General features: G+C 35.4%; 47 protein-coding genes and 8 tRNA genes (2 of these 55 running past the window's edge). 14 read left to right on the forward strand and 41 right to left on the reverse strand.

Annotated elements, in window-relative coordinates; all coding sequences use genetic code 11:
* The 4 genes from G6R40_RS07115 to G6R40_RS07130 form a co-directional block, all read left to right on the forward strand.
* Positions 1-483, forward strand: the final stretch of a protein-coding gene (locus G6R40_RS07115; RefSeq protein ID WP_165133491.1) for a ribonuclease E/G. Its footprint begins 1,074 nt before the window's first position; only the last 483 of its 1,557 coding nucleotides appear in the window; the start codon falls outside the window, past its left edge; the stop codon is at positions 481-483.
* Positions 484-617: 134 nt separating this feature from the next.
* Complete coding sequence (locus G6R40_RS07120; protein ID WP_165133494.1) at positions 618-2,162, forward strand: bifunctional response regulator/alkaline phosphatase family protein; 1,545 nt, start codon at positions 618-620, stop codon at positions 2,160-2,162.
* 115 nt (positions 2,163-2,277) lie between these two features.
* A complete protein-coding gene (locus G6R40_RS07125) occupies positions 2,278-3,039 on the forward strand; it encodes an exodeoxyribonuclease III (RefSeq protein WP_165133497.1) in 762 nt (253 codons plus the stop codon).
* Positions 3,040-3,049: 10 nt separating this feature from the next.
* The gene (locus G6R40_RS07130) at positions 3,050-3,682 is read left to right on the forward strand and encodes a trimeric intracellular cation channel family protein (protein ID WP_165133499.1); all 633 of its coding nucleotides are present in this window, start codon (positions 3,050-3,052) and stop codon (positions 3,680-3,682) included.
* A gap of 38 nt (positions 3,683-3,720) precedes the next feature.
* On the opposite strand, the gene G6R40_RS07135 is transcribed toward G6R40_RS07130, so the two are convergent.
* The gene (locus G6R40_RS07135) at positions 3,721-4,290 is read right to left on the reverse strand and encodes a DUF2892 domain-containing protein (protein WP_165133503.1); all 570 of its coding nucleotides are present in this window, start codon (positions 4,288-4,290) and stop codon (positions 3,721-3,723) included.
* Positions 4,291-4,404: 114 nt separating this feature from the next.
* Between G6R40_RS07135 and G6R40_RS07140 the strand changes: the two genes are divergently transcribed.
* On the forward strand, positions 4,405-5,004 hold the full coding sequence (locus tag G6R40_RS07140; protein ID WP_228455942.1) for a hypothetical protein: 600 nt from the start codon (positions 4,405-4,407) through the stop codon (positions 5,002-5,004).
* Between the two features lie 33 nt (positions 5,005-5,037).
* Here the strand turns inward: G6R40_RS07140 and G6R40_RS07145 are convergent, their stop codons facing one another.
* The 8 genes from G6R40_RS07145 to G6R40_RS07180 form a co-directional block, all read right to left on the reverse strand.
* Positions 5,038-6,066 carry an NAD(P)/FAD-dependent oxidoreductase gene (locus tag G6R40_RS07145; RefSeq protein WP_165133506.1) on the reverse strand — a complete coding sequence of 343 codons (1,029 nt, stop codon included), beginning with the start codon at positions 6,064-6,066 and terminating at the stop codon, positions 5,038-5,040.
* A 57-nt stretch (positions 6,067-6,123) separates the two neighbouring features.
* Positions 6,124-7,233: a gliding motility protein GldN gene (gldN, locus tag G6R40_RS07150; protein WP_165133509.1), complete on the reverse strand. Its 1,110-nt coding sequence runs from the start codon at positions 7,231-7,233 to the stop codon at positions 6,124-6,126.
* Positions 7,234-7,288: 55 nt separating this feature from the next.
* Positions 7,289-8,863: a GldM family protein gene (locus G6R40_RS07155; RefSeq protein WP_165133512.1), complete on the reverse strand. Its 1,575-nt coding sequence runs from the start codon at positions 8,861-8,863 to the stop codon at positions 7,289-7,291.
* Between the two features lie 49 nt (positions 8,864-8,912).
* Positions 8,913-9,593: a gliding motility protein GldL gene (gene gldL / locus G6R40_RS07160; protein WP_165133515.1), complete on the reverse strand. Its 681-nt coding sequence runs from the start codon at positions 9,591-9,593 to the stop codon at positions 8,913-8,915.
* A gap of 47 nt (positions 9,594-9,640) precedes the next feature.
* Positions 9,641-11,068: a gliding motility lipoprotein GldK gene (gene gldK / locus G6R40_RS07165; RefSeq protein ID WP_165133518.1), complete on the reverse strand. Its 1,428-nt coding sequence runs from the start codon at positions 11,066-11,068 to the stop codon at positions 9,641-9,643.
* A 103-nt stretch (positions 11,069-11,171) separates the two neighbouring features.
* Positions 11,172-13,025: a glutamine--fructose-6-phosphate transaminase (isomerizing) gene (gene glmS / locus G6R40_RS07170; RefSeq protein ID WP_165133521.1), complete on the reverse strand. Its 1,854-nt coding sequence runs from the start codon at positions 13,023-13,025 to the stop codon at positions 11,172-11,174.
* A gap of 29 nt (positions 13,026-13,054) precedes the next feature.
* Positions 13,055-14,614, reverse strand: coding sequence for a DUF4270 family protein (locus tag G6R40_RS07175; RefSeq protein ID WP_165133524.1), 1,560 nt, complete (start codon positions 14,612-14,614; stop codon positions 13,055-13,057).
* 15 nt (positions 14,615-14,629) lie between these two features.
* Complete coding sequence (locus G6R40_RS07180; RefSeq protein WP_165133527.1) at positions 14,630-15,400, reverse strand: glycogen/starch synthase; 771 nt, start codon at positions 15,398-15,400, stop codon at positions 14,630-14,632.
* Between the two features lie 222 nt (positions 15,401-15,622).
* Here G6R40_RS07180 and panC point away from each other — a divergent pair, with 222 nt between their 5' ends.
* A complete protein-coding gene (gene panC, locus G6R40_RS07185) occupies positions 15,623-16,471 on the forward strand; it encodes a pantoate--beta-alanine ligase (RefSeq protein WP_165133530.1) in 849 nt (282 codons plus the stop codon).
* A gap of 116 nt (positions 16,472-16,587) precedes the next feature.
* Here panC and G6R40_RS07190 read toward each other — a convergent pair.
* From G6R40_RS07190 to G6R40_RS07200, 3 genes are all read right to left on the reverse strand, one after another.
* Positions 16,588-16,660 (reverse strand) — tRNA-Lys (locus G6R40_RS07190).
* Between the two features lie 31 nt (positions 16,661-16,691).
* Positions 16,692-16,774, reverse strand: a tRNA-Leu gene (locus G6R40_RS07195).
* Between the two features lie 27 nt (positions 16,775-16,801).
* Positions 16,802-16,874 (reverse strand) — tRNA-Lys (locus G6R40_RS07200).
* Between the two features lie 120 nt (positions 16,875-16,994).
* Between G6R40_RS07200 and G6R40_RS07205 the strand changes: the two genes are divergently transcribed.
* Positions 16,995-17,513, forward strand: a complete 519-nt coding sequence (locus tag G6R40_RS07205; protein ID WP_165133533.1) for a shikimate kinase — start codon at positions 16,995-16,997, stop codon at positions 17,511-17,513.
* A 14-nt stretch (positions 17,514-17,527) separates the two neighbouring features.
* Here the strand turns inward: G6R40_RS07205 and G6R40_RS07210 are convergent, their stop codons facing one another.
* Entirely contained in the window at positions 17,528-17,977 is a 450-nt protein-coding gene (locus tag G6R40_RS07210) for an RNA-binding S4 domain-containing protein (RefSeq protein ID WP_165133536.1), read from the reverse strand.
* Positions 17,978-18,032: 55 nt separating this feature from the next.
* On the opposite strand from G6R40_RS07210, the gene G6R40_RS07215 reads away from it, so the two are divergent.
* Positions 18,033-18,764: a hypothetical protein gene (locus G6R40_RS07215; RefSeq protein WP_165133539.1), complete on the forward strand. Its 732-nt coding sequence runs from the start codon at positions 18,033-18,035 to the stop codon at positions 18,762-18,764.
* 72 nt (positions 18,765-18,836) lie between these two features.
* On the opposite strand, the gene mtaB is transcribed toward G6R40_RS07215, so the two are convergent.
* The 3 genes from mtaB to G6R40_RS07230 form a co-directional block, all read right to left on the reverse strand.
* On the reverse strand, positions 18,837-20,192 hold the full coding sequence (mtaB, locus tag G6R40_RS07220) for a tRNA (N(6)-L-threonylcarbamoyladenosine(37)-C(2))-methylthiotransferase MtaB (protein ID WP_165133542.1): 1,356 nt from the start codon (positions 20,190-20,192) through the stop codon (positions 18,837-18,839).
* Between the two features lie 64 nt (positions 20,193-20,256).
* Positions 20,257-20,469: a DUF6496 domain-containing protein gene (locus G6R40_RS07225; protein ID WP_165133545.1), complete on the reverse strand. Its 213-nt coding sequence runs from the start codon at positions 20,467-20,469 to the stop codon at positions 20,257-20,259.
* Between the two features lie 4 nt (positions 20,470-20,473).
* Positions 20,474-20,950, reverse strand: coding sequence for a hypothetical protein (locus tag G6R40_RS07230; RefSeq protein WP_165133548.1), 477 nt, complete (start codon positions 20,948-20,950; stop codon positions 20,474-20,476).
* Positions 20,951-21,078: 128 nt separating this feature from the next.
* On the opposite strand from G6R40_RS07230, the gene G6R40_RS07235 reads away from it, so the two are divergent.
* The 6 genes from G6R40_RS07235 to G6R40_RS07260 all read left to right on the forward strand — a co-directional run bounded on the left by G6R40_RS07235 (position 21,079) and on the right by G6R40_RS07260 (position 30,911).
* Complete coding sequence (locus tag G6R40_RS07235) at positions 21,079-23,208, forward strand: S9 family peptidase (RefSeq protein WP_165133550.1); 2,130 nt, start codon at positions 21,079-21,081, stop codon at positions 23,206-23,208.
* A gap of 129 nt (positions 23,209-23,337) precedes the next feature.
* A complete protein-coding gene (locus G6R40_RS07240) occupies positions 23,338-24,996 on the forward strand; it encodes a peptide MFS transporter (RefSeq protein ID WP_165133553.1) in 1,659 nt (552 codons plus the stop codon).
* Between the two features lie 141 nt (positions 24,997-25,137).
* Positions 25,138-26,910, forward strand: a complete 1,773-nt coding sequence (locus G6R40_RS07245) for a peptide MFS transporter (RefSeq protein ID WP_165133556.1) — start codon at positions 25,138-25,140, stop codon at positions 26,908-26,910.
* Between the two features lie 135 nt (positions 26,911-27,045).
* Positions 27,046-28,752 carry a peptide MFS transporter gene (locus G6R40_RS07250; RefSeq protein ID WP_165133559.1) on the forward strand — a complete coding sequence of 569 codons (1,707 nt, stop codon included), beginning with the start codon at positions 27,046-27,048 and terminating at the stop codon, positions 28,750-28,752.
* A gap of 90 nt (positions 28,753-28,842) precedes the next feature.
* Positions 28,843-30,354 (forward strand): peptide MFS transporter, encoded by a 1,512-nt coding sequence (locus G6R40_RS07255; RefSeq protein ID WP_165133562.1) that lies wholly within the window; start codon positions 28,843-28,845, stop codon positions 30,352-30,354.
* Positions 30,355-30,386: 32 nt separating this feature from the next.
* Positions 30,387-30,911: a thioredoxin family protein gene (locus G6R40_RS07260; protein ID WP_165133565.1), complete on the forward strand. Its 525-nt coding sequence runs from the start codon at positions 30,387-30,389 to the stop codon at positions 30,909-30,911.
* A gap of 290 nt (positions 30,912-31,201) precedes the next feature.
* Here the strand turns inward: G6R40_RS07260 and G6R40_RS07265 are convergent, their stop codons facing one another.
* The 25 genes from G6R40_RS07265 to G6R40_RS07385 form a co-directional block, all read right to left on the reverse strand.
* Positions 31,202-31,507, reverse strand: a complete 306-nt coding sequence (locus tag G6R40_RS07265) for a DUF3467 domain-containing protein (RefSeq protein ID WP_165133568.1) — start codon at positions 31,505-31,507, stop codon at positions 31,202-31,204.
* Between the two features lie 86 nt (positions 31,508-31,593).
* Complete coding sequence (rpoC, locus tag G6R40_RS07270) at positions 31,594-35,859, reverse strand: DNA-directed RNA polymerase subunit beta' (RefSeq protein WP_165133571.1); 4,266 nt, start codon at positions 35,857-35,859, stop codon at positions 31,594-31,596.
* A 128-nt stretch (positions 35,860-35,987) separates the two neighbouring features.
* A complete protein-coding gene (gene rpoB, locus G6R40_RS07275; RefSeq protein ID WP_165133574.1) occupies positions 35,988-39,815 on the reverse strand; it encodes a DNA-directed RNA polymerase subunit beta in 3,828 nt (1,275 codons plus the stop codon).
* 494 nt (positions 39,816-40,309) lie between these two features.
* Entirely contained in the window at positions 40,310-42,433 is a 2,124-nt protein-coding gene (locus tag G6R40_RS07280; protein ID WP_165133577.1) for a Tex family protein, read from the reverse strand.
* Between the two features lie 106 nt (positions 42,434-42,539).
* Positions 42,540-42,908 (reverse strand): 50S ribosomal protein L7/L12, encoded by a 369-nt coding sequence (gene rplL / locus G6R40_RS07285; RefSeq protein ID WP_079667294.1) that lies wholly within the window; start codon positions 42,906-42,908, stop codon positions 42,540-42,542.
* Positions 42,909-42,956: 48 nt separating this feature from the next.
* Positions 42,957-43,526, reverse strand: a complete 570-nt coding sequence (rplJ, locus tag G6R40_RS07290; RefSeq protein ID WP_165133580.1) for a 50S ribosomal protein L10 — start codon at positions 43,524-43,526, stop codon at positions 42,957-42,959.
* Positions 43,527-43,539: 13 nt separating this feature from the next.
* Positions 43,540-44,232, reverse strand: a complete 693-nt coding sequence (rplA, locus tag G6R40_RS07295) for a 50S ribosomal protein L1 (protein ID WP_165133583.1) — start codon at positions 44,230-44,232, stop codon at positions 43,540-43,542.
* A gap of 5 nt (positions 44,233-44,237) precedes the next feature.
* Positions 44,238-44,681, reverse strand: coding sequence for a 50S ribosomal protein L11 (gene rplK, locus G6R40_RS07300; RefSeq protein ID WP_165133586.1), 444 nt, complete (start codon positions 44,679-44,681; stop codon positions 44,238-44,240).
* 337 nt (positions 44,682-45,018) lie between these two features.
* Positions 45,019-45,561, reverse strand: coding sequence for a transcription termination/antitermination protein NusG (gene nusG / locus G6R40_RS07305; protein WP_165133589.1), 543 nt, complete (start codon positions 45,559-45,561; stop codon positions 45,019-45,021).
* A gap of 10 nt (positions 45,562-45,571) precedes the next feature.
* Positions 45,572-45,778 (reverse strand): preprotein translocase subunit SecE, encoded by a 207-nt coding sequence (gene secE / locus G6R40_RS07310; RefSeq protein ID WP_165133592.1) that lies wholly within the window; start codon positions 45,776-45,778, stop codon positions 45,572-45,574.
* A 16-nt stretch (positions 45,779-45,794) separates the two neighbouring features.
* Positions 45,795-45,865: transfer RNA gene (locus G6R40_RS07315), tRNA-Trp, on the reverse strand.
* A gap of 53 nt (positions 45,866-45,918) precedes the next feature.
* Positions 45,919-47,106 carry an elongation factor Tu gene (gene tuf, locus G6R40_RS07320; protein WP_165133595.1) on the reverse strand — a complete coding sequence of 396 codons (1,188 nt, stop codon included), beginning with the start codon at positions 47,104-47,106 and terminating at the stop codon, positions 45,919-45,921.
* Between the two features lie 185 nt (positions 47,107-47,291).
* The gene (locus tag G6R40_RS07325) at positions 47,292-50,393 is read right to left on the reverse strand and encodes an efflux RND transporter permease subunit (protein WP_165133598.1); all 3,102 of its coding nucleotides are present in this window, start codon (positions 50,391-50,393) and stop codon (positions 47,292-47,294) included.
* Positions 50,394-50,411: 18 nt separating this feature from the next.
* On the reverse strand, positions 50,412-51,503 hold the full coding sequence (locus G6R40_RS07330) for an efflux RND transporter periplasmic adaptor subunit (protein ID WP_165133601.1): 1,092 nt from the start codon (positions 51,501-51,503) through the stop codon (positions 50,412-50,414).
* Positions 51,504-51,506: 3 nt separating this feature from the next.
* A complete protein-coding gene (locus G6R40_RS07335) occupies positions 51,507-52,748 on the reverse strand; it encodes a TolC family protein (RefSeq protein WP_228455943.1) in 1,242 nt (413 codons plus the stop codon).
* A gap of 113 nt (positions 52,749-52,861) precedes the next feature.
* Positions 52,862-54,220 carry a histidine kinase dimerization/phospho-acceptor domain-containing protein gene (locus G6R40_RS07340; protein ID WP_165133604.1) on the reverse strand — a complete coding sequence of 453 codons (1,359 nt, stop codon included), beginning with the start codon at positions 54,218-54,220 and terminating at the stop codon, positions 52,862-52,864.
* Positions 54,221-54,904 carry a response regulator transcription factor gene (locus G6R40_RS07345; RefSeq protein ID WP_165133607.1) on the reverse strand — a complete coding sequence of 228 codons (684 nt, stop codon included), beginning with the start codon at positions 54,902-54,904 and terminating at the stop codon, positions 54,221-54,223. It abuts the gene before it with no gap.
* Positions 54,905-54,977: 73 nt separating this feature from the next.
* Positions 54,978-55,049, reverse strand: a tRNA-Thr gene (locus tag G6R40_RS07350).
* 43 nt (positions 55,050-55,092) lie between these two features.
* A tRNA-Gly gene (locus tag G6R40_RS07355) sits at positions 55,093-55,168 on the reverse strand.
* Between the two features lie 75 nt (positions 55,169-55,243).
* Positions 55,244-55,324, reverse strand: a tRNA-Tyr gene (locus tag G6R40_RS07360).
* 16 nt (positions 55,325-55,340) lie between these two features.
* Positions 55,341-55,414 (reverse strand) — tRNA-Thr (locus tag G6R40_RS07365).
* A gap of 238 nt (positions 55,415-55,652) precedes the next feature.
* Entirely contained in the window at positions 55,653-55,943 is a 291-nt protein-coding gene (locus G6R40_RS07370) for an HPF/RaiA family ribosome-associated protein (protein WP_165133610.1), read from the reverse strand.
* Positions 55,944-55,969: 26 nt separating this feature from the next.
* Positions 55,970-56,881: a tyrosine-type recombinase/integrase gene (locus G6R40_RS07375; protein ID WP_165133613.1), complete on the reverse strand. Its 912-nt coding sequence runs from the start codon at positions 56,879-56,881 to the stop codon at positions 55,970-55,972.
* Between the two features lie 84 nt (positions 56,882-56,965).
* Complete coding sequence (gene rpsU, locus G6R40_RS07380) at positions 56,966-57,163, reverse strand: 30S ribosomal protein S21 (protein ID WP_165133616.1); 198 nt, start codon at positions 57,161-57,163, stop codon at positions 56,966-56,968.
* A gap of 300 nt (positions 57,164-57,463) precedes the next feature.
* Positions 57,464-57,671, reverse strand: partial view of a pyruvate dehydrogenase complex E1 component subunit beta gene (locus G6R40_RS07385; protein WP_165133619.1) — the end only. It continues 776 nt past the right edge of the window; 208 of the gene's 984 nt are visible here — the last part of the coding sequence; the start codon falls outside the window, past its right edge; its stop codon occupies positions 57,464-57,466.

Raw genomic sequence — 57,671 nt, forward strand, 5'->3', positions numbered from 1 at the left:
TTAAGAGATATGGGAGGCATCATCGTCATTGATTTTATTGACATGATAGACCCAGAACATCGTAAAGAATTATATGAGCATTTCCGAGAAGAGCTCAAACGTGATAAGGCAAAACATAAAGTCTTACCACCAAGTAAATTCGGGCTTATCCAGATGACAAGACAAAGGGTACGTCCAGAAAAATATATTGAAACCAAGGAAGAAAATCCGAATAAACACGGAGAAATTGCTGCGCCAATCGTTATTGTGGAGCGCCTAGAAGAATCTATCAGAAACATTATCCAAAAGGAAAAGGGCAAAGTGTATCTCCACGTCCATCCATTCGTAGAAGCTTACCTTACCAAAGGGCTTATGAGCATCCAAAACAGATGGTTCTTGAGATACAAAAAATGGGTAACCATTATCCCACGAGATTCATTCAAGTACTTAGAATTCAAGCTCGTCAATTCACAAAAAGAAGAATTGATGTCTTATTCCAACTAAAACTCAGACCAAGTCTGAGTTTTTCTTTTGCATACATTAACTTATTTTAACGATAAACAAAGGCTTTTTAATTTAAACTTAAGAGATTTTGGTCGTAATTTTGATGTAAACCGAATACAAAATATAAACAACCTATGTCAGAGAAAATTTTATGGATAGATGATGAAGTTGATTTGCTAAAACCGCACATTGTGTTTTTAGAAAGTAAAGGCTACAGCGTCACCCCAGTTAACAATGTTAATGAAGCTTTAGAACTTATAGAAAAAGAAAAATTTCAGCTGACATTATTAGACGAAAACATGCCAGGCATTTCTGGATTGGAAGCCATTCCCATGATAAAAGACAAAGATAGCAGTCTCAAAATCGTTATGGTAACCAAGAGCGAGGAAGAACACATTATGGAACAAGCCATTGGCTCTCAAATCGCCGATTATATTCTAAAACCCGTTAATCCCAACCAAGTTTTATTATCATTAAAAAAAAATCTGCAAAGCGAGAATCTTGTAGAACAAAGAACCATTTCTGAATATCAGCAAGAATTCCGAAACTTGAGTATGGAGCTTTCTTATCTAAGAACTTTCCAGGATTGGGCAGAGCATTACAAGAAAATATTGAATTGGGAAATCAAATTCGATAAGGTTTTTGATAGTGAATTTGCCGATCTTTTGCAATCTCAAAAAGAAGAAGCCAACATTCAGTTTTCAAAATTTATTGAAAAAAATTACGGAGATTGGCTCTATGACCAAGACAAACCAATCATGAGTCATACGCTTTTCAAAGATAAAGTAAAGCCAGAACTTGTTAACGACAAAGTCTTGTTATTGATGGTTGACAATTTGCGTTATGACCAATGGAAAGTTATAGAACCACTTTTCACCAAGTTTTATAACAAAACCTCGGAAGATTATTATTTCTCAATTCTTCCAACGGCAACACAATATGCGCGAAATGCCTTCTTCGCAGGACTTATGCCATCCGAAATTGAAAAACGTTTTCCTGATAAATGGTTTAACGATAACGAAGAAGGCAATAAAAATGAGCATGAAAGAGAGTTTCTGGAAGACCAAATGAAACGTCTCGGTTTGTCATCAAAATCGATGAAGTATTTAAAAATATTAAACGCTGACTTCGAGAGAAAAATCCTTGATGATTTTAACCAACACAAAAACAACGACCTTTTGGTAATCGTTTACAACTTTATCGACATCCTTTCCCATGCAAAAACGGATAACAATATTGTTGACCAATTAATTCGTGATGACAAAACTTTCAGGTCGCTAACTTACAATTGGTTTGAGAATTCTTCGCTTTTAAAAATTATAAAAACAGCTGCAGAAAATGGGTTCAAACTTGTTATAACAACAGATCACGGCACTGTATATGTCAAAAAACCGAGTAAAGTTGTCGGCGACCGCGAGACATCCACCAATATCCGTTACAAAACAGGCCGTAGTTTGACCTACGATGACAGCGATGTATGGGCAGTTAATAATCCGGAAAAACTTTTCCTTCCAAAAGGAAATTTAAGTTCAAAATATATTTTTGCTAAGAATAACATTTTCTTGGCTTATCCCAAAAATTATAATCATTTTGTTAACTATTACAAAGAAACCTATCAACATGGTGGAATTTCGTTAGAAGAAATGATTATTCCGATAAGTATTTTAGAACCCAAATAATTTTTTCATAGTTTATTTAAATTTGGGTACTTGGCGGAAAAAATCCTTTATTTTTTCCGCCTTTTTATTTTTTTTAAAATCGAATAAAAGATATTTTTGCCTTTAAATTGACACTATGAAAATTATCTCCTATAACGTTAACGGAATACGCGCAGCTTTTACCAAAGATTTTATCGGATGGCTAACTTTGGCAAATCCAGATGTCATTTGTATCCAAGAAAGTAAAGCCGGAAATGACCAAATAGACATCGATAGTTTCGAAAAAGCAGGTTATCATAGTTATTGGCATTCTGCGGTCAAAAAAGGTTATAGCGGCGTTGGTATCGCTTCGAAAATAAAACCTAAGCATGTTGTCTATGGCTGTGGCATCGAAAGCTTTGACAACGAAGGACGAATTATCCGTGCAGATTTTGATGATTTTTCGGTAATTTCGGTTTATGTTCCGTCTGCCTCGAATATCGACCGACTGGAGTTCAAGATGCAGTTTTGCTATGATTTTTTAAATTATATTAAAGAATTAAAAAAAACGATTCCCAATCTTATAATTTCTGGAGATTATAATATCTGTCACGAAGCGATTGACATCCATGATCCTATTAGACTGGCGAATGTTTCTGGATTTTTACCAATGGAGCGCGAATGGATGACCAAGTTTATGGACGAATGTGAGCTCATTGATAGTTTTAGATTTTTCAATAATCAACCCGATCAATATTCATGGTGGAGTTATAGAGCCGCTTCGCGCGAGCGAAATAAAGGTTGGCGTATCGATTATAATATGGTATCCAAAACTTTGGAATCAAGACTATCACGCGCTTTAATTTTACCAGAAGTGAAACATTCTGACCATTGTCCTGTTGTTGTCGAACTGAAATAATACATGTACTTTGCACGAACAATTTAATTTTTTAATAGAAGTTTTAGGAACAATTGCCTTTGCGATGTCTGGAAGTTTTGCGGCCATGCAAAAGCGACTTGATCCTTTTGGCGTTCTTATTATAGCCTTTATCACATCTGTTGGCGGTGGTACCGTTCGGGATTTGTTATTGGACGTCCCTGTTTTTTGGATGCACGATTTGCGCATGTGTACATTGATTTTGATAACCAGTATTTTTTCCATGATTTTTAAATCTCTTGAAAAAAACTTCCAGGTCACCTTATTTATATTTGATAGCTTTGGGCTCGGGCTATTCACAATCATCGGGGTACAAAAAGGATTAACAGCAGAACTTCATCCTATGATTTGTATTATTCTAGGTACTATTACAGGCTGTTTTGGTGGAATTATTCGGGATATTTTATTGAATCGTATTCCGCTTATTTTTAGAAAAGAAATCTATGCAACCGCTTGTATTATTGGTGGCGCCGTATTTTTGATTCTTGCAATTTACACCAATCTTTCATATACTTTTGTACAGATATTAACCATTCTATTAATTGTAGCCATAAGAACTTTCGCTGTCAAATACCATTGGCAAATACCGAAATTCTACGACACACCCAACAATTCTGAAATGTAAAATAAAAAAGGTTCGATATGATATCGAACCTTTATATTTTAGTGAAACTTTCCTCGTTGTCTCATATTAGGATTGTGCATATGCTTCTGCATCGAAGGCATTTTTAGTTGTTCCTTCATCATTTTTATTTGATCGGTCATCATACCTGCAGAATCTAATCTTTTTGCCTCTTCCAATAATTTCTGAGCTTCTTGTCTTTTACCTTTAGACAAAGCACCTGCAGCCAAGTTAAGCGTTGCCATTGCGCGATCGTGTTTCATATTCAAGCCATAATCCAATGCTTTTTTCATTAAAGCTTCGGTCTTTGCAGGATTATTATCTTGCGCAGTGGTTAATCCGATTAAATAATGATAATATCCATATTGGCTTTTGTGAAGCTCTTTTTCAAAGCTTTTAATTCTTGACAAATGCTTGTAAGCGCCTTCAAAATTTTGCTTTCTTAACTGCCAAAATGCTAATAGAATGTTTTCATTTTTAAAAAATAAAAGAATCGGAAGCGAGGACAATATAACCAAAACAATTCCCCAACCAATATTTCTATTGAACATGAGATATATTCCTAAGCCAATGAGTACAGCTGCTATTACAAATTTAATATACTTATTCATTCTAAAATTTTACCTTGCAAAGATAAACAATGTAAAAGAAATTACAGAATGCTAACTATAGATAAAGTGCAAATATCAAGAAATATTCTATATTTAATCCACTAAACAATCAGAATGAAAAATTTACAATATCCACTCGAGTTTAAATTTAAAATAACAACTTTGTCCAGTGACTTCACAATTACAGATCAATCTGGACAAATACAAGCTTATGCAAGGCAAAAACTATTTAAGTTTAAGGAAAGTGTACAAGTCTATGAAAGCGATGCCAAACGTGACGTTTTGTATAACATCAATGCTAACCAATGGATTGATTTCAATGCGTCATATTCGATTACAGAACCTCGAACAGGAACAGAACTAGGGAAAGTTGCGCGAAAAGGCATGCGCTCTTTTTGGCGAGCAACCTACGAAATCTTTGACAACAATGGTCAAAAGTTGTTTACAATTACGGAAGAAAATCCGTGGGTGAAAATGTGGGATTCTTTCGTTGGTGAATTACCGATAATAGGCATGTTTACAGGTTATTTTCTCAATCCTGCATATATCATCAAAGATACGAATGACCAAATAGTTTTCAGACTCAAAAAAACACCTTCTTTGTTGGGACGACGCTTTGAACTCGACAGACTCATTGATATTCCTGATGAACAAGAAACGCTTTGTGCATTGAGTCTTATGATGATGATTTTGCTGGAACGTGGGAGAGGTTAAAAATAAAAAGCGGCAAAAATTTGTCGCTTTTATTTACTTAAATCTTTTGATATCAACTTCTGGAAAAATAGGAGTTCCATGTTCAATATGCTCAAAGAGCTGTTTTGCAAAATAATTGGAATTCATAACGCCACGTGCACCCATTCCATTTAAAATAAACATATTTTGGTGTTTGTGATGGGATCCAACTATCGGTCGACGATCAGGAACAACGGCACGAAATGCCACATTGACTTCTTCGATGTTATAAGATTTATCAAAAATTTCTTCTAAACCTGCTTTTAATTTGTTAACTGAATCTTGGTTGATTTCCGAGCTCGTTTCGTCCCGCTCATAAGTTCCACCAACAAAAAAATGATTTTTAAAAGTATTAAACAAGAAGAATTTCTTTTTAATAATGTAAGGATCGATGTCCGTGTCAGAAGAAATTACCATCGAATGGCCACGATTGCCTTTCACAGGAATGTCGAAAAAATAGGGATTCTTGTTAACATGAACACCTTCACAAAAAACAATATTTTCAAATTCTAAATCTTTGTAAGTCATATTTTGCATATCAAGATCCTCAAACGCAAAACTTTCTTTAAGAATCAGATGATGTTCTTCAAAATATTCATAAAAAGCGTTGAAAAAAGATGTGACGTTAATTCTAAGGCTGTGATTTACCTTAGCTGACAAAAACTCATTTTTAACGGATTTTAATTTAATTAAATCTGTATTTAAGAATTCTTTTAAATCGTCTTTATTGGATTTTTTCAGCCAAAGTTCTTGCTCGGTTTTATCATGAAAAATCCGAACAAGATGTTCGTTAATTACAAAATTTTCGCCGAGATAAGATTTTATTTCTTTAAAATTATCAAGGACAGCATCAATCTCATTCTGCGCATTCCAAACACTTGTAAAACGTTTTAATACAACAGGATTACAAACGCCTGCAGAGATTTCGGATGCCGATTTTCTCCCATCTGTTATAATAACAAATGACTTCTTATGTTTAATAAGTTGGTGCGCAAACATGAGTCCTGCATAACCGCCACCAACAATGATATAATCTAACTTCATAAATAAAAAAACCTGAGTAAAGATACTCAGGTTTTGTGTATAGGAACGAATATTTTTCTAATAATTCCAAAGGTCATTTTCCATTTGCAGGATTTGAGCCTTAATTCTGTCGCTTTCGTCTAGTTGACCATCAGCATCTTCTGGCACGTAATCGTCGATTATACCACTACCGCCTCTACCTTGACCATTGTCTGACTTGTAAATGATTGAAGAAAATCTTCTCGCATTAAGCACGTCATCAAAAGTAATATCAGAACTTGTATTTTTAGAATTAAAAATATAATTGCTTGTTAATACTTTTCTAGCATCTGGATAGAAAATCCAAAATAAGTCGATAGAATCGGGTGTAGCAGCTTCTGGCGTAATACCACTCTCAATTTGAGAACTTGCAATAGAAGCTTGCGCTTTTGCACCATTCGGATCTGGACCCATTGCACAAAGACCCAAAAGTCTATATTTAAGCTGTGTATCACGTTTGTCGATATACCATTGTCCCATAATTTTCAACAATTTTACATTTTCTGTACTTGTTTTAATCTGGTCAACGTTTGCCACGATATCATTTTGAGTTACTCTAAAGTGACTTCCATCTAATTTAACAATAACGTTGTCTTTGTTATCTTTATAGACATCTTGTAATCTTGCACCGTAATAACCTTTCAGCGCGTTGATACTTTTGTCCTCTTCATTGATTACAGATTTGTAACCTTTTAAAGATTTTGTAACCGCTTTATCATCGATTTTGCCTTCGTTCATCAGTTGAACAAAATAGTTATCAACGTTAATAGCGGAAGTCGAAGCGGCAATTCCTTCTGGTGTTAATCTCGTTGTAAAATTCTCATCAGAATATACTTCTTCAATTTTACCAGAAGTCACAGCATCGATCAAAATCTGATACAAAGAATGATTTTGAGATACAAGACCATCATTATTGTGGTAGAATGGTTGGTTGATTTTATCATTCATATCAATGATTTCCCATACAACCATACTTTTAAGAACATCTTTATCCTCTATAAAGCCATATTTAATAGGTGCAGCCACGCTGTCTTTTCTAGCTTCGCGCTCTTCACGAAACTTTTCTGGCGATGTTGCATTAAGTACATTCGTCTGTGCAAAAGCAAATCCTGAGGATAATAATAGAAAATTTAAAACTATCTTTTTCATATAAATCATTAATATTGATTAAAAACCAATCAAATACTATTTTAAAATAACGTTTTTATTGAACATTTATTGCAATACCTGGAATGTTTTGAAGAACCTGTCCTCCTAATCCGGTTGCAGTAGCTTGGATATCGAATACAATTGCAATATCACCTGATCTAAGGCCTTTTGTTAAACCTTCGACAGCGCTAAGTGAACTACCATTAACTCTCATAGCTGCTTTTCCTGGAACTTTAAACATAAAGCTATTAACACTAAAGCTAACTGGGAAGTCGAAGTCTGGCATCGACACAGATACTGTTTGGTTAGGGATTGAACTTGCTGGCATTGCCACAACATTTTTACCTCTAATTTGTCCAACTGGTGGCGGTACATTCTTAACTCTAAATTTGAAAGGTTGAGAAATTGTTGCCCCTTTTGGATCTTTTCCAGAAATTGTTAAAGTCACTTCGTTTCCTGAAGAAGGTGTTACCGTCCATTTACCATTACCTCCACCAACAGAAGCACCAGAAGCAGAAAGTGAAATATTACCCGAAGCACCTAAAATAGATCCCGAAACAGGGTTAGGTAATCCTCTATATAAAACATTCATTTTATCAGCAGAAAGTAAAGCACCTTTTTGAGCTTTAAGTTCTTGTACGCCTGCGATTACATCATAAGTATGCTCGTATGGTAAAGAATGAACTTTTCCATTTTTATCAGTAAATTTAATTTCTCCTCTTAAAGCTTGTGGTCCAACCGCTCCAGCATTAAGGGTAGCGATACCTTGACCATTTTCTACTCTACTAACACCAGTAATTTCTAATCCTGGAATAGCACTAGCTCTTGTACCAATTGCCACTTTAACTTCTTGAGGCTGTCCTTGAAGAACTTGCTTTGGTCCTTGTACTAGAGCTTCATAAGCATCAAACTTGATATCTGCGTCCACTTTCTCTTGCAACATAGAAGAAATTGCATCAGACTGAAGATTTCTAGCTTCTGACTGGATAACTTCTAAGTTAGACAAAGCAGCAATCAACGGCTGATTATAAAACTTATACTGAATCCAATTCTTTCCGCCTTGAGCTCTTTTATCTCCTTTCGCAAAATCAGGAACTAAAGTTTTAGAAGCTCTTTTTGCGATATCAGCAAATTGTTGGTTAGAAGCGAAAGTTGTGGTGATATAATTTCTTAGATCATCCATTTTCGTTTTTAGGTCTGCTGCGGTTTTAGATGGATTTTTCTCATCTCCATCATTAAAAAATAATTTTGTTGCAGGTTCTGTGTTATTAAGTGCTGTGAAACTTTCTTCTGAAGGTAGTTCTGGGTTATACTCAGCTTCAGTACTCATTTTACTTTTTAATCCATCGATAAAACTAACAAGATCATCAGTCTTAGCTTCTAGTCCTTTGTATTGGTCTTGTAGAGGACCATACACATCTGGAGAAGCTGTGGCTTTTGCTTGTAATGTTTTTTCGAAGATTTTGTCATTCTTTTCTTCCACCATAACTCTTGTATCAGTAAGAGACTGGTTGGTATCTTTATATGACCTGATGATTTCTTGGTCAATCTGCATCGCAAGCATCGCGATGAAAACCAAATACATCAGGTTAATCATCTTCTGACGAGGCGTCTGTTTTCCTTGTGCCATTCTTAAAAATTTTTAATAATTAAATAAAATAAATAAAATGTACTGGAAATTAAGACTTCATAGCAGACAACATTCCGCCATATACTCTATTAAGACTAGATAAGTTAGAAGTTAAACCTTGTAATTCTTCGTTGAATTTTTCAGATTGTGCTGCTGACTTCTGAATATCTTCAACATATTTTTTACTGAATTCTGACTGTTTTTTTCCGTGCTCTAATTGCAAAGCATAAAGCGCATTCATACTTTCTAAATGGCTAGCAGCAAGATTCATCTGCTCGTTATATTTTTGTGTTGAAGCAGATACGTCAACAGTTTGGTTGATTTGGTCAACAGAAGTTCCGAATTTTTCGATACCGCCTCTTAGTCTTTCAAATAAGTTAACGTCAAGTTTTGCGTCAGCAAGCATTTTGTCTAATTTGTCTGACAAAGAAAGTTCTAAATCCTTGTTTTCAGCAATTTGATTAACAACTTTTCTTGATTTTCTTTCAGCAGATTCGTCTAATAATTCTGGATATACATTTTCCCAATGATAGTTTTCTTCAGTTTTTGGTGGATCAAATGCGAATACGATAAATACAATCGCTTCCATAATAAGCCCCGCAGCTAATGCAACGTTACCAGAAATAGGACCTAGACTCCAATGTGTCATTTTAAATAATGCACCCAAGATTACGATAGCTGCGCCAATAGAATAGAAGAAATTCATCTTGGCTTCTTTAGTTTTAAACATGCGTTTTAAAAAAATTTAAGTTAGTAATAGTTAGTTTATTTTCTTTGTTAGTTAGTCGCTTTCTTTTTGAATTTAGCAGAGCCAGCCGCAATATCTTGTACTGTTCTAAATCCAATATAACTTCTTGCAGAGTCTTTTCTTTCCCAGTCTCTATAACCTGTCATTAACAAATAACCTGCATCTTTCCAAGAACCACCTCTTACAGTTTTTTTAAGTTCTCTATAGGCTTGGTTTGATAAATTTGGATTTAACGTAGAAGAAAATTGATAAGTCGAATTATTAAATGGTGATTCTGTCCATTCTGAAACGTTACCCGCCATATCGTAAAGACCGTAACCATTTCTTGGGAACTTTTTAACTGGAGCTGTATATACATAATCTCCTTTTTTATCATCTTCTATATAGTTACCTCTCTTCGGTTTGAAGTTTGCTAAATAACAACCTCTATCGTCTTGAAGATTCGGTCCTCCCCATGGATATGCTCCATTTTCGATACCTCCTTTGGCTGCAAATTCCCATTCTGCTTCAGTTGGCAGACGGAAGTTCATAGGTTTTTGCTTTTTCTTTTTCAAGCTACTGTTGAAGTCTTTTTTAATTTTAGTTTTAAAATTACAAAAAGCTCTGGCTTGATCCCAAGTCACCCCAACAACAGGATAATTTTTATAAGCTTGATGCCAAAAATATTGATCAAACAAAGGCTCATTATAAGCATAGTTGAAATCTCTTACCCATACGGTTGTATCTGGATAAACTTTAATACTTTCTTTTTTAAGATAAGAAGCATCTCTATTTTTATCTCTCACAGCAGACGCTACATCTTCCCATTGGTAAGAATACTGAAGTTTGTTAGCATCTAATAATCTTTCGTTATTAATCCTTTTGTCTGGAGCGATATACATCGACTCTAAAACCTCTGCGTATTGTTCATCGGGATATGCTGAAGTATTCCAATGCAGTGGAACATTCCAATCTAATTTTTTTGCTTCGCTGTAGCCATCTCTCCCGCCTTGCGATTCCAGATAAGTTTGATATGGTGTAACATCATCTCCTCCTTTCTGCGCAGCATAGGCATAATCTGAAATGCTAGCTCCAGTAGAACTATCTGAGCCTCCTGTACCAGCAGCTTCTGCTAAAAGTGTTCTTGCGATAGAGTCTCTCACATAGTTGATAAACTCTCTATACTCTCCGTTGGTCACCTCCGTTTCGTCCATAAAGAATGAAGACACTGTTACAGTTTTAGGATTAGCTTTTTCGGGCATCCCTGTAAAATCCATATCTGTCATACCCATAACATAAGATCCCCCTGGAATAGGAACCATTCCATAAGGTCTTTCAGCAGTAAAGGTTTTGGCTGTTTTTGAAGGGATTAACTCTCCTTTAGTTTTAGCTCCAGGTCTACCTGCGGATTTGCCACCCCCTTTGGAACATGAGATAACAACTGCAGAAGACAATAATATTAGAAATATCCTTTTCATTCTCTATTCAGAAATTAAGCGGTAAATATATAATTTTTTTTAAAACTACTATTACTTTTCCTTAACGTATTTTAATTATTAATATTGTTTATGTAACGAATATTTATTCAACTGTTACAGATTTTGCAAGATTTCTTGGCTGGTCAACATTTGCACCACGATAGACCGCAACATAATAGGACAATAATTGTAATGGAATTGCCGCTACTATTGGCGAGAAACATTCTGAAGTTTCTGGCATTTCGATAACATAATCTGCCATTTCTGCAACTTGCTGATCGCCTTTGTTAACTACAGCGATAACTTTACCTTTTCTAGCTTTAATTTCTTGTACGTTGCTTACGATTTTATCATAATGTCCTTGTTTTGGCGCAATAATTACGATAGGCATGTTCTCGTCGATCAATGCAATTGGACCGTGCTTCATCTCAGCTGCAGGATAACCTTCGGCATGGATGTAAGAAATTTCTTTAAGTTTAAGCGCCCCTTCTAATGCAGATGGGAAGTTATAGCCTCTACCTAAATATAAGAAGTTGGTCGCATCAACAAATTGTTTAGCAATATGTTTGGTAACCTCGTGAGAAGATTGCAATACTTCTTCAACTTTAACTGGGATAGCATCTAATTCTGTAATTAAACGCATAAACTCTGCATTGCCTAAGTTGCCATTATGCTTTCCTAATTTAAGAGCGATTAAAGACAAAATTGTTAACTGAGCAGTGAAGGCTTTTGTAGAAGCCACCCCTATCTCTGGACCAGCATGCGTGTAAGATCCTGCATCTGTTACTCTTGCAATAGAAGAATCTACAACATTACAAATACCATATACAAAAGCGCCTTTCTCTTTGGCTAATTTGATAGCCGCCATTGTATCAGCTGTTTCTCCAGATTGAGAAATCGCTATAACGACATCTTTCGGACCAATAATGGGGTTTCTATATCTAAATTCTGATGCATATTCTACCTCAACAGGAATTCTTGCAAACTCTTCGATAAGATATTCACCAATAAGACCAGCATGCCAAGAAGTACCACAAGCAATGATGATAATTCTTTCCGCTTTATTAATACGATCAAGGTGATCCCAGATACCAGCCATTTTAATAATACCTTCGTTAACCAAAAGTCTTCCTCTCATGGTATCAAGAATTGATTTTGGTTGTTCAAAGATTTCTTTTAACATGAAATGTTCATAGCCTCCTTTTTCAATTTGCTCAAGATTTAATCTAAGTTCCTGAATAGCGGGTTCTATTTTTTCGTTGTCTTTGATAGTGTAGATATTCACACCTTTTTCCAATGAAATGGTTGCCATATGTCCTTCTTCAAGATATACAGCTTCTTTTGTATATTCTACAAAAGGTGAAGCATCGGACGCTATAAAGAACTCATTTTCTCCGAGCCCTATTGCCAGTGGTGATCCCAATCTTGCAACGATTAATTCTCCTGGGAAATCTTCGTGCATCACTGTAATTGCATAAGCGCCATAAACTTCGTTAAGTGCAGCTCTAACAGATGAAGCGAAATCAGCTGAAGGATTTTTATCTGTGAAATATTGAATTAAGTTGACTAAAACCTCAGTATCCGTTTCTGATTTAAACTCAAAACCATTTCCAACAAGCATTGTTTTGATGGTATCATAATTTTCGATGATCCCATTATGTACTAAAGCAATTTTGCCGTCGTTTGATAAATGCGGATGCGAGTTTCTATCACTAGGTACACCATGTGTTGCCCAACGGGTGTGTCCCATACCGATGTGGGAGGTTCCTTTCATTGATTCTGAAATAGCCACCAAATCATCAACTTTTCCTTTGGTTTTTTGAACTTCAAAATCATTATTTTTATTTTCAAGTACAATTCCTGCACTATCGTAACCTCTATATTCTAAACGTCTTAGTCCACTAATTACGATATCGTAAGCATCTCTAAAACCAGTATATCCAACAATTCCGCACATAATTTTATATGTTTAATTTATTTGTGTTATTAATTTGTTTGTTTTTTTGAATAAGCGACTTTTAATTGAACAAATTGAGAATTACTAATTTCTTTACCAATATTATCGAAATCCGTTCCTTTAAAAATCATTCTATTAGGTGTATAAGCTCTATCTGTGTAATCAACTCCAAGAATTTCTCCTGTTGAAGCGCTATTAAGATAAGATCCTAAATCAACAACTAAATCTTTAGCTTCTTTACCCTGTTCAATAATATCTTTAAGCGTTTTGGTGATTCCGATGTCATAATAGGCCAATTCTTTATCCAAATCATAAGATTTAATAAGTAAATAATTGGTATTAGCCAATACGCTCATATCAGATAGCAATTCTGTAGAACCAGTTTCTTTCACCGTAAAATATCGTGGCTTTTCGTAAGCATTCGCCCAAATAGACGTATCGGTATATATTCTAATTTTAGCAGTAACAATGGCTGTTTTATCGTTTTTATACAAGTCACGTAATTGGGCAACAGTTTGTGCCGGTATTTTTAGTCCAAAGCTACTACCTCCCATACCTTGTGCAAACAACTGCGGCTGACCATCTTGTGAAATAGTCTCCATAGCTGCCTTATAAGGCGTTCCTAACCTATTATATTCGATTTGATTGAATTTAGCATTGGAGCCAGCCAAGCTTAACTCATAATCAAAACTTTCTCTTTTCACAGTTCCGTCAGATTGTGGAACATCTTTTTTGTAATATAATTTAATTGAATTACCTGCCGGCGTGAATTTGAAGATATAACCGTCTGTTTCATCAACCGAAATCTGAATTCCTTTAAAATAACGAATAAAACTAGCTGCGTTTGCTAACTCTGGTTGTTTATTCTTAGCAATAATTTTAGTTTGAAAAAAATCTTTATCTAAAGGAATACGTAGGCTAACATCTCTATTAAGCAACTCTGATCCGCCATCATCTTTTGTTATCACTACAGAATTAATAGTCCCATCAAAAACCTTTGCCCCTATTACATTAGCGTTCACATTGACCATTTTGTTAGAATTCACTTTATCTGAATAAGCTCCTAAAAAATCTTCGACCTCTCTAACTTTGATATTAAATTTAGTTTTTTCACCACCGATTTCGAGTTTGCCATATTTTGTTACTGGATAAGTTTTCACAACTTTTTTTGCAGCAACATTTCCATCTGGATAAATATAATCCTCATTGGTTGTTGTAACCAGAGAATCTGAGTTATATAATGGCGTCATAACCAAAACTGCAGAATCCAAAACTGCATTTGTCCCGAAATCAAAATTATCGCTTGACATTCTAACTTGGCTGACATAGCTTGATTTTTGCATTCCGAAAGCAGGTTCATTAAAAGCTCCTAAAGTTGCATAGGCTAGCTGGCTAGCATCGGTACGAATGACATCACCGTTATTAATATTGTAGGCAACAATACCAAAAGTTTTCTCAACACCTTCTGCACTATTCCCATCGAAAAGTTGCTCTCCAAGGTTATCCATTTCGGATTCGCAACTTACAGCTACTAGAGTCAAAGCTAGCACCCCACCTAATTTGATTAGGTTTTTAAATTTATTTATCATTCTTGTTTTTTCGATTTAATATACTTGCGAAATAACATCTACACTAAGATAGTCTGATTTTTCTACTGAAGCTTCACCATAAGCCGCATCCAAAGAGTCTATTAAGAATTCATCACCTTTAACAATAGTATCAACATAAGCCATAGCATCGTTCACAAATCCTAAAAACCTTGGATTATCTAACGAAGATAACTCAGTAATATTATCAAAAGTCAAAATTTCTTTTGTGTTGCTTCCTAGCTCAGCATCCGTTTCATTATAAAGAGACAAGACCAATTTTGTATCATTAAAATAAGTATCATCTTTATAATACGTTTTTAAGTAGATTGGTATTAAAGAGGCCATCCAACCGTTGATATGAATAACGTCTGGCACCCAATTAAGTTTTTTAATTGTTTCTATAACACCTCTTGCGAAGAATACGGCTCTTTCGTTGTTATCTTCAAAAGCTTTTTCTTCATCATCGAAGTACAATTGCTTTCTTTTGAAATACTCTTCGTTATCGATGAAATAAACTTGAAGTCTTTCTCCTGGCAAAGACGCCACTTTAATAATTAAAGGTTGGTCTAGATCATTGATGATAATATTCATCCCTGATAGTCTGATAACTTCGTGTAATTGGAATTTTCTTTCGCTTATTTGTCCAAACCTTGGCATGAAAACCCGCACATCGTTACCTTCTTGATGCATCTTCAACGCCATTTGGTTGACCATATTTCCCATGTTAGAACCTTCATGGTAAGGATACATCTCTGTCGTAACGTACAAAATCTTTTGATTCGGCATAATATATTTTATTGTCTAAAAAGTATAAACACTTTATTCTGCAAAATTACAAAAATTTATTGCATTTATTTTGTTTTAATAATTTTTAAGTAAATTTATGACTCGAACCGGACTATTCTTACAGAAAATCAACATTTTAACAAATTATTTTACAAATAATTAACAAATAAAAATATTGTTATAAATACATTTTCTAACTTTACATTCTATTTTAATGTAAGTATGAAAATCTTAAACAACAAGGCCGAATTGCTAGACTTTGTCGCTGACATAAAAAAGCAAAACAAAAACATCGGTTTCGCGCCAACTATGGGCGCTTTACATAACGGACATCTATCTTTATATAAAGTTGCAAGAGAAAATAATGACATTGTTATCTCTTCCATTTTTGTAAATCCCACGCAGTTCAACAATCGTGAAGATCTAGAAAAATACCCACGAACCATTGCGCATGACATTGAAAAATTAAAAAATTCTGAATTGGTTGATGCAGTCTATATACCAACTGTTAACGACATCTACCCTAATGGGCTATCGAGCAAACAATACAACTTCAACGGCTTGGAAAACGAAATGGAAGGCGCAGCCCGCCCAGGACATTTCGATGGCGTCGGAACTGTCATCGAAGCCTTATTTGGCCAAATACAACCAGATGATGCTTATTTTGGCGAAAAAGATTATCAACAATTAAAAATCATCGAAACTTTAGTTAAAAATTTAAAACTTTCTGTTAAAATCCATGGTGTCGCCATCCACAGACAAGAAGATGGACTTGCAATGAGCTCGCGAAACGCAAGACTTAACAACGAAGAAAAAAATGCCTCTACCATCATTTACAAAACTTTGAAACAAGTCAATGACTGGTTCCGTGTCATTAGTATTCCTGAAATTAAGGAGCGTGTTGTCGAAATTTTTGAAAAACAGGACAATATGGAATTAGAATATTTCCTTATTGCCGACGAAGAAAACCTGAAAGAAACAGACTTTTTCTACAAGGACAAAAACTACAGAGCTTTTATCGTTGTTAACGTCGGAAAAGTAAGATTGATTGACAATATACATCTGGAGTAATCCAGATTTTTTTTGGCATAATGTACAAAAACATAGAAGCCTCCTTATTCAGGAGGCTTCTAAACACCAAATCACAAAATATTAATATGAAAAAAATTTACTATGAGGTAAATTTGTGACCCGGCTGGGATTCGAACCCAGGACCCATACATTAAAAGTGTATTGCTCTACCAGCTGAGCTACCGAGTCTTGAATGTAACATTCAAAGTTTTTTTTGCAGTGCCTGCGACTGGACTCGAACCAGCACATCCTTAGGAAACCACCCCCTCAAGATGGCGTGTCTACCAATTTCACCACGCAGGCAAAAAGATCTTTCAATCTTATTGCTAGTGACCCGGCTGGGATTCGAACCCAGGACCCATACATTAAAAGTGTATTGCTCTACCAGCTGAGCTACCGAGTCGGCCACTTTAACAAAGCTTGTTCTTATCTCTAAGTATTATCCTTTGTTTTTAGTGGTGCAAAGATATATCTTTTTTTTGATTCTCAAAATTTTTTTTCGAAATTTGTTGAAAATAAAAACATGATAATTTCCCTAATCGGCTACATGGGAAGCGGAAAATCACACATTTCCAAACTCTTAAGCCAAAAAATTAACTTCAAACTAATTGATCTAGACCATCAAATAATTTTGAAACATCAAAAAAAAATCTCCGAAATCTTCACTGAGCATGGCGAAATCTTCTTTAGGAAAGAAGAAAAATCAGTTCTGGAAGATATTTTGAAACTTGATAACGACATTGTATTGAGCCTTGGCGGCGGCACACCTGTATATTATAACAATATGGATTTGATTAAATCGAAATCCAAAAGTGTATTTTTACAAGCATCTGTTAGCACTTTGACAGATCGTCTTTTGCGACAAAAAGCCAAACGCCCTTTAATAGCCCGCTTGCCTGATGAGGATCTACCAGAATTTATAGCTAAACATTTGTTTGAGCGAAATGCCTTTTATAACCGTGCAGAATTTATTATTAATACAAATAATAAAAGCCCAGAAGACATTGTTGATGAAATCATGTTAGCTTTAGATTTAAAATAAAAAAAGATGGGGAATTAATCTTCCTCGTCTTCATTAAGTTCTTTAAAGTACAAATCCCAAGATTCCTCATCGCCCACCCCAGCGGTTTCTTTTTCCTCATCAGTATCGAGAAAACCTTCAATTTCTCGTCGGTCTTTTTTGGTTGGTCGCCCTTCTCCTCTTTGTCTATAATAGTTTTGAGAACTCTGACGCATTTTCAGGATTTCGTATTGCTCTTTATCTGTCTTGTCTGTTACGTGTAGAGAAACCAATTTGGCACCGATACGGCTTTTGGGAATTTGCAGAATTTCTATTTTATAATCGATTTGATTTTTTCTGATTTTTATAATATCTCCTACTTTAACCTCTTTTGAAGACTTTACAGTTGATGCACCTATACTAACACGATTCTTTTTTATCTCTTCTGCAGCAATGCTTCTGGTCTTATAAAATCTTACACTCCACAAAAATTTATCAATTCGCATATTTTTTTATACTTTTGCTCCGTTAAATAATCGGCAATTTAAGATTAAATCAAAAATGAAAAAAATATTATTCGGTTTTGCAGTGTTAGCACTTGCATTACAAAGTTGTAAGAAAGACAATGATGCGGAAGAAGTTTATACCGAACCAACGATAGAACTGCAAAATGAGCATGACGATATAGCAATATCTAAATTTTTAGACACTAATTATTTTGATACACAAGGAAACATCAAAGCTTTTAGTGATAAAGATGATAGCGATGATGACAAACCAAAGCTATCTAGCTATGAAAAAGAAACTTTAGCTAACGGCACCATTATTATTAAAAGACCTGGCGCACAACCTACAGAAGGAAAAACGATCGCACCAACCGACAGTCTAAGAATCATGAGTACAACAACTGCTTATTGGGCGACTGATGAAGAGAGCGAAGTTAAATTCCGCTATGGTTATGTATTTTCTAATGACATCTACGGAAGCGGCAATCCACAAGTTGACCCGCCTTACTATTATGTGACAGAAAAATTCATGGCCGATAATAAGAATACAAACCGTAATTATTATCAAATGGAAGGTTTCCAAGAAGCTTTGCAACATTTTAAATCTTGGGAAATAGAGGATTCTGTTACGCCAAACTTACAAGGTGTAATCATTGTACCTTCTAGAGCAGCTTTTGCCAGAGATGATTATTACCATGCTCCATCTTATCCTACATATTCTTTACGAAACAGAACTTTCGTATTTAACTTCCAAGTTTACAAAAGCATTACCAGACCAAAGCCTTAATTTTTGGTTTCAAAATATAAAAAAAGAGAATCGTATTGATTCTCTTTTTTGTTTCTAGAAGTTTAAATATCATTAAATCTTAGCTAAAAAATCTTCAAAAACCGACTCAACAAACACGACGCCGTCCTCATCTATTTTATTAAGTTTTAGTAATTCTATTTGATTAACCGACTGCGCGTCAAAAACCTTTTTCACACGAACATAATTCTCTGTAAATCCGTACATGTAACCATTCTTGTCTTCATGCTCCCAAAGTACAGGCAAAGTTTTACCTAACTGGGTTTGGTAAAAAGCCATTTTCTTTTTCTCAGAAAGAATTCTCAACATTTTGTTACGCTTTTTTCGTTCTTGGATTGGCACAACGCCTTCCATATCAGCCGCCTCGGTATTTTCTCTTTCAGAATACGTAAAAACATGCAAATACGAAATGGGTAAAGAGTTAATGTAATTATAAGTTTCCATAAAAAGTTCTTCCGTTTCTCCAGGAAAACCAACAATAACGTCGACACCAATTGCTGCATCTGGCATAACGTCACGAATTTTTGATACCCGATCCGAGTAAATTTTGGTAAGGTAACGGCGCTTCATCAGCTTCAAAAGATCATCGCTTCCACTCTGCAACGGAATATGAAAATGCGGCACAAAACTTTGGCTTTTTGAGACTAAATCTATGCTTTCGTCTTTTAAAAGATTGGGTTCAATTGAAGAAATACGAATTCTTTCGATACCGTCAACTTTGTCCAATTCTGAAATTAAATCCAGAAAAGTATGTTCATGCTTTTTGTTTCCAAACTCTCCTTTTCCGTAATCACCAATATTGACACCCGTCAACACAATTTCTTTAATATCTTTAGCAGCAATTTCTTGTGCGTTTTTCACAACATTATCGATGGTATCACTTCTCGAAATCCCTCTAGCTAACGGAATTGTGCAATAGGTACATTTGTAATCGCAACCATCCTGAACTTTAAGAAAAGCACGTGTGCGGTCGCCAATCGAATAAGAACCTATAAAAAAATCGGCTTCATCAATTTCACAAGAATGTATTTCTGCCGAGCTTTCTGATTTTTCTAAATCGCTGAGATAACTTAAAATATTGAATTTTTCTTTGGCACCAAGCACCAAATCCACACCTTCAATATCTGAGATTTCTTCAGGTTTTAACTGCGCATAACATCCAATAATAGCCACTAGACCTTCTGGATTAGCTTTCATTGCACGCTTCACATGAAATTTGCATTCTTTGTCAGCATTATCAGTAACCGAGCATGTATTGATAATATAAACCTTTGCAGGTTGGTCAAAGTCCACCTTTTCGTAACCTGCATCCACCAGTTGGCGCGCAATAGTTGATGTTTCTGCAAAATTAAGCTTACAACCTAAAGTATGGAAAGCCACCGTGTTAGGCTGTTGTTGTCGTTCTGTCATAAGGTTGCAAAATTACTAATAAAATCCAATAATCTCAAAATGAGTTTAAACACAAAAAAGCCAATTAAATTGACTTTTTAGTTGGCTTTTTATTTTCAATAGGTTCTTTTGGGACTTTCAAAGCTTTTTCTCTAGCTTCAGAAATCCCAATGGCAACCGCTTGTTTTCTATCGGTCACTTTTTTACCCGAACTGGTTTTAAGCTCACCTTCTTTATACTCATGCATTACTTCTGCAATCTTTTCCTGTGCTTTTTTAGAATATTTTTTTGTTGTCATTATTTTATGATTTTGGAATTAAAACACCAAGTTCATAAACTTTGGTATGCATCAAATAGCGGACACGCTCGCGCGAGGTTACACTCTGGATTTCTCCTTTTTTGTCAACCACAAAAACACCGTCTTCAGAAATTAAAGCGTCAGAATCTGACATTAATTCTTCTTCGATGCTTTTCTCTTTAATCTCAGCAGTGCGTTCTATATATTGCGCAACAAGACTTTTAAACAAAGGATTTCCAGAATGGATAATATCATAATCCAAGCTAGACTTTGCCATAAAATATTTTTTTTTTGCAATTAGCCCCGCTGCATCATCGAACACTGGATTATCATTACCATCCAAAAAACCGACTTCTGTTAATGTACCATGATTATCTCTTGCAAATTGTTCAGCTTCTTCAAAAGAATTAAACATGGTATAAAGCACATCGTTTTTAAATTGAAATTTTGTCAAACGACTTCTGATATCTGTATTTTTCATAGTAAACAATTTTTGATGTTATCGTATAAATACAAGAATGTTGCCAAGCAAGTCGCAATTCTACATTCAAATCGTTAAATTAAACACAAAAAATGTATCTTTACGAAAGTTTATTCTAATAATTTATAATGAAAAAAATAATTCTATCGAGTCTATTAATGGCTACATTTTACAATGTTAGTGCACAAAACATTACTTTAGACAAAATATATTCCGGCCACTACCGCGGAAAAGGAATTTCCGGAATTTCCTCTTTAAAAAACGGTGAAAACTATGCAGTGATAGAGCAAGGAGGAATTGCAAAATATTCTTATAAATCCTTTCAAAAAGAGGGAAATATTGTGGATGGAAACTTTGAAAGCTACCAGTTTTCAGAAGATGAATCCAAAATTTTATTACTAAAGGAAAGTCAGCCCATTTACAGACATTCTTTTTTAGGAAAATTCGATATTAAAGATTTAAAATCCGGAAAAACAACAAGTTTAAACAATGGAGATTTCGTTCAAGAGCCTACATTTTCTCCAGATGCTACAAAAGTGGCTTTCATTTCAAACAATAACTTATTTTATCAGGATTTAAATTCAGGAAAAATCACTCAAATAACCAGTGATGGGAAGAAAAATTCCATTATTAATGGTTTAGCCGATTGGGTGTATGAAGAAGAATTCGGACATGCCAAACAATATGAATGGACCAAAAATTCCGATGCCATTGTTTTTGTAAAATCCGATGAAACCGAAGTTCCAGAGATGTATATTCCTATTTATGGGAAAAATCTTTATCCTCAGGAAATGAGATTTAAATATCCTAAAGCTGGAGAAAAAAACGCTATTGTTTCTGCAAATTTATACCGTTTAGATAATGCTAAAACAACAGCTTTAAATTTAAAATCTTTCAAAAATTATTATATTCCAAATGTGTACAAAACAGCAAAAGCGGACGAAATTGTACTCATAACTTCTGAAAGAACTCAAAATGCTTCAGATATTTTAAAAGTAAATACGAAAACCGGAAACGTACAAAAACTTTTCACAGAAACAGATCCTGCTTGGATAGAAACCGATAATGTAACCTTGGAATTCTTGGAGGATAATTCATTCTTATGGGGATCTGAAAGAGATGGAAACCGTCATTTATATTGGTATGATGAAAGCGGAAAGCTAAAAAAACAGATTACGAAAGGAAATTGGGAGATAACAGATTATTACGGTTTCAACCCAAAATCTAAGGAAGTTTATGTACAAACTACAGAAAAAGGAAGCATTAATAAAGTAATTTCAAAAATTAATATCGACAACGGGAAGTCTAAAATTATTTCTAATCTCGAAGGGAATAATTCTGGGAATTTCAGTAAAAATTATCAATATTTCATAGAAACTTCTTCTACAGCAGCAAAACCATACACTTATGTTTTAAAAAACAATGACGGAAAGCAGCTTAAAGAATTACAAAACAACAACGAACAGCTGCAAAAATTAAAAGCCGATAATTTTGTTGATAAAGAATTCATCACCATTCCGAATGAAGCAGGAGACCAAATGAACGCTTGGATAATTAAGCCTAAAAACTTCGATCCTTCTAAAAAATATCCGTTATTCATGTATCAGTATTCTGGACCTGGCTCACAATCTGTTGCCAATTCTTGGGATAACGGAAATACCATTTGGTTTGAAATGTTGGTTCAAAAAGGATATATCGTAGCTTGTGTTGACGGAAGAGGAACTGGTTTTAAAGGTTCTAAATACAAAAAAGTAACCTATTTAAATTTAGGAAAATACGAAATTGAAGACCAAATAACTGCTGCAAAATGGTTTGGAAAACAATCTTATATCGACAAATCTAGAATCGGAATTTTCGGGTGGAGTTTTGGTGGCTATATGTCATCTTTGGCTTTAACAAAAGGGGCAGACACTTTTAAAATGGGAATTGCCGTTGCACCAGTAACCAACTGGAGATATTATGACACCGTTTACACAGAACGTTTCTTAAAAACACCTCAAGAAAATCCTGACGGATATGATAAAAATTCGCCAACAGAATATGCTCAATTATTAAAAGGCAAGTTTTTATTAATCCACGGAACAGCCGATGACAATGTACATTTCCAAAATTCTATGGAGTTTTCTGAAGCTTTAATTCAAAATAAAAAACAATTTGAATTCATGGCTTATCCAGACAAAAATCATGGTATTTACGGCGGACAAACCAGACCTCAACTCTACGAAAAAATGACGAATTTTATTTTAGAGAATCTTTAATTAATCCATACCAACATCTTTCTTATCCATGAAAGGTGTTTTTTTTCAAAAAAAACTAGATGCATCAATATTATTTATTTTATCTATTGAAATAAAATATTATTTTTGGAAAATTCGAAAAATAAAAATATGAAATCAAAACATCCTAAAGGACTTCCCTATCTTTTTTTCACAGAAATGTGGGAAAGATTTGGTTATTATTTAATACTTGGAATTTTCGTTCTTTACCTTATAGAACCTCAAGGAATGGGCGGCGGTTTAGGAATTACCGACAAAAATGCGGATGATATTTTCGGGACTTATATCGCATTAACTTACTTAACCCCTTTTATTGGTGGATTTTTGGCGGATAGAGTTTTAGGATATATCAAATCTATTTACCTCGGTGGAATTTTAATGGCTGCAGGATATATTGGTTTGGGACTTTTCAAAGAGATGTCTTTGTTTTATGCTTCCTTAGCGTTAATAATTGTCGGAAACGGCTTTTTTAAACCTACTATTTCTACCCTTTTAGGAAATCTATATTCAGAGGAACCTTACAAAGCCAATAAAGATTCTGGTTACAATATTTTCTATATGGGAATTAATATTGGAGCATTCATTTGTAATATTATTGCTGCTTTTATGCGTAATAAATTCGGATGGGGAGAAGCCTTTATTACCGCTGGAGTGGGAATGCTTTTAGGTTTAGTTATTTTCAGTATCGGTTTAAAACATTACAAACACGCTGCAGAAATGAAACCTGTACAAGAAGGTGATACCAAACTTTCGCAGATTTTATTAAAAGTGTTTGTTCCTGCCATTATTGCCGGAGCTATTGGTTGGTTTATCCCAGGGAATTTAATAGGAAGTGATTCTACAGACGCCTTTATTTTTGCGTGTATTCCGGTTATTTATTTCTATGTTTCTCTTTATTTTAAATCAAAACCAGAAGAAAAACCTTCTATTGGAGCATTACTTTCCATATTTTTAATTTCTATGTTCTTTTGGGCAGTTTTCAAACAAAATGGAACAGCTTTAACAAGATGGGCAAATTATTATACAGATAGAAGTGTTCCTGCTGCTGCAGAAAAACCTTTAGAAAAAATCTACATGGTGGAAGGAATTGATTATGCTGATTCTAAAGAGCCAATTCCTGTTTATGACGATCAATTTAGAGCTAAAAAAGAAAATGGAGAACCGGTAAAAGCCATTGGCAAGAATGTATATTTTAATAATATTTCTCCTGAACAAAAATCTGAAATTGAAGCAAAACCAGATTCTAAAATATTCCTTTACAACACCGAGCTTTTCCAATCGATAAATCCTTTTTGGGTAATTGTTCTTACCCCAATAATTGTAGGAGCTTGGATGTTTTTAAGAAAAAGAGGAAAAGAACCTAGCACTCCATCAAAAATTGTTTTGGGACTTTTTATTTCTGCACTTTCTTGTTTAGTAATGGTTTGGGCGGTTCAAGCAGGCGACAACGGAAGTATGAAGGTTTCGCCATGGTGGTTGGTAGCGAGTTATGGTGTAATTACAGTGGGCGAACTTTGCCTTTCACCAATGGGATTATCTTTCGTGTCTAAACTTTCGCCAGCAAGAATTACAGCTTTAATGATGGGTGGATTTTTCTTAGCCAACTCTGTTGGGAACAAGCTTTCAGGGATTTTAGCAAGTACTTGGTACAGTTACGAAAACAAGGCCAATTACTTCTTGGTTAATTTTGCATTATTGATTTTTGCAACGCTTTTAGGTCTTTCCATGCTGAAAAGATTGAATAAAATCATGAAAGAAAAAGGACATTAATTTTAATTCCCTTTTATAAAAATAAAACCTCTTCAATATTAAATTTGAAGGGGTTTTTAGTTTTAAACATCAAAATTTACCCCTCCAAATTGAATAATTTTGTTATCTTTCGGCTCCAAAAAAAATGTAAAATTTAAATTAATGGCAACGGAAGCAACGCAGAAAGATTTTTATAAATCCGAAATTTTAGGACAAAGATCAGGTCTATTTGTCCTTTTCTTCACAGAAATGTGGGAACGTTTTTCCTTCTACGGAATGCGTGTACTTTTAATTCAGTTTTTAACAGCAGCAGTAATTGCAGGTGATCCAAAATCTGGCTGGGCATGGAGCGCAGAACAAGCAGGAGCTCTTTATGGAACTTATGCCATGATGCTTTATTTAACTCCAATTTTTGGGGGAATTATCGCTGATAAATATATTGGTTCTAGAATGGCGGTAATTATTGGCGCCACAATTATGACTATTGGACATGCTTCCATGGCGTTTGACACCCCTACCATGTTTTTTATTGGTTTGGCGTGTTTGGTAATAGGAACTGGATTTTTCAAACCTAATATGCCTTCTATTTTAGGGGAAATGTACAAAGATCTACCCGAAAAGAAAGACGGTGCCTACACCATTTTCTATATGGGTGTAAACGCTGGAGCCTTCTTCGGAATGATGCTTTGCGGATATATTGCAGAAACGCAAGGATGGCATTGGGGATTCGGGTTAGCTGGAATTTTCATGTTGTTGGGAACGCTGCAATTCGCTTTTGCAAAACCTTTAATGGGGAATTTAGGCGTATTGGATAAATCCAAAGAAGAGCCAGAAACTGTAGAAACCAAAGAAATAAAATCTACAGAAGACACCGACAAAAGAAATCCTTTTACGACGCTAGATTATATTCTAATCGGAATTGTTGGGGTAATTGGTTTATTGTACGCCTTCAACGATCCATTGTCTAAAAACGGAATTATTGATATGTTCTCAAGTTTGGACACGCCTTTCCTACGTGGACAATATATCATGATTATTTTAGCTTTAATCATCTTTATTTATCTTATTGTTTCGCGTATTCTTCGTTACGATAAAGTGGTTCGTGATAGAATGTTTGCCGTAGTTTTACTGGCATTCTTCCTTATTTTCTTCTTTATGAGTTTTGAACAAGGAGCCACTTCTTTGGTTTTAGTAGCAAGAGATTATATTGATAGAAGTTTAACAGGTTCTAGCTTAACCATCTTCAATATGGTAAATACAGCATTTACAATAGTTCCTTTGGCTATTATTTCTTGGGTATTGGTGAAGTTAGCGGCTAACACCTGGAAGAGAATTGCATTATCTAATGTTATTCTTGTTCTTTGTTTTGTTCTTATTTGGGGAGCAGCCCTTTGGATGTTGAAAAATGAGTTTTCTAAAGAAGCTTCAGAAATTACGGTTTCTTGGTTCTCAACGCTTAACTCATTCTTTATTATCGCTTTAGCATCCACCGTTTCAAAACTTTGGGAATCTAAATACAATCCTTCTGCGGCCTTCAAATATGGTTTTGGACTTATTTTGGTAGCTATTGGTTTCTTAATTTTAGGATTAGGATCAATGGGCATTTCAGAAGGGGTAAAAATCTCAATGATTTTCTTGGTGCTAACTTATTTATTCCACACTTTAGGAGAATTATTTATTTCACCAGTAGGATTATCTTATGTTTCTAAACTGGTTCCCGCACGTATGTTGGCATTTATGTTTGGAATTTGGTATTTAGCCATCGCCATTGCACAAAAGTTAGCTGCCGTTTTGGGTGGACAAGTAGAAACAATCCAAGCCCAGTATTCATTAAGCCATTTCTTCTTTTTGTTCACAGCAATTCCAGTAGGAGCAGGTTTATTGGTAATGCTTTTGAATCCATTAATTAAAAAATTAATGCACGGAATTAAATAATATTATTCGAGTTAATTATACAAAAGCTACATCTTAGGATGTGGCTTTTTTGCTTTAATACAAGAAAAATACTTGCGTGAACCTCAAAAAAAAGTATATTTGTTGTTTAACAAAAAATTAACATTAACAAAAAATATGAATACAGTTCAGCCTCAATCTAAGCATCCTAAAGGATTATGGGTATTGTTTAGTACGGAAATGTGGGAACGTTTCAATTTCTATGGAATGCGAGCGATCCTTACTTTATTTATGGTAAATTCTTTAATGCTTGGCGAGTCCAATGCTTCAATTATTTACGGTGGATTTTTAGCATTATGCTATTTAACACCACTTTTAGGTGGTTTCATTGCAGATAAATATTTAGGAAATCGTTACTGCATTATTCTAGGTGGAAGTTTGATGGCTATTGGACAATTTTTATTATTCTACAGTGCTCTTACTTTTGACAGTAGCTTAGAATCTTCAAAAATGATTTTCTGGCTTGGTTTATTAGTAATAGTATTTGGTAACGGATTCTTCAAACCGAATATTTCGTCAATGGTAGGAAGTTTATATCCTGCTGAAGAAAAAACCAAACTAGATTCAGCATTTACCATTTTCTATATGGGAATTAACATTGGTGCATTATTAAGTCAGTATTTCGTTCCCCTTATTGCCGACGTGGTAGTGGATGAAAAAAGAGATGTTCACGCTTTCAAATGGGGATACCTTATTGCGGGTATTGCTATGGTATTGGGAACACTAATCTTTATGTTCTTTAAGAACAAATATGTGGTTGATCCGCAAGGAAATCCCATTGGAGGACTTCCTAAAAAATCAAAATTGGAAATTACTGATGAAGATCAAGCAAAATTTACAACTGCTTCTTTAACTGGGATTGGAGTTTTATTCTTAGTTTTATTTTTCACATTCAGATATTTCTCAGTTGGAGAATTTGGTTTTAGTAACTTTGAAATTGGAACTTTGGTAAAAGGAATTATCTACCCAATAATTTATTCATCAGGTATTTCTTTAGCTTTATTGATTTTAATGGATAAGAAACTAACTAAAATTGAAACACAACGTATTTTAGTAATCTATATAGTTTCATTCTTTATTATTTTCTTCTGGGCAGCTTTTGAGCAAGCTGGATCTTCATTGACATTTATTGCAGATAACCAAACAGATAGAAATATTTTCGGATGGGAAATGCCCCCTTCAATGGTACAAATTTTTAATGGGATTTTCGTGGTTATGCTTGCTGTTCCTTTTTCTATGATTTGGGATAAATTGAGAGCAAACGGAAAAGAACCAGCTTCACCACTAAAACAAGCTTTTGGTCTTTTGATTATGGCTTTAGCATATTTCATCATTGCTCACAATGTAAAAGATTTAGGGAATAGTGGATTGCTTGCTATCAAATGGCTAATCCTTCTATATTTCTTACAGACTGTTGGTGAGTTATGTCTTTCTCCAATTGGACTTTCTCTAGTTGGTAAACTTTCTCCAAAGCGTTTTGCTTCATTACTATATGGGGTTTTCTTTATTTCCAACGCAGCTGGATATGCATTAGCAGGAACTTTGGGAGCAATTCTACCAGCAACTGGAGATAAGCATAAAAAAGCTGAAGAACTGGGAGTCAATCTACAAGATGTTTTGGATAAAAAAGTAACACTGACCACACAACAAGCAGAATTGCTTTCAAAGAATCAAATTCCGTTAGAAAATCATTCCTTTGCAGGTTTTGAAATCACGAATTTGTACGAATTTTTTATGGTTTTCGTTATTCTTTGTGGTATAGCAGGTGTAATTTTGGCTTTGATTTCTCCAAAACTTAAAAAGATGATGCACGGAGTAGGATAATCTAATATTAAATAAAAAAACCTCCGCTTTTCGGAGGTTTTTTTATACATTAGCGAAGCTGTTTCATTAGTAGAAGCAGCTTCTTATTTTATGTACACATTAGAACAAATACAAGATTTTAAAGGAAAGTATCCCAAACAAATTTGGAGTTTATTTTTCTCTGAAATGTGGGAACGTTTTTGCTTCTACGGAATGCGTGGAATGCTGGTGTTTTTCATGATTCATCAACTTAACTTTCAGGAAAAAGAAGCCAATTTACAATACGGCGCAACACAAGCTTTTGTGTATGCTTTTACTTTTATTGGAGGACTTTTCGCTGATAAAATTTTAGGTTTCCGAAAATCACTTTTCTGGGGTGGATTATTAATGATTGTCGGAAGTGGCTTGTTAGCAACAGATCCGCACGATTTCTTTTATTTCGGTTTAGCCTTTATCATTATTGGAACAGGCTTTTTCAAACCTAATATTTCCACCATGGTCGGCGAGCTTTACAAAGAAGGCGATAACAGAACCGATGCTGGATTCTCTCTGTTTTATGCAGGGATTAATCTAGGAGCATTTTTAGGAGGTTACATTTGTGTTGCCATTGGTAAAGGATACATGCTTTCTTCGGTTATTGATGAGGCACATCGTTGGAATGTCGCATTCGGGTTGGCAGCTGTGGGGATGTTGGTAAGTCTTATTAATTTTCATTTTACTAAAAAATCTTTAGGACCTATTGGCCTACAGCCTGGACATCCAGAAGCGATTGTAAAAGCCAAACCACTTCCAAAATGGGCAGAATACGCCGTGTATGCAGGCACATTGCTTTTGATTCCGTTAATCCAAGTGATGGTTTCTAAAACAGAATACACCGATTATTTCATGTACATCATTGGTCCAGCAACTTTAGTCTATTTATTCTACGAGATGTCAAAAGTTTCGGTTGCAGAACGTAAAAAACTGATTGCTGCTTTGGTATTCATTATTTTCTCGATTGTTTTTTGGGGAATCTATGAACAAAGTGGAGGCTCACTAAGCATCTTTGCCGCAAAGAATCTAAATGATTCTTTATTAGGATTAACAGTTGATCCCAACGGCGTCAATAACTCTGGAGGCGCATTTTTCATTATTCTTTTAGCACCTTTATTTGGATTGTTATGGATTTGGTTAGGAAAACGAAAATTAGAACCCAATACGATTATTAAATTTGGTTTAGGATTTATCTTTCTAGGCTTGGGTTATTATGTTTTGTTTGCAACACGATTTTTTGCAACAGACGGCGTGTCGTCTTTAGATATTTTCACAACAGCTTTGCTTGTTATCACCATTGGAGAGCTCTGCTTATCACCCATTGGTTTATCCATTATGACCAAACTTTCACCTGCAAAACTTCAAGGAATTATGATGGGAATGTGGTTTTTAGCATCTGCTTATGGACAATATGTTGCGGGACTAATTGGTGCAAATATGGCTGAAGCCAGAGAAAATGCAGATGCAGCAGAATCATTATTAACTTATACAGATGGTTACAAACAATTGGGCGTCTATGCGTTAATTGCTGGTGTGGTATTAATTTTGATATCTCCTCTTATTAAAAAATTAATGCAAGAAGTGAAATAATATTTTTCTATTTCTTCATAAAACCTATACAGATGATGAAGATTTTTTTCCAAGTACTTTTTATACTAATGTCTAATTTTTCCTTTGCACAAGTACATTGGATGACAATTGGCGAAGCTTTAGAAGCTCAAAAAAAAGTCCCGAAAAAAATCTTCATCTCTTTTACAGAAAGCAATTGTGATACTTGTCTAAAGATGGAAAACCAAACTTTTGAAAATCCTATTATTGCTAAAATTATTTCTGAAAACTTTTATCCTGTCAAATTTTTTACAGATAGCAAAGAAAAAGTCAACTTCCATGGTCGTATCTTCGAATGGAAAGATAGTCTGAAATCTACCCTCCATCCTTTTGCAAAGTATATGAACATTTCTAAAGTGCCCGCATTAATATTTTTGGATGAACAATCTTCGCCAATTACCAGCCTTATGGGCGCTTTGTCTGCAAAAGATGTTGAGCCTTATTTCTCTATGATTACCTCGCAGAATTATAAAAATATAAAGACGCGTCAGCAATGGGATGATTATCAACGAAAATTCAGGTCTAAAATAAAAGATTAAAAAATTATAAAAGCTTCATGTGTGCGAGGCTTTTTTCTTTTGATTGTATTAATCTCTTACTATATGCGTGAGGGGGAAGCGCATTGTTGGAGCTCGTTTTTTTGAGGTGTCAGCGGAGCGGAGCTCCGCTGACACCTCAAAAAAACAGCGACTGCGCGAAGACCGACGCAAGGTGACGCGTTGCGCGCGAACGAAGTGAGCGCGTTAACAAGTCTCCGTAGCGGCACGCCCAAAATAAAAAAGTCCTGACTCTACTAAGAGTCAGGACTTTGCGTATGTTAAGAAAAATCTTAAGCTTGTACGTTGTTACCTCCTAATACGAAAGGCTCAACTTCTTTGATTTCTCCAAATTGTTGCTCGTAGTTAGCTACGTTTTGTTGAAGAGCAGCCAATACTCTCTTAGCGTGAAGAGGTGCAAGGATAACTCTTGATCTTACGTTAGCTTGTTGTACACCTGGCATTAATTGAATGAAGTCTACAACGAACTCTGATGGCGAATGGTTAACTAGTGCAAGGTTACAATATACGCCTGCAGCGATCATTTCGTTCAATTGGATGTTGATGTTGTTAGGATCTTGGTTTTGATTGTTGTCCATTTTTAATTATTTTGTTTTTAAAATTTGAAATTTGAGATGGTGAAAATAGGAAAATAATTTCGAATCTCAAATTTCAAATAGTGAATTTAGTTAATATCTTCGAATTCTTTGGTAGAACCTACGATAACATTTTGATACTCTTTAAGACCTGTACCAGCAGGGATTCTGTGACCAACGATAACGTTTTCTTTCAGACCGCCTAAGAAGTCTACTTTACCTGACACAGCTGCCTCGTTAAGTACCTTCGTCGTTTCCTGGAAGGATGCTGCAGACATGAAGGATTTCGTCTGTAAGGCTGCTCTTGTAATACCTTGTAATACTGGAGTTGCTGTTGCAGGAAGTGCTTCTCTAACTTGTACTAGAGCTAGGTCTTCACGCTTCAACTTAGAGTTTTCGTCACGAAGTTCTCTTGCTGTAATCATCTGACCTGGTTTCAAGTCTTTAGAATCTCCAGCATCAACAACTACTTTAAGACCAAATACTCTGTTGTTTTCTTCTAAGAAGTCGTATTTGTGCTCAAGTGCAGCTTCTAGGAACTGTGTATCTCCACCATCTACGATTGATACTTTTGTCATCATCTGACGAACGATAATCTCGAAGTGTTTGTCATCGATTTTTACACCTTGTAAACGGTAAACTTCTTGGATCTCGTTTACTAAGTATTCTTGTACCGCAGTTGGTCCTTTAATGTGAAGGATATCGTCTGGCGTAACAGATCCGTCTGACAACGGTGATCCTGCCGTAACGAAGTCATTTTCCTGAACCAAAATTTGATTAGAAAGTTTCACCAAGTATTTCTTGATTTCACCAGTTTTGGCTTCTACAACCAATTCTCGGTTACCTCTCTTAATCTTACCGTAAGATACTACACCATCGATTTCTGTAACAACCGCTGGGTTGGATGGATTACGAGCTTCGAATAATTCGGTAACTCTTGGAAGACCTCCTGTGATATCCCCTGCTTTAGCAGATTTTCTTGGGATTTTAACCAAGACTTTACCAGACTTAATTTTTTCACCATCGTTAACCATAAGGTGAGCACCTACTGGAAGGTTATATGCTTTTTGCTCAACACCTTTGGAGTCTACCACTTTAAGCGTTGGTACTGCTTTTTTGTTTCTTGATTCAGAGATAACTTTTTCTTCGAAACCAGTTTGTTCATCGATTTCCAATTGGAAAGAAACCCCTTGGACAATATCTTCGTATTCTACCTTACCTGCTGTTTCTGCAATAATAACGGCGTTATATGGATCCCATTTAGCGATCAATGTACCTTTAGCAACTTTCTCGCCTGGTTTCACTGCAAGAGATGAACCGTAAGGAATGTTAGCTACCATGATTGGCGTACGCGCTTCATTATCCATTACCAAACGGAATTCTGTTGAACGTGATACAACGATGTTTGCTATATTTCCGTTTTCATCTTCCGATTGAATCGTTCTAACTTCGTCCATTTCAACAATACCGTCTCTCTTAGCTACGATAGATGGATTCTCTGAAATGTTACCTGCAGTCCCCCCTTGGTGGAAAGTTCTTAGGGTTAACTGTGTACCAGGCTCACCAATAGATTGCGCCGCAATAACACCAACAGCTTCACCCATGTGAATCATCTTACCTGTTGCTAAGTTTCTACCGTAACATTTAGCACAGATACCTTTTTTGGCTTCACAAGTCAATGGAGAACGTACTTCTACAGACTCAATACCAGCAGTTTCGATAGCTTTTGCTAATGCTTCGTTAATCAACTCACCAGCTTCTGCGATAACTTCATCAGTCTCTGGATCATAAATATCATGAAGAGATACTCTACCTAAAATTCTTTCAGAAATCTTTTCAACAACTTCATCATTTTTCTTAAGTGGTGTAACTTCTGTACCTCTAAGTGTTCCACAATCTTCTTCTGTTACGATAACATCTTGTGCAACGTCTACCAAACGACGAGTTAAGTAACCCGCATCGGCCGTTTTAAGAGCGGTATCCGCAAGACCTTTACGAGCACCGTGGGTAGAGATAAAGTATTCCAAAATCGAAAGGCCTTCTTTAAAGTTCGCGATAATTGGGTTTTCAATAATCTCTGCACCAACAGAACCTGCTTTTTGTGGTTTTGCCATCAAACCTCTCATCCCTGATAGCTGACGAATCTGTTCTTTAGAACCCCTTGCACCAGAATCAAGCATCATATATACAGAGTTGAAACCACCTTGGTCGGTTTTCATTCTGCTCATAATCATTTCTGTTAAAGACGCATTGGTATTTGTCCAAACGTCAATAACTTGGTTATAACGTTCTGTATCGGTAATAAGACCCATGTTATAGTTAGCCTTAATTTCGTCAACAGATTCGATAGCCGTAGCAATCATTGTTTTCTTCTCTTCAGGAACTACGATATCCCCTAATGAGAACGAAAGACCTCCTTTGAATGCGTTTGAATAACCTAAGTCTTTCATATCATCCAAGAACTTAACCGTCGTCGGGAAATCTGTATCTGCAAGGATTCTACCAATAACATTTCTAAGAGATTTCTTAGTCAACAATTCATCGATATAACCAACTTCTTTAGGAACAATTTGATTGAACAAAACTCTACCTACTGTTGTCGGGATAAGTTTTGTAACCAATTCTCCATTTTCTTTAATAGGAAGACGACATCTTACTTTAGCATTAAGAGAAACTTGTCCTTCTGCATAAGCGATTTCTACTTCTTCTGGAGAATAGAAAGCAAGACCTTCGCCTTTTACTTTCATGGTATCTGTAGAGTCTAATTGTTTTGTCATGAAGTAAAGACCCAAAACCATGTCCTGAGAAGGTACCGTAATTGGAGAACCATTCGCAGGGTTTAGGATGTTTTGAGAACCTAGCATCAATAACTGAGCTTCCAAAATTGCTTCTGGACCTAAAGGTAAGTGTACCGCCATCTGGTCACCATCGAAATCGGCGTTGAATGCCGTTGTTACCAATGGGTGAAGTTGGATTGCTTTACCTTCGATCATCTTAGGCTGGAAAGCTTGGATACCCAAACGGTGAAGCGTAGGTGCTCTGTTCAAAAGAACTGGGTGACCTTTCATCACGTTTTCTAGGATATCATACACTACAGGCTCTTTTCTATCGATGATTCTTTTAGCAGATTTTACAGTTTTTACAATACCTCTTTCAATTAGTTTTCTAATAATAAATGGTTTGTAAAGTTCTGCTGCCATATCTTTTGGAAGACCACACTCGTGTAACTGAAGGCTTGGACCTACAACAATTACCGAACGAGCTGAGTAGTCAACACGCTTACCTAATAAGTTTTGACGGAAACGACCTTGTTTACCTTTCAATGAATCTGAAAGAGATTTCAATGGTCTGTTAGATTCCGATTTAACAGCAGAAGATTTTCTTGTGTTATCGAATAATGAATCTACAGATTCTTGAAGCATACGCTTTTCGTTTCTCAAGATTACTTCAGGAGCTTTAATCTCCAATAATCTCTTAAGACGGTTGTTTCTGATGATTACACGACGGTAAAGGTCATTCAAATCTGAAGTTGCAAAACGTCCTCCATCCAACGGAACTAATGGTCTTAGTTCTGGTGGTATAACTGGAAGTACACGCATTACCATCCACTCTGGACGGTTGATCATTCTTGTATTAGCACCTCTAAGAGCTTCAACAACATTTAATCTTTTAAGAGCTTCGGTTCTTCTTTGTTTTGAACCTTCGTTGTGCGCTTTGTGACGAAGATCGAAAGACAATGCGTCAAGATCGATTCTTTTCAACAATTCTTCAACCGCTTCTGCACCCATTTTAGCAACAAATTTGTTAGGGTCAGAATCGTCAAGATATTGGTTCTCGATTGGAAGTGTTTCCAAAACATCTAGATATTCTTCTTCTGTTAGGAATTCTTTGTCGTCGAAGTCTGAACCGTCTGCTTTCTTCGCAATACCTTGTTGAATAACAACATATCTTTCATAATAGATAATCATATCTAATTTCTTAGACGGAATACCTAATAAATAACCTATTTTGTTCGGTAAAGAACGGAAATACCAAATATGAGCTACTGGAACAACTAATCCGATATGTCCGATACGCTCACGTCTTACTTTTTTCTCAGTAACTTCTACTCCACAACGGTCACAAACGATACCTTTATAACGGATACGTTTGTATTTTCCACAAGCACATTCGTAGTCTTTTACTGGACCAAAGATTTTTTCACAAAACAAACCATCTCTTTCTGGCTTATGTGTTCTGTAGTTAATAGTTTCCGGTTTTAGAACTTCTCCTCTCGATTCTTGTAGAATAGATTCTGGTGAAGCTAAACCGATGGTGATTTTATTAAATCTACTTGATTTATTTTTATTTGACATTGTTTTTAAATTTGAGATTTGACATTTGAAATTTGAGATTAATACCTCATAAATTTTTGGTTTGAATTTTTAGTTTGAAATCTGCAAGCAGAATTTCAAATTTCAAATAAATTAATTTCAAATGGAACTTATTCCTCAAGTCTTACGTCTAATCCAAGACCTTGCAATTCGTGAAGTAATACGTTGAAAGATTCCGGAATACCTGGTTCTGGCATTGCTTCTCCTTTCGCGATTGCTTCATACGTTTTCGCTCTACCAATCACGTCATCCGACTTAACTGTCAAGATTTCTCTAAGGATATTAGATGCACCGAATGCTTCTAATGCCCAAACCTCCATCTCTCCGAAACGCTGACCACCGAATTGCGCTTTACCTCCTAATGGCTGTTGCGTAATTAGTGAGTATGGTCCGATAGAACGTGCGTGCATCTTGTCATCAACCATGTGTCCCAGCTTCAACATATAGATTACCCCAACTGTTGCAGGTTGTGTAAATCTATCTCCTGTGCCACCATCATATAGGTAAGTATTACCATAAGCTGGAAGTCCTGCTTTTTCTGTGTACTCGGTAATCTGATCAAGCTCTGCACCATCGAAGATAGGCGTCGCGAATTTCAATCCTAACTTTTGACCGGCCCAACCTAATACAGTTTCATAGATTTGTCCGATGTTCATACGAGAAGGTACCCCAAGTGGATTCAATACGATATCTACTGGCGTTCCGTCTTCTAAGAACGGCATATCTTCTTCACGAACGATTCTAGATACGATACCTTTGTTACCGTGACGTCCTGCCATCTTATCACCAACATTAAGTTTACGCTTTTTAGCGATGTAAACTTTAGCCAACTTCATGATACCTGCAGGAAGCTCGTCTCCGATAGAAAGTGCGAATTTTTCTCTGTTTTTCACACCTTGGATATCGTTGAATTTAATTTTATAGTTGTGAATTAATTGTTTGATTAATTCGTTTTTGTCAGCATCAACCGTCCAGTCCGAACCGCTAATGTTAACATAATCCTCAACACTTGTTAAAAGCTTCTGAGTGAATTTAACACCTTTACCGATGACTTCTTCTTCTAGGTCATTTTTAACACCTTGAGATGTTTTTCCTGATACTAAAATGTTAAGTTTTTCGATTAATGTATTTCTTAAATCATCGAATTTCGCTTTGTAAGTATTTTCGATTTCTTCAAGTTTAATTTTCTCTTCAGATCTTTTCTTTTTGTCTTTGATGTTTCTAGCGAACAACTTCTTGTTGATAACAACTCCTCTAAGAGAAGAATCTGCTTTAAGAGAAGCATCTTTAACATCCCCCGCTTTATCACCGAAGATGGCACGAAGCAGTTTTTCTTCTGGTGTAGGATCCGACTCACCTTTTGGTGTAATCTTACCGATCAAAATGTCACCAGGCTTAACTTCTGCACCAATACGGATCATACCGTTTTCGTCAAGGTCTTTAGTAGCCTCTTCAGAAACGTTAGGGATATCTGCTGTCAGTTCTTCCATACCTAATTTGGTATCACGAACCTCAAGAGAATATTCATCAACGTGGATTGACGTAAACCAGTCCTCACGAACTACTTTCTCATTAATCACAATGGCATCCTCGAAGTTGTAACCTTTCCAAGGCATGAAGGCAACTACCAAGTTTCTACCAAGTGCTAATTCACCATTTTCAGTTGCGTAGCCTTCACAAAGAACTTGACCTTTCTCTACGACGTCACCGACTCTTACGATTGGCTTCAAAGTAATGGTTGTACTCTGGTTGGTTTTTCTAAACTTAGTTAATTTATATGATTTCGTTCCAGAATCGAAAGATACCAAATCTTGATCTTCGTTTCTGTCATATTTAATTGTAATCTTGTTAGCATCAACATACTCCACAGTACCTGTACCTTCCGCATTGATTAAGATTCTAGAATCTCTAGCAACTTGCTTCTCTAGACCTGTACCCACGATTGGTGCTTGGGCTCTAAGAAGTGGAACAGCCTGACGCATCATGTTAGATCCCATCAGCGCACGGTTCGCATCATCATGTTCCAAGAATGGAATTAACGAAGCCGAAATACCAGAAATCTGGTTAGGTGCCACATCGATTAGATCAACTTGCTGAGGCTCAACAACTGGATAGTCACCATCTAGACGAGCAATAACTCTTTCTGTAGCGATAGCACCATCATCCTTCATATCTACGTTAGCCTGCGCAATTACTTTATCTTCTTCATCTTCAGCATTAAGATAAATTGGAGCGCTATCAAGATCCACTTTTCCGTTTTCTACTTTACGGTAAGGGGTTTCTATGAAACCTAATTGGTTAATTTTCGCATAGATCCCTAATGAAGAGATCAAACCAATGTTTGGTCCTTCTGGCGTTTCGATAGGACAAATACGACCATAGTGCGTATGGTGAACGTCACGAACCTCGAAACCGGCTCTTTCTCTTGATAAACCACCAGGCCCTAATGCAGAAAGTCTACGCTTGTGCGTAATTTCTGAAAGTGGGTTGGTTTGGTCCATGAACTGAGAAAGCTGGTTGGTACCAAAGAATGAATTGATAACTGATGTCAATGTTTTAGCATTAACAAGATCTAGCGGTGTAAAAATTTCGTTATCACGAACGTTCATTCTTTCTTTAATTGTTCTTGCAATTCTTGAAAGACCAACACCGAATTGTCCTGACAATTGCTCACCAACAGTTTTAATTCTTCTGTTAGATAAGTGGTCAATATCATCAACTTCAGCTTTAGAGTTAACCAACTCGATCAAGTGTTTAACGATAGAGATAATATCTTCTTTTGTTAAAACCTGAATATCTTCGGCGATGTTAAGACCTAATTTTTTGTTCAATCTGTAACGACCAACTTCACCTAGAGAATAACGTTGCTCTGAGAAGAATAATTTTTCAATAATTCCTCTTGCTGTTTCCTCATCTGGTGCATCTGCATTACGAAGTTGACGGTAGATATATTCAACCGCTTCTTTCTCTGAGTTAGTTGGGTCTTTTTGTAATGTATTCTGGATGATTGAGAATTCGTTAGAATTTTCGTTGTGGATTAAGATAGTCTTAACGCCAGATTCCAAAATAATATCAAGATGTTCTTTTTCTAGAACAGTCTCACGGTCTAAGATAATTTCATTTCTTTCGATAGAAACAACCTCACCTGTATCTTCGTCTACGAAATCCTCGAACCAAGTGTTCAAAACTCTCGCTGCCAAAGTTCTACCTTGTACTTTTTTAAGGTTTGCTTTGTTAACTTTAACCTCTTCTGCCAAATCAAAAATCTGAAGAATTTCTTTATCAGATTCGTAACCAATAGCTCTTAGTAAAGTTGTTAAAGGTAACTTTTTCTTACGGTCGATATACGCATACATTACGCTGTTGATATCGGTTGTAAACTCCATCCAAGATCCTTTGAAAGGGATAATTCTTGAATAATACAACTTCGTACCGTTCGCGTGATAAGTTTGACCAAAGAATACACCTGGAGATCTGTGCAATTGCGTTACAATAACACGCTCAGCACCATTAATAATGAAAGACCCTGAAGGCGTCATATAAGGTACCGGTCCAAGATAAACGTCTTGCACAACCGTTTGGAAATCCTCGTGTTCTGGATCTGTACAATATAATTTCAATCTAGCTTTTAATGGAACGCTATACGTCAAACCTCTCTCAACGCACTCGTCGATAGAATAACGTGGAGAATCCACTAAATAGTCTAAGAACTCTAAAACGAATTGGTTTCTAGAGTCTGTAATTGGGAAATTTTCCTGGAACGTACCATAAAGTGATTCATTAAGACGTTGTTCAGGAAGCGTGTCTAGCTGGAAAAAATCCTTGAAAGACTGGATTTGGATATCCAAAAAGTCAGGCGTAACAATCTTACCTTTCGCTGAAGAAAAGTTGATTCTTTCGGTCCCTTTAATTTTTGAATTTGCCTGTGTTTTACTCATAAAATTACAAGAAAAAGTGGTTAAAAAATATTTTGTTTATCTCAAAAATATTGGAAATGAGAAGTTAAGAACAAGAAGAAAAAGAAAAAGACTCATGATTTTGGGCTATCAGAATTGGTCTCATTTCTAATTTCTAATTTCTAATTTCAAATCCTTAAGCAACGCTGGTATATCTTTTCACAGCGTAATGCAAAATATTCTTTTCTAATTAAATTTTGGGAACTAAATAAAAACTTATAAAAACGACAAAATCCCTTGTAGCCGAAGACACAAGAGTTTTACAAAAAATTGTCACTAAATAAATTTATTTTTTAAGCCCAAAATGAGGTGCAAAGATACATCTTTTTGAATTGAATTGCAAGGACTTAATAGATTTAACTTTTTATTATATATGAGACGAAATAAAAAATCATTCAAATATACTTTTAATAATGAAACATCCAAAGACATTATATAAACAATAAACATTAATGTTTTAAATAACTCTTAAAATATTATAAAATCATGCTCAGCTGAATTCTTTTTCGTTGTTCATCTATTTCTACCACTTTTACCTGAACGTGTTGATGCAACTTCACCACTTCATTCACATCCGAAACAAAGCCTTCTTTGAGTTGAGAAATATGAACCAGTCCACTTTCTTTAATCCCGATATCTACGAAACATCCGAAAGCCGTGATATTATTGACAATTCCAGGAAGAACCATTCCGATTTTCACATCGCTTAATTTTCGGATATTGCTATCAAATTCAAAAACTTTTGCTGCTTTTCTAGGGTCTAAACCTGGTTTTTCTAATTCTTTTAAAATATCCTGAATCACCAAAACGCCCACATTTTCGGAAATATATTTTTCGGGTTGAATTTGAGCAATTTTGTCTTTATTGGAAATTAAATCTTCCAAAGGAATTTTTAAATCTTTAGCCATTTTTTCCACAACAGAATAGGCTTCAGGATGAACCGAAGAATTATCCAAAGGATTTTTAGCATCACGAATTCTTAAAAAACCAGCCGCTTGCTGAAAGGCTTTTTCTCCTAAACGAGGAACTTTTTTCAAATCTTTCCTTGATGTAAACGCTCCATTTTCGCTTCTGAAATTCACGATGTTTTCAGCCATTTTTTCACCAATTCCAGAAACATAACTTAACAGTGATTTACTTGCCGTATTTAAGTTTACCCCAACAGAATTCACGCATTTCGCAACGGTAGAATCCAATTCTTCTTTCAATAAACTTTGATCCACATCATGCTGATATTGCCCTACTCCAATAGATTTAGCATCAATTTTCACCAATTCCGCCAAAGGATCCGACAGCCTTCTTCCAATAGAAACCGCACCACGAACCGTAACATCGTAATTTGGGAACTCATCACGAGCAATTTTAGACGCAGAATACACCGATGCCCCCGCTTCAGAAACCACAAAAACCTGAATCGATTTATCAAAAGCTATTTTCTTGATGAAAAATTCTGTTTCGCGGGAAGCCGTTCCGTTGCCGATAGAAATCGCTTCAATATTATAAGCATTTACCATGGAACGGATTTTCTTCATCGCTATTCCAGACTCGTTTTGCGGAGCGTGAGGATAAATATTTTCATTGTGCAACAAATCTCCTTTTTCATCCAAACAAACCACTTTACAACCCGTTTTAAAACCTGGATCGATAGCTAAAATTCGTTTTTCACCAAGTGGAGAAGCTAAAAGAAGCTGTTTAAGATTTTCAGAAAAAACATCAATGGCTTTAATGTCGGCTTTTAGTTTAGCCTCCTGCAGAACTTCATTAGACAATGCTGGTTCTAAAAGTCTTTTGAATGAATCTTTGGCAGCAACTTGAATTTGCTCAGAACACTCGTTTTTTGATTTTATAACAGATTTTTCGATAATATTTTGAGCTTCCTCTTTATCGATTTCAATTTTCACTTTTACAAACCCTTCTGTTTCCGCTCTTAACATCGCTAACAAACGGTGAGAAGGAATTTTGAACAAACTTTCTTCCCAATCAAAATACTGATTGAATTTTTGTGCCGACTCCTCTTCTTTTTTTGCTTTCAGCACTTTTGAAGTAATCACAGATTTGCGTTGGAAAAGATTTCGAAGCTGTTTCCTGATGTACAAATGCTCGTTCAACCATTCTGCAATAATATCTCGAGCGCCTTGCAAAGCTTCTTCTTCAGAGAAAATTTCAGAATTAATATATTTTGAAGCAATAGATTCAATATCGTTGGCGTTTTGAGCCATAATGATCTTCGCCAAAGGTTCTAAGCCTTTTTTTCTAGCCACATCAGCTTTGGTACTTTTCTTTTTCTTGAAAGGCAAATACAAATCTTCCAAATACTGCAAATCAAAAGAGTTTTCAATTTTTTCTTTCAAATCTAGACTTAAAGCGTTTTGCTCTTCAATAGATTTTAAAATACTTTCTTTTCTTTTGACCAATTCATCAAACTGCTTTGAGGTTTTAGCAATTTGCTCAATTTGAACTTCATCCAAATTTCCTGTTTTATCCTTACGATATCGCGCAATAAATGGAATGGTACAATCCTCGGAAAGCAATTGCAAAGTGGACTGAATATTTTTTTCTGAAATCTGTGAAAGTTGATGAATGTATTGCTGTTTTGTCATTTTGAAATCTAAAGAAATGCGAAGATAAAGAAATGTTATCGGAAAAATGCACAAAAAAAATCCCGACCAAAAGCTCGGGATTCATATTATTTAGTGTAAACCAGAATTATTTCAATTCTACTTCAGCACCAGCTTCTTCAAGTTGCTTCTTAAGAGCTTCAGCTTCGTCTTTAGAAACACCTTCTTTGATTGGAGAAGGAGCACCATCTACGATGTCTTTAGCTTCTTTAAGACCAGCCCCAGTTAAATCTTTTACTAATTTAACAACTGCTAATTTAGAAGCACCAGCTGATTTCAAGATTACGTCGAATTCAGTTTTTTCTTCTGCAGCATCACCAGCACCACCAGCAGCTACAACAACTGCAGCAGCAGCAGGCTCGATACCGTACTCATCTTTAAGGATAGTTGCTAATTCGTTTACGTCTTTTACTGTAAGGTTAACAAGCGTTTCCGCTAAATTTTTTAAATCTGACATTGTATTAATGTTTTTTTTGTTGAACTTTATTGATTGTTTTGAGTTTAATTATTCTGCGCTAGCTTCTGGCGTTTCAGTAGCTGGAGCTTCTTCCGCTTTTACTTCTTCTACTGCAGGAGCCGCTTCTTCTGTAGCAGCTTCTGCTTTGTTTTGTAATGCAGAAACCAATCTTTGGATTGGAGATTGAAGTAATCCAATGATTTCTCCGATCATCTCCTCCTTAGACTTGATGTTAGCAAGAGCATCTAGGTTGTTATCACCAACATAGATTGTTTCTTGTAGGAATGCAGATTTAAGAGCTGGTTTTTCAGCTTTTTTTCTGAATCCTTGAATTAATTTTGCAGGAGCGTTAGCCGTCTCAGAGATCATTACTACTGAGTTACCAACAAAAGTTGGGAACATTTCAGAATAATCTACTCCTTCAATCTGCTCCATAGCTTTTTGTAAAAGTGTATTTTTAACAACTTTTACTTTGATATTTTGCTTGAAAGCCTGTCTTCTGAAATCTGAAGCCTGACCAGCATTTAATCCTTCTAGATCTGCTACGTAAATTACTTTTGCATCTTGTAACAAATCCTTAATTTCCTGTATTACTAATACTTTTTCTTCTTTTGTCATTGTCTTTCAGATTTTAGTTAACAGATTTAGTATCAATGGCAATACCAGGACTCATTGTAGAAGAAAGGTAGATAGACTTAACATAAGTACCTTTAGCCGCAGTTGGCTTTAACTTCATAAGAGTTTGGATTAATTCCTGTGCGTTTTCTTTGATTTTAGCAGCATCGAAAGACACTTTACCAATTGCAGCGTGGATAATACCATATTTATCAACTTTGAAGTCAATTTTACCAGCTTTTACTTCAGCAACCGCTTTACCAACTTCCATAGTAACAGTACCAGATTTAGGGTTTGGCATAAGGCCTCTTGGTCCTAATACACGTCCTAATGGACCTAATTTACCCATAACTGCTGGCATCGTAACGATAACGTCAACATCTGTCCAACCATCTTTTATCTTTTGTAAATACTCGTCAAGACCTACGTAGTCTGCACCAGCTTCTTTAGCTTCTGCTTCTTTATCTGGAGTAACAAGCGCAAGAACTTTAACATCCTTACCTGTACCATGAGGAAGAGATACAACTCCTCTTACCATTTGGTTAGCTTTTCTTGGATCAACGCCTAATCTTACAGCGATATCTACAGAAGCATCAAACTTTGCAGTGTTTACTTCTTTTACTAAAGCAGAACCTTCTTCTAAAGAATAAATTTTATTCTTTTCTACTTTTGCTAAAGCTTCTTTTTGCTTTTTTGTTAATGTTGCCATAATTCTTACGCGTTTGTTGGTTTAGTTCCTGTTACTTTCAATCCCATAGATCTTGCAGTACCTGCAACCATACTTAAAGCTGAATCCATAGTAAAGCAGTTAAGGTCTGCCATTTTATCTTCAGCGATTTTTTTAACTTGATCCCAAGATACAGATCCTACTTTGTTTCTGTTTGGTTCTCCAGAACCCTTTTTTACCTTAGATGCTTCCATCAACTGAATAGCTGCTGGAGGTGTTTTGATTACGAATTCGAAAGATTTGTCTTCGTAAACTGTAATCACAACTGGTAAAACTTGTCCTGGCTTGTCCTGCGTTCTTCCGTTAAATTGTTTACAAAACTCCATGATGTTCACCCCTGCAGAACCCAAAGCTGGACCTACTGGTGGAGAAGGGTTAGCAGCGCCACCTTTCACCTGAAGTTTAACCATTTTAAAGACTTTTTTAGCCATTTTAAATTTGTTTTTTTTGTTGAATAATTAATGAATTTGGAAGCATTATTTATTCATACCACCTATCATCTCACATAACAAGATGGTATTTTGGTTTGCAAAATTATAAAATATTTTTGAATCTACAAATAACAACCTATTAAAAATCAATAAGTTTTTACTGTTAATTAAAAAACACCTATTTTACATGGGTTTAATCTCAATCAAATATTTAAGTATTAAAACCAAGCTTATATTAATATGAAATAGAACTTTAGTTTTTATTAAATCGAATACTAAAAACTAAAGCATAAAAAAACCACTCTAAAAAAGTGGTTTAACTATAAAGAGTATTTTCTTATACTTTTTCAACTTGCATGAAGTTAAGTTCCATTGGTGTTTTTCGACCAAATATCATAACTGACACTTCAAGTTTTTTCTTGTCTTCAAGAATTTTTTCTATTGTTCCATTGAAACCATTGAATGGTCCATCAATAACTTTTACGCTTTCTCCAACTACAAAAGGAATTTCAACATCTGTAGCAAATTCTGACAATTCATCCATTTTACCTAGCATTCTGTTAACTTCAGATTTACGCATTGGCACTGGATCACCGCCTTTTGTCAAACTTAAGAACGATATAACCCCTGGGATATTTTTAATAATGTGTGGAACTTCACCGATAAGATTAGCTTCCACCATTAGATATCCAGGATAGTAAGGTCTTTCTTTCGGAACTTTCTTACCGTTTCTTATCTGGATTACTTTTTCCATAGGGATAACTACTTGCGTCACATAAGACTCCATATTAAGGCGTCTCATTTCGTTTTCAATGTAGTTTTTAACTTTGTTTTCCTGCCCACTGATCGCCTTTAGCACGTACCATTTCAACTCACTCATTGCAGAAAATTTAGTTAAACATATTAATTAAAGAAGACACAAAATTCTTAATTGTAACACTAAACAAAGAGTCAACACCGAATGTAAACAAAGATAAAATAACTGTTGCAATAGCAACAACAATCGTAGAAGATTGCAAGTCTGGCCACTTTGGCCATTCAACTTTATCTTTAAATTCTGTGTAAGAACCTTTTAAAAAACTGATTAGTGAACTCATAAAATTTTCTTATTAGCACGGGCACAAGGATTCGAACCCTGATCAACGGTTTTGGAGACCGGTATCCTACCATTGGACGATGCCCGTAGATTAAAAAGTTCCGTAAGCTTCCTTACGGAACTTTTATATATTTTTCGATATTAGTCGATAATTTCAGTTACCTGCCCAGCACCTACTGTTCTACCACCTTCTCTAATCGCAAATCTAAGACCTACGTTAAGAGCGATTGGTTGTAACAATTCTACTGTAATTGTCAAGTTATCACCTGGCATTACCATTTCTACACCTTCTGGCAAGAAGATCTCACCTGTAACGTCTGTTGTTCTTACGTAGAACTGAGGACGGTATTTATTATGGAATGGCGTGTGACGACCACCTTCTTCTTTAGAAAGGATATAAACCTCTGCTTTGAATTTTTTGTGTGGTGTTACTGAATCTTTCTTAGCGATTACCATACCTCTCTTGATGTCAGTTTTTTCAATACCTCTCAACAATAAACCTACGTTATCACCAGCTTCACCTCTGTCTAGGATTTTTCTGAACATCTCAACCCCTGTAATTGTAGAAGTTAATTTTTCGTCACCCATACCTACGATATCAACTGGATCACCAGTGTTGATAACACCTGATTCAATTCTACCTGTAGCTACAGTACCACGACCTGTAATTGAGAACACATCTTCGATTGGCATCAAGAATGGTTTATCTTGATCTCTTACTGGTTGCTCGATCCAAGTATCAACAGCAGCCATTAATTCTTCAACAGTTGCAACCCATTTTGGTTCACCGTTAAGTGCACCTAGAGCAGAACCTTGGATAACTGGAGAGTTATCACCATCATATTCGTAAGAAGACAATAAGTCTCTTAATTCTAATTCAACAAGCTCTAAAAGCTCAGCATCGTCAACCATGTCAACTTTGTTCATGAATACAACGATTCTAGGAACGTTTACCTGACGACAAAGTAGGATATGCTCTCTTGTTTGAGGCATAGGACCATCTGTTGCAGCACACACCAAGATAGCACCATCCATTTGAGCAGCACCAGTTACCATGTTCTTAACATAATCGGCGTGACCTGGACAGTCTACGTGAGCGTAGTGACGGTTTTCAGTTTCGTATTCGATGTGTGAAGTATTAATAGTAATACCTCTTTCTTTTTCTTCTGGTGCAGAGTCAATCGCAGAGAAATCTCTTTTCTCAGCAAGACCTTTATCAGATAATACTTTACTGATCGCAGCAGTTAAAGTAGTTTTACCATGGTCAACGTGACCAATAGTACCAATGTTCAAGTGTGGTTTGTTACGATTAAACGTTTCCTTTGCCATGACTTTAATATTTAATTATTTACAATTCAATTTTTAGGTGTGCAAATATAGCAATTTTTTCAATACCAAAATATTTTTTGATATTTTTTTAAAAAAATCCCTCAATATTTTTTCCTATTCATTTTTCAGATGCAAATTTACAAAAAAATTCCATTTTCAAAAACTTATTATTAATTACTTCAAAATTAATTAAAAGACGTTGTTTTTAGACTTTTATAAAACAACCAAAATATAATTGGAAATACCAATAATGTTAAAAGTGTTGCGGTAATTAATCCTCCTATAATTACTATAGCCAAGGGTTTCTGAGATTCTGAACCAATACCTGTGGAAAGTGCTGCTGGCATTAATCCTATGGAAGCCATCAAGGCTGTCATAATTACAGGTCGGGTTCTCACTTTAACTCCTTCATAAATAGAATTGTCTAAAGGCAAGCCTTTTTTAATGTTTTGATGAAATTCTGTGATAAGGATTACGCCATTCTGAATACAAATCCCCATTAAGGCGATTACCCCTACTCCTGCAGAAATACCAAAATTCGTTCTTGTGACATGCAAGGCTATGATTGCGCCGATAAGTGCAAACGGAACATTTGCAAGAACTAGCAGAGCGTCTTTCATATTACCAAAAAGGATGAATAGTAAAAAGAAAATCATTAAAACACTGATGGGAACAACCTGTGCTAAACGATGAGTGGCTCTTTCTTGATTTTCGAACTGCCCTGTCCAGCCCACGGAATATCCATCTGGCATTTTCATTTTTGCGACTTGTTTTTGAGCATCGGCAATTGTACTTCCTAAATCTCGATCTCTAACGGAAAACTTAATACCTATATATCGTTTTATATCGTCTCTGTAAATAAAGGCAGCACCATTATCTTTTACAATATTCGAAATTTCTTTAAGCGGAATTTTCGTTCCGTCTTCTGTAGGAACCATTAAAGCGGCAATATCGTTTTCGTCTTTTCTATACTCGTGAGCATATCTTAAACGAATAGGGAATTTTCTTTCACCGTCATACATTTCTGAAGCCGTTTTTCCTCCGAAAGCCATTTCTAAAACAGCTTGTGCATCTAGGGGCATTACGCCGTAAGCTGCCATTTTATCTCGATCCAAAACTACGCTTACTTCTGGTTGACCAATATTTTTAATAATTCCGGCATCTTTTACTCCTTCTACATTTTTAATATTGGTTATTACTTTTTCTGCCAACTCATCTAGCGTTTGTAGATTATCTCCGTAGATTTTTATTCCGTTTTCTGCTTTAAAACCTGCCACAGCTTCGGCAACGTTATCGGAAATAGGTTGAGAATAATTGAACGTTATCCCCTGATAGTTTCTTAGTTTTTTGTCTATTTCCTCGATGAGTTCATCATAAGTTATCTTCCTTTTCCATTCATCGTGAGGTTGTAAAGCAACAGCAAATTGCACGAAACCAAAACCGTTGGGATCTGTACCATCATTACTTCTACCCGTTTGGGCAAGAACTCCCGTAACTTCGGGGAAACTCATAATTTCCTTTTTAAGTTCATCAGCCGTTTTCAAAGATTCTTTTAAAGAAGTGCTCATCGGCATTTCGGCGGTTACCCAAAGTGAACCTTCATTAAGCTGTGGTAAAAATTCTGTCCCCAAAAATTTACCCGAAAACAAGCTTAGACCTAAAGTGGAAATCGCTATAATTAAACTCGTTCTTTTATTCTTGAAGGCACTATTGAAACCTTTTAAAACAACTCTGTCCCAAAAATTCACAAAAACGTTATGTTTTTCTTTTACATTTTTATTCAATAACAAATGTGCGAGAACAGGAACTAAAGTAAGTGTGAAAATAAGAGCACCCAACAATGCAAAGCCCAATGTAAACGCTAATGGCGAAAACATTTTACCTTCAACCTTTTGAAAAGAGAAGATGGGAATCAGGGAAGTAATGATAATAAGTTTTGAAAAGAAAATTGATTTTCCTAATCCTGTACTGGTTTGCTTAATCCAACCGCCTTTGGCCATTTTGTTGAAGTGTTCCATACCATATTTTTTGGCTTTATGATCCAGCATCACAAAAATACCTTCTACCATAACCACGGCACCATCGATGATAATTCCGAAATCTACAGCGCCCAAAGATAGCAAGTTAGCACTCATCCCCGTAAGCTTCAAACACAAAAATGCAAAAAGAAGTGATAGAGGAATAACGATGGACACCGTAACTGTAGTACGCCAATCTGCCATAAAAATAAGAACGATAAGGGTTACAAGAACGATACCTTCTATTAGATTATGCATCACTGTATGTGTTGTGAAATCCATTAAGGTATCTCTGTCATAGAAAGTCACCATCTTAACACCTTTTGGAAGTATTTTTTCGTTTAGTTCTCTAATTTTTGCTTTTACACCTACAAGAACTTCTCTGGGATTTTCTCCTTTTCTCATCACGACAATACCTTCCACAACATCGGATTGATTATTTAATGAAGCCTGGCCTACTCTAGGCATTGCGCTTTCTATAACATCTGCAACATTTTTTACAAGAATAGGGTTTCCGTTATCATTTTCTATGGTAATATTACCGATGTCGCTTATCGATTTTAATAAACCAATTCCGCGAACAACATAGGCTTGTCCGTTTTTTTCGATAACATCTCCACCAACATTGAGGTTACTTTTTGTAACCGCATCATACACTTGTAGTGGCGTAAGGTTATATTTATCTAATCTTCGCGGGTCTATACTCAACTCGAAAATACGATCTTGTCCACCAAAAACATTAATATCTGCCACACCAGGAACGCCACGCAAAGCTCGATCAACTATCCAATTCTGAATCGTTAATAGCTCTCTAGAATCTTTAGTTTTACTTTCTAAAGTATATCTAAAAATCTCGCCTGTTGGACCATAAGGTGGTTGAACTTCTGGTTCTGCACCATCAGGTAAATTGACAGTTCGAAGTTGGTTATTGACTTGATTTCTTGCGAAAGTATCTTCTACACCATCATCGAACAATATTTTCACGATTGAAAGTCCGAACATTGTGGTGCTTCGAACACTTGTTTTCTTCTGAACGGGACTCATCGCAAGTTCTATGGGTGTTGTTACAAAACGTTCAACTTCCTCTGCACTTCTGCCATTCCATTGGGTGATAATGACAATTTGAGTATTGGTAACATCTGGAAATGCCTCAATGGGCATGTTTTTAAAACTTATGAATCCTGCAACAGCTAACAAACCCACCCAAATAAAGGTGAAGACTTTATTCTTGAGCGAAAATGCAATAATATTTTTAATAAACTTATTCATGTCTTATTACTCAAAAAATTAACTGGTTAAAGATTTATAAATTAATAATTGATTGGTGGTAATGACTTTTTCACCTTCTTGAAGGCCTTCGGAAACATAAACAACCTCTCCAACTTGCTTTAAAACTTTAATTTCTCGAACGTTTACATCTGTTCGTGATTTAAAAACCACTACAAAATTTCTGTTGTCATCGAAAATTACCGCATTGGAAGGCACCGTAAGAGATTGATTGTTTTCTTGTCTTTTAACTTTTATGGTAGCTTTACTATCGGGAACGAGAAGTCCATTTGAGTTATCCAAAACTAGCCTCGCCTGCATGGCATTGGTGTGCGGATCTATGATTTTGAAAATTTTATCTATTTTTCCGTAAAAAACCTTGTCGGGGTAAGTTAAGGTTGTAACTTCAGCTTCCATACCTAAACTTATTTTATCGATATCGGCTTCATTAACATTTAAAATTGCCCAAACGTTTTTAGTATTAGCAACATCGAAAATATTATCGGAGCGATCACTTCTTAGTTGCATATCTTTGTTGATATTTTTTTGAACTATATATCCGTTAATTGGAGCGAGAACACTGTACACATTTCCTTTTTTAACATTGTAAACAGTACTTACTGCTAATGCTCTCTGCAATTGATCTTCTGCTTTTGTAACTTGACTTTGCGCTTCGATGACGTCTTTTTCGGTATTTAATTTTCCTGCATACATTTCTTTTGCCACGCGAAGGTTATTTCTGGCTACCGCTAGATCTGTTTTGGCGTTACTCACCTCCTGTTGAACTCCCGCCAACTCCGTACTTCTAATAGTTGCCAAGACCTGGCCTTTATGCACATAATCGCCGAGTTCTACATTTACGCTCAATACATTTCCGCCCACCAAAGGGTAAACATCGATATAAGAATTTTTATCGGCGCTAATTTTTCCATAAAAACTAAACTCATCCTCAACATATTTTTTCTCAACATCAGCAAAAGTCATTGTTTGAAGCATAGTATTGCTAAGTTCAAAACCTTTTGATTTGGTTTTATCGGGTTTGGCTTCTTCTTTTTGGGAACAAGAAAATATAGTTAAAAGTGCAAAGATTATATAAAAGTAATTTGATTTCATTTTTTAGTAGAATATTTGAGTTTGTACCAGTTGGTTGAGCTGTTCTTTGGAAATGATGATCTGCTTCTTCATTTCATAAACTTGGAGAATAGTTTTTCGGTAACTGTCCATAAAATCTGTAAAATCGATTAGGCTAACATTTCCATTTCTGAAATTTTTCAGCATACCGTTATACACGATGTTTAAATCATCCAAATCCTGAATACTCAACTGAAAATACTGTTGGTAGTTATTCTTCCAGGTTTGGTAAGCAGATTCTACTTGATTTTCAATAGATAATTTTTGCAATTCTGCATTTTTTTGATGTTGCTCTATGGCAAATTTTGCTTTTTCTACATTCCCTTTATTGCTTTTCCACAACGGAATTGGCATCCCAACCACCATATCAACTTCATTTTTGAAAGTTCCTCCGTTTTGACTGTACGCCATACCGAGGTTAATATCAGGTGTGTTCAATGATTTTTGCCATTGTGCGTATAACCTTCCGTTGTCTATCAATTTTAGATTATAAAGGTAGTCGACATTGTACTCAAGTGCTTTTCTTTTTAGATCTTCAATATCGCCGATGGGTTCTACTAGTAAGGAATTTTGCGCTTCGGTTTCCGAAATTTCGGGATCTATATTTTCTGTGATGCCCGTTAAAAGTTTTAAATTTTGTTGATATTCTAAAATGGAATTGTTGCTAGAAACTTTATCACTCCTTAATTGTATGACTTCAGTTTGTAAACGAACCTCGTCTTTTAAAGAAATATTCCCTTTTTTAGTCTGAATTTTATAAGCCGAAAGCAAATCATTCATATAACCTAAATGCCTGGTAATATTGTCGAGTTTCAGTTTTTCGAAATAAAGATTGTAAAAATTGGTTCGAAGTTGAGTTCTTAAATCAACTAAAAGTTGGGTAAATTGCAATTGTGCAAGCTCTTTATTGGATTTTGCAAAAGCTATTTCGTTCTTTTTCTTTCCACCGAGATATATAAGTTGAGAAATTTGCGCCTCTTTGGAACGTCCAACATCAAAAATCTTTTTATCCTCTGGATTTATAGTATTAAACTGAACGCTAGCTTGTGGGAGTTCCCAGATTTTGGCCTGTATAATATCGGCATCGCTCATGCTAATATTATATTGTTGCGCTAACAATTGCAAATTATTCTTTTCGAAAGAAGCCTCGCAATCTCGAATTGTCATGTTTTGCTGAGCAAGCAGCGTTGTACTGACTACAAACAAAAGGTATTTTACCCGTTTCATTTCATCTCATTTGAGACAAAAAAGCACTTATAATCTTAAAAGCGCCTTAAAAACAAATTAAAATAAGATTAAAAACAGAAAGCAGACAAAGCAAACAACTATATTACAGCCACTTAAAACATCAATCTGAATAAGTTTTCATTGTGCGATTTTACTTTATAGACAATATCCGCGTTATGGTATTCCAAAATTCGTTTGGTAATACGCAGTCCGAGTCCAGAGCCAATGGTATTTTGAGAATTATCACCACGCATAAAAGCCTCATAAAGTCTTTGTTGTTCGTCTTTGCTGAGCGTTTTTCCTTTAGAACAAACATCAACCACCAATCTGCCCTCTATTTCTAAAATAAGAATTTCAACTTTGTGATTGATGGAATAAATGGCTGCATTTTTTAAAAGATTAATGAAAACAATTTCTAACAAAGACTTAACCCCTCTAATTTCCAGAATATCTAATTCGGAAATTGTATTAGAAATTTGAAAATCCATTTGAAGTTCAGGAAAATTCTTTTCTACTTTTTCGAAAGATTCGAATATAACTTCATCAACTCTTATCAATTCATAAATTGAACTGATATTTTTTTTATCAAACCTGGTTAATAACAAAAGCGATTTTGTCAAATCGGACAATTGGTGTACATCTTTTTGCATCTGCTTCAGAGATTGCGTTACCTCTTGATCTTGTATGTCCTGTCGCAATAGATTTTCTAACTGAAAAGACATTCTCGTCAATGGTGTACGTATCTCGTGCGAGGCACTTGCTGTAAAATCTTTTTGAGACTGGAAAACATCATTAAGTCGCGCAATCATGGTGTTAAAAGATTTTGTCAAAACACCGATTTCGTCTTTAGAATTTTGCTCTGGAATTTGCGTTGTTAATTTGTGTGCTGTGATATCAGAAACTTGCTCATTAAGATCTTCCAAAGGGCGCAGAAGTCGTCCAACAATATAATAGCAGAATAACCAAAGCAAAAGACAACTCAAGCAATACGAGAAAATAAGAAGGTATTTTAAAAACTGTAATTTAGAATTTCCGTTAACGTCAATTGCAGTTGTTACAATATAATAATTTTTGCTATTGATGTTGCTAAGCACCGCATAAATTTCAGGATGAGATGATTCGTCATATACCACTTTTTTTTGATCCAAATCATCGAGAAGCGATTCGTTCCATTCGACATTTTGATCTTTAATTGTACTATAAATCAATTTTTTATTAGCATCAAAAATCAAAATTTTCTCATTGAGCAGGACATTATCAGAATTTTCATCAAAAAACAAAGGTGCTTCTTCTTCAAAATTTTTTGATTTTTCAATAAAAGTTACTGTGAAATCTAATCTTTTTCTGAATCTATCTTTGAACTCGTCTTTTCTAAAACCATTAAAAAGAATATAAATAATCACCATTACCAATCCAAATAATATTGAAAAGGCAAAACTTAGATTAAACGCTATTTTCCTTTTTAACGTCATCTATTGCACCAAGCTTAGGTAATACCCAAATCCAGATCTGGTATGGATAAGCTTCACAGGAAAAGCCTTATCAATCTTCTTGCGTAGGAAATTAATATACACTTCTACAGTATTGGTATTGGTACTAAAATTATGCTCCCACACCTCTTCCGTAATTTGCTGTTTCGACACTGTACGACCTTGCGCTTCTGCAAGAAAAACCAACAATTGGAATTCTTTCACCGTTAAAATAATTTCCTGATCTCCACGGAAAACTTTATGATCCGTCTTATTAATTTTAAGATCACCTATTGTAATAATTTCTTCCGCAGGGGTAACAGTGGCAATCTGTCGTCTCAACAAAGAATTGATCCTCATCAACAATTCCTCAAACTGAAAGGGTTTCACCAAATAATCGTCTGCTAACCTAGCATAAGCTTCCTTCTTATCAGAAAGATCACCATAAGCGGACAAAATAATTATTGGCGTTTTTATATCGGCTTTACGAATTATCTCACAAACTTCAAGACCATTAATTTTGGGAACATTAATATCAAGCAAATACAAGTCGTAGTTTTCATTTTGAGCTTCCGCTAAAAAAGATTCGCCATCATAGACTTTGTCACAGACAAAATTATGCGACGTCAAAAATTTGCAAAGTTCTTCTGATAAAACCAAATCGTCTTCTAATATTAATACTTTCATCCAAAAAATTTTCTTCAAATTAACAAAAATAAGCGCATAAAAAAAATCCTAAATAAAAATTTAGGATTTTGAGAGCCAATATCGGGAATTGAACCCGAGACCTCTTCCTTACCAAGGAAGCGCTCTACCCCTGAGCTATATCGGCGATTGGGTAAAAAAAAATCACATTCCTGAAAGGTTTGTGATTATGGAGCGGAAGACGGGGGTCGAACCCGCGACATTCAGCTTGGAAGGCTGACGCTCTACCAACTGAGCTACTTCCGCAATTTTGTTTCCAAAAATGTTGGTAACGCTGCAAATTTAAAATAAAATTTTGAATTTGCAAACTTAATAAAAATGTGGGGAGAGCAGGATTCGAACCTGCGAAGCCGAAGCAACTGAGTTACAGTCAGTCCCATTTGACCGCTCTGGAATCTCCCCGCGTTATTTTTATTAGAGCCTCCAGAGGGATTCGAACCCACGACCCCGAGATTACAAATCACGTGCTCTGGCCAACTGAGCTATGGAGGCATTTTATTTTTAAGAACTCTTATCTTGCTTTGGTTAAGCGGTTGCAAATATAAAAACTTATTTTCTTATTTCCAAAAACTTTTTAAAGTTTTTTTATTTATTATTTTTTAGAAATCGTTCTAAAAGCTAATAAAACTGAGGATTCCAAAAGATCTTATGTTCTGTTTTGCGAGTGCAAATATAACATAGATTTCTTGAAATCCCCAAATTTTTTCTTAAGTTTTTTCAAACTTTTTTTCTAAGCTAATTCTTTTTTCTTGATTAACAATTTCTTAGCTGTTTCTGCACACAGGTCTAGACTCTCTTCAAAACTAGCGCAAGTCTTCTTAACAACGATATCATCTCCTGGAACTTTTACAATAAGTTCTGTTGTTTTGTTTTCTTTGTCGGAGGTATTTTCAACTTTTAAGAACACTTGACACTCGACAATCTTGTCATAAAACGTATCTAGTTTGTTTAATTTTTTCTCAATTCTTTCTTCTAATGGTTCGTGAGGTGTCAACCCCATTGCTTGAACTGTGATTTTCATAACAACATTTGTTTTAAAAATTAATATTATGGATGTGAGGGTGTATCACTTTCTCCCTGTTTTTTGAGCGCTCTTGGGTGCGCATTATTAAAGACCTTCTTCAGCTGTTCAATATTAGCATTAGTATAGACTTGTGTCGATGCTAAACTTGAGTGTCCCAAGAGTTTTTTTACTTTCGAAATCTCTGCCCCGTTATTAAGAACATGTGTAGCAAAGCTATGTCGCAAAATATGAGGACTTCTTTTCTCCTTTGTAGTAACAAGACTAAGGTACTTATTTACGACTGAATAAACAAATCTTTCTCCGAGTTTTTTGCCCTTTTTATTAACAAAAAAATAATCCTGATGTTCGGCATTTGGTCGACGAATTTGTAGATAATTTAAAAGCTCTTTTTTTAATTCTTCAGAAATAGGAATTATGCGTTGCTTATTCCCTTTACCCGTTACTTTAAACTCTAAAGCCGTAAGATCTACATTTAAAAATAAAAGATTACACAATTCTGCCTTCCGCATTCCTGTTTGGTACAACGTTTCTATAATTAACTTGTCTAAAAGGGAAATTGTTGTTTTATCTTCTATTTCTGTTTTTAAAGTTTGCATTTCCTCCAGAGAAAAAGGGCTTTGTTTTTCTGCATAAAACTTCAAGGATGAGATACTTTCCATAGGTGAAATATCGATCTCACCGATTCTTAATAAATAGAGATAAAAACTTCGCAATGATGACAATTTCCTATTAATGCTTCGTTTGCTGAGTTGCACTTCACTAAGCCGGACAATAAAATTTCGGATAACTTTTTTGTCAACATGCTGCAACTCTGTTGTTGCTTCTGTTTCTAAAACAAAATTGAGAAAATCCTCTAAATCTTTTTGATAAGAAGTTATGGTATGAGGCGAATATCGTTTTTCGACACGAATGTAGTCGATAAATTTTTCTAACATGAAAATAGGTGACGGGTATAAATACAAAAATCACTCTCAAATATACGAATTCGAGAGTGATTAATATGCGTAGCTAAAGAAGTTTTAAGCTTGTTCTTCTTTGCTTTGTTCTCTTTGTTTGTGAGCTGCTTTTTGTAGAGCTTGTCTGTTCAATACAGAAGGTTTAATAAATTGTTGTCTTGCTCTTAGTTTACGAACAACACCTGTTTTATCAAATTTTCTTTTGTACTTCTTTAAAGCTCTGTCGATAGACTCTCCGTCTTTTACTGGAATTATTAACATATTTTACATCTCATTTTGAGTTGCAAAAATATTAATATTTTTTGACTTTGCAAATTTTATTTTATTTTTTTGAGTATTTTCTATAATTATCTGCAAATTGCGTGAGCGATGCTAGCGAAAATCCTTTGGGGGTGGCGCGAGGCGGCGGAGCGTAGCGGAGCCGTCCGAGCGTCACCCCAAAAGATTGTAGCGAACGTAGCGACCCGCATGTTAACTGCTTAGGAAGCCAAAGGCTTTGCTAAGGATAACAAAGGGACACGCCATAAAAAAACTCCTGATTGCTCAAGAGTTTTATTGACTTTATGCTTTGATGTACATCGCTTTTTTAATTTCTTCTTTAACTTTTTCAAGTTTTGGAAACCACTCCGCAAATAAAGCTGCAGAATATGGCGCTGGAGCATCTGGCGTGGTAATTCTCTTAATCGGCGCATCCAAATAATCGAAGGCTTTCTGCTGAACCATATAGGTAATTTCTGATGCTACGGACGCAAATGGCCAAGCTTCTTCC

Source organism: Chryseobacterium sp. POL2 (assembly GCF_011058315.1).
Lineage (GTDB): Bacteria > Bacteroidota > Bacteroidia > Flavobacteriales > Weeksellaceae > Soonwooa.

Excerpts from the sequence above, each read along its gene's own strand:
- G6R40_RS07120 (WP_165133494.1), top strand. The coding sequence starts at position 618 with ATGTCAGAGAAAATTTTATGGATAGATGATGAAGTTGATTTGCTAAAA.
- G6R40_RS07125 (WP_165133497.1), top strand. The coding sequence starts at position 2,278 with ATGAAAATTATCTCCTATAACGTTAACGGAATACGCGCAGCTTTTACC.
- G6R40_RS07135 (WP_165133503.1), bottom strand. The coding sequence starts at position 4,290 with ATGAATAAGTATATTAAATTTGTAATAGCAGCTGTACTCATTGGCTTA.
- G6R40_RS07140 (WP_228455942.1), top strand. The coding sequence starts at position 4,405 with ATGAAAAATTTACAATATCCACTCGAGTTTAAATTTAAAATAACAACT.
- G6R40_RS07145 (WP_165133506.1), bottom strand. The coding sequence starts at position 6,066 with ATGAAGTTAGATTATATCATTGTTGGTGGCGGTTATGCAGGACTCATG.
- gldN (WP_165133509.1), bottom strand. The coding sequence starts at position 7,233 with ATGAAAAAGATAGTTTTAAATTTTCTATTATTATCCTCAGGATTTGCT.
- G6R40_RS07155 (WP_165133512.1), bottom strand. The coding sequence starts at position 8,863 with ATGGCACAAGGAAAACAGACGCCTCGTCAGAAGATGATTAACCTGATG.
- gldL (WP_165133515.1), bottom strand. The coding sequence starts at position 9,593 with ATGTTTAAAACTAAAGAAGCCAAGATGAATTTCTTCTATTCTATTGGC.
- gldK (WP_165133518.1), bottom strand. The coding sequence starts at position 11,068 with ATGAAAAGGATATTTCTAATATTATTGTCTTCTGCAGTTGTTATCTCA.
- glmS (WP_165133521.1), bottom strand. The coding sequence starts at position 13,025 with ATGTGCGGAATTGTTGGATATACTGGTTTTAGAGATGCTTACGATATC.
- G6R40_RS07175 (WP_165133524.1), bottom strand. The coding sequence starts at position 14,614 with ATGATAAATAAATTTAAAAACCTAATCAAATTAGGTGGGGTGCTAGCT.
- G6R40_RS07180 (WP_165133527.1), bottom strand. The coding sequence starts at position 15,400 with ATGCCGAATCAAAAGATTTTGTACGTTACGACAGAGATGTATCCTTAC.
- panC (WP_165133530.1), top strand. The coding sequence starts at position 15,623 with ATGAAAATCTTAAACAACAAGGCCGAATTGCTAGACTTTGTCGCTGAC.
- G6R40_RS07205 (WP_165133533.1), top strand. The coding sequence starts at position 16,995 with ATGATAATTTCCCTAATCGGCTACATGGGAAGCGGAAAATCACACATT.
- G6R40_RS07210 (WP_165133536.1), bottom strand. The coding sequence starts at position 17,977 with ATGCGAATTGATAAATTTTTGTGGAGTGTAAGATTTTATAAGACCAGA.
- G6R40_RS07215 (WP_165133539.1), top strand. The coding sequence starts at position 18,033 with ATGAAAAAAATATTATTCGGTTTTGCAGTGTTAGCACTTGCATTACAA.
- mtaB (WP_165133542.1), bottom strand. The coding sequence starts at position 20,192 with ATGACAGAACGACAACAACAGCCTAACACGGTGGCTTTCCATACTTTA.
- G6R40_RS07225 (WP_165133545.1), bottom strand. The coding sequence starts at position 20,469 with ATGACAACAAAAAAATATTCTAAAAAAGCACAGGAAAAGATTGCAGAA.
- G6R40_RS07230 (WP_165133548.1), bottom strand. The coding sequence starts at position 20,950 with ATGAAAAATACAGATATCAGAAGTCGTTTGACAAAATTTCAATTTAAA.
- G6R40_RS07235 (WP_165133550.1), top strand. The coding sequence starts at position 21,079 with ATGAAAAAAATAATTCTATCGAGTCTATTAATGGCTACATTTTACAAT.
- G6R40_RS07240 (WP_165133553.1), top strand. The coding sequence starts at position 23,338 with ATGAAATCAAAACATCCTAAAGGACTTCCCTATCTTTTTTTCACAGAA.
- G6R40_RS07245 (WP_165133556.1), top strand. The coding sequence starts at position 25,138 with ATGGCAACGGAAGCAACGCAGAAAGATTTTTATAAATCCGAAATTTTA.
- G6R40_RS07250 (WP_165133559.1), top strand. The coding sequence starts at position 27,046 with ATGAATACAGTTCAGCCTCAATCTAAGCATCCTAAAGGATTATGGGTA.
- G6R40_RS07255 (WP_165133562.1), top strand. The coding sequence starts at position 28,843 with ATGTACACATTAGAACAAATACAAGATTTTAAAGGAAAGTATCCCAAA.
- G6R40_RS07260 (WP_165133565.1), top strand. The coding sequence starts at position 30,387 with ATGATGAAGATTTTTTTCCAAGTACTTTTTATACTAATGTCTAATTTT.
- G6R40_RS07265 (WP_165133568.1), bottom strand. The coding sequence starts at position 31,507 with ATGGACAACAATCAAAACCAAGATCCTAACAACATCAACATCCAATTG.
- rpoC (WP_165133571.1), bottom strand. The coding sequence starts at position 35,859 with ATGTCAAATAAAAATAAATCAAGTAGATTTAATAAAATCACCATCGGT.
- rpoB (WP_165133574.1), bottom strand. The coding sequence starts at position 39,815 with ATGAGTAAAACACAGGCAAATTCAAAAATTAAAGGGACCGAAAGAATC.
- G6R40_RS07280 (WP_165133577.1), bottom strand. The coding sequence starts at position 42,433 with ATGACAAAACAGCAATACATTCATCAACTTTCACAGATTTCAGAAAAA.
- rplL (WP_079667294.1), bottom strand. The coding sequence starts at position 42,908 with ATGTCAGATTTAAAAAATTTAGCGGAAACGCTTGTTAACCTTACAGTA.
- rplJ (WP_165133580.1), bottom strand. The coding sequence starts at position 43,526 with ATGACAAAAGAAGAAAAAGTATTAGTAATACAGGAAATTAAGGATTTG.
- rplA (WP_165133583.1), bottom strand. The coding sequence starts at position 44,232 with ATGGCAACATTAACAAAAAAGCAAAAAGAAGCTTTAGCAAAAGTAGAA.
- rplK (WP_165133586.1), bottom strand. The coding sequence starts at position 44,681 with ATGGCTAAAAAAGTCTTTAAAATGGTTAAACTTCAGGTGAAAGGTGGC.
- nusG (WP_165133589.1), bottom strand. The coding sequence starts at position 45,561 with ATGAGTGAGTTGAAATGGTACGTGCTAAAGGCGATCAGTGGGCAGGAA.
- secE (WP_165133592.1), bottom strand. The coding sequence starts at position 45,778 with ATGAGTTCACTAATCAGTTTTTTAAAAGGTTCTTACACAGAATTTAAA.
- tuf (WP_165133595.1), bottom strand. The coding sequence starts at position 47,106 with ATGGCAAAGGAAACGTTTAATCGTAACAAACCACACTTGAACATTGGT.
- G6R40_RS07325 (WP_165133598.1), bottom strand. The coding sequence starts at position 50,393 with ATGAATAAGTTTATTAAAAATATTATTGCATTTTCGCTCAAGAATAAA.
- G6R40_RS07330 (WP_165133601.1), bottom strand. The coding sequence starts at position 51,503 with ATGAAATCAAATTACTTTTATATAATCTTTGCACTTTTAACTATATTT.
- G6R40_RS07335 (WP_228455943.1), bottom strand. The coding sequence starts at position 52,748 with ATGAAACGGGTAAAATACCTTTTGTTTGTAGTCAGTACAACGCTGCTT.
- G6R40_RS07340 (WP_165133604.1), bottom strand. The coding sequence starts at position 54,220 with ATGACGTTAAAAAGGAAAATAGCGTTTAATCTAAGTTTTGCCTTTTCA.
- G6R40_RS07345 (WP_165133607.1), bottom strand. The coding sequence starts at position 54,904 with ATGAAAGTATTAATATTAGAAGACGATTTGGTTTTATCAGAAGAACTT.
- G6R40_RS07370 (WP_165133610.1), bottom strand. The coding sequence starts at position 55,943 with ATGAAAATCACAGTTCAAGCAATGGGGTTGACACCTCACGAACCATTA.
- G6R40_RS07375 (WP_165133613.1), bottom strand. The coding sequence starts at position 56,881 with ATGTTAGAAAAATTTATCGACTACATTCGTGTCGAAAAACGATATTCG.
- rpsU (WP_165133616.1), bottom strand. The coding sequence starts at position 57,163 with ATGTTAATAATTCCAGTAAAAGACGGAGAGTCTATCGACAGAGCTTTA.